The organism is Chitinilyticum aquatile DSM 21506 (assembly GCF_000430805.1).
GTDB lineage: Bacteria > Pseudomonadota > Gammaproteobacteria > Burkholderiales > Chitinibacteraceae > Chitinilyticum > Chitinilyticum aquatile.
On record NZ_AUMS01000014.1, the window covers coordinates 55,349 to 110,774 of the forward strand.

Sequence of the window (55,426 nt, forward strand, 5' to 3'; positions counted from 1 at the left end):
GAGCTGGTCTGGCAAGCTGGTGAGTATGGGCGCCAATTTTGCTGCTATGGGCAGATTGGCTTGATTGACCAGCATGGCGAGCATCGCGCCGTGCGGCATATGGCTGAATGGCAGGTAGTCGATTGCCCTTTTGAACAATCCAAGCATGACGCTCGGATTGCGAACGAAGGTGCAGCAGAGGATCAAGCCCTGAACCTGCTCCGGCCTGCTTGCTGCGACCTGCATGGCAATTGGCCCGGAAAACGATTCACCAAGGACAAATATCGGCTTGTCGTTCGGCAGGTTGTCCAGCACCAACTGGCCCAGTTCTGAGTAGCCTAGGGATGCATCAACAGGATAGTTCTGAATCAGCGGCTTAATGAATGGTGGCAGTTGCTCAAGGAGTGGTTCAAACAGCTGGCCTGTGCCATCAAGTCCAGGGAGCAAAAGCAGGGTGATTGCTTCTGTGTCTCTGCTGCGTTGCCTTGAATCCTGAATCATTCTGTGACACCAGTGGAGCCTTTCATTCTCTCCCCTAATTTAACGATTACAAGTTGGCGGGCCTAAATGAAAAACGGCAGGAAAAGGCATGCCCCGCAGATCATCCACAGCCGGTCGGCGAGGCGGGCGCGCTGGCAGAGTTGCACATGCTCCGTTGTCGGGAACTGCCGCCAGGCGCCGCTTTTCAGGATGGGCGGGACATCCTTCAGCGCCTGGAATGGCTGGTCGAGGTTGACGCGGTAGTCGTGCGGATCATATTCGAGCAGGCCGGGATAATGATCACGGATGATGTCGTGCAGCTTGTTGAGGTAGTAGAAATAAGCCAGCACGCCGAAGGCGGTGCCAAACAGGCAGACGGGCATCAGGTAATCGAGCAGGAACTGGTGCAGCATGGGGTGCCATTGCAAATGGAATTCGGGGCAGTTTACCCATGGGTGCTACGAGGCAACAAGCAGGCGGAGGCATGTCGTAAGCGCACGGAATTGGTCATATTGCGGCAGAAGCGGTAAAGGGTAGGCAAGCTGATATAATGCAGGGTTTGCAGTGGCGGCGCTGGCGCCGTACGAGGATGAGCCCCATGAAAATACTGGTGACCGGCAGCGCCGGCTTTATCGGCATGCACCTGAGCGAGCGTCTGCTCGCGCTCGGCCACCAGGTTGTGGGCATCGACAACTGCAACGATTACTATGACCCGGCATTGAAAACGGCGCGGCTGGCGCGCCTCGAGGGTCAGGCCAACTACCGTTTCATCCGGCAGGACGTGGCCGACGATGCCACCCGGATGCTGATCCGCGATGGGGGCTTTGATGCGGTCGTGCATCTCGCCGCGCAGGCCGGGGTGCGTTATTCCCTGCAGCAGCCACTGGCCTACAGCGCGTCGAATCTCACCGGCTTTACGCAAATTCTGGAAGGCTGCCGCCACGGCAAAGTCGGCCACCTGATCTTCGCGAGCTCGTCGAGCGTGTACGGCGGCAACCGCAAGTTGCCGTTTGCGGAAACCGACCCGACCGACCATCCGGTGAGCTTCTACGCCGCGACCAAGAAGGCCAACGAGGGCATGGCGCACTCCTACGCCCACCTCTACGGCCTGCCGGTGACCGGCTTGCGCTTCTTTACCGTCTACGGCCCCTGGGGCCGACCGGACATGGCCTATTTCAGCTTCGCGCAGAAGATCATGCGCGGCGAGGCCATCGACGTCTACAACCACGGACAGATGCGCCGCGACTTTACCTACATCGACGACATTGTCGAAGGCATCGTGCGCCTGTTGCCGCTACCGCCGCAGGCAGACCCGGCCTTCGATGTGCTCAAGCCGGTGAACGGCAGCAGCTGGGCACCGTATCGCATCCTGAATATCGGCGGCAGCAATCCGGTGAACCTGATGGATTTCATCGGAACGCTCGAAAAGCATCTTGGTCGCGAGGCCAGCAAGCGCTTCCTGCCGATGCAGGATGGCGACGTGCTGGAAACCGCCGCCGACACCAGTGCGCTGACCCGCGTGATCGGTGAAGTGAATCCGGTCAATATCGATGAAGGGTTGCGCCGCTTTGTGGTCTGGTTCAAGGATTTCTACGGTGTCTGAGCGCCTCATCGTCGCCAGCCCGCTGCCGCGCCCGCAGGTCAAGCGCGCGCTGGTGATCAAGCTGCGCCACCACGGTGACGTATTGCTCGCCAGCCCAGTAATCGCGGAACTTGCAGCGCAATACCCCGAGGCCGAGATCGACGCGCTGGTGTACCACGACACGCGCGAGATGCTCAGCCTGCATCCGGGGCTCGCACAACTGCACACCATCGGCCGCGACTGGCGCACGCTGAACCCGACCGCCCAACTCAGGCGCTGGTGGCCGCTGTTCCGGACGCTGAAAGCGCGCAAATACGATCTGATCGTGAATCTCACCGATCACTGGCACGGTGCAAGATTGGCGCGCTGGCTGAAACCGGCGATTGCCGTCGCCCCGAAGGCGCAGCGCGACAGCAAGTGGGCTGACCGCGCGTGGAAGAAATCCTTTACCCACCTGTTCCCGATTCCGCGCGGCAATACGCGCCACACGGTGGAAATGCACCTCGACGCGCTGCGCCGCATCGGCATCCAGCCAGTCAAAAAGGCGCTGCAATTTGTCGCCGGCGAAGCGGCAGACGTCAGCGTCGCAATGAAACTGGCCGCCGCCGGCGTCGAAGCCAAACGCTTCATCCTGATCCACCCGACCTCGCGCTGGCTGTTCAAGACTTGGCCAGTAGCGCACATGGCGGCACTGATTGATGCGCTCACTGCACGCGGCGAGCAGGTGGTGCTGTCGGCCGCGCCGGCCAAGGCGGAAATGGACTGGGTCGCGCAACTGAACGCGGCACTCGCCCGCCCGGTGGCGCTGGATCTGTCCGGACAACTCAACCTGAAAGAACTTGGCGCACTGATCGCATCAGCACGCGCCTTTGTCGGCGTCGATTCGGTGCCGATGCACCTGGCCGCGGCGCTGCAGACCCCGACCGTCGCGCTATTCGGCCCGTCCGGCAATATCGAATGGGGGCCGTGGCAGGTGCCGCATCGCCTGCTCACCGCCGATTTCCCCTGCCGTCCCTGCGGCCAGGACGGTTGCGGCGGCGGCAAGGTCAGCGATTGCTTGGCCGCCATCGCGCCCACTAGCGTGCTTGCAGCACTCGATGAGTTACTTGCAAAGGTGCCACGATGATCCGACTGGCCATTGTCCGACAGAAATACAACCCACACGGCGGCGCGGAACGCTTTGTCTCTCGCGCACTGAAAACCCTGTGTCAGCGTCAGGCGCTCGATGTCACTTTGCTGACCCGTGACTGGCAGGATAGCGGTGGCTGGCACTGCGAAAAGCTGCGCCCCTTCCATCTGGGCCGCGCCTGGCGCGAGAAGGCTTTTGCCCACGCGGCGCAGAAACAATTCCACCGTTTCGATCTGGTGCAAAGCCACGAGCGCATTCCTGGCTGCGACATTTTCCGCGCCGGCGACGGTGTGCATGCCGTGTGGCTCGAACAGTACGCCCGCACGCAGACGCCGCTGGCCAACCGGCTGCGCGGCTACAGTCCTTTTCACCGTCACATTCTGGCCGCAGAGCGCGCCATGTTTGCCGACCCGAAGCTGAAGATGGTGATCTGCAATTCGGAACTGGTGAGGCGGCAGATTGCCACCCGTTTCCACGTGCCGGCTGACAAGCTGTGCGTGATCTATAACGGTGTCGACACGGAGGCGTTCAGTCCGAAGGTTGCCGAGAAATACCGTTATATCCAGCGCCAGGCCTGGGGTATTCCGCAACATGCACCGCTGCTGGCCTACGTCGGCTCCGGCTATGAGCGCAAAGGGGTATCAGTCTGCTTGCAAGTTATTGCAAGGGCTGCAGACACATACCTTGTTATTGCCGGGCACGACAAGGCACGCAAGCGCTACGAACAGCAGGCAGCGGCACTGGGTGTGAGCGAACGCGTGCGCTTCCTCGGCGCGGTCAACGACGTGAAGCCGGTTTACGGCGCCGCCGATGCGCTGATCCTGCCGACGCTGTACGATCCCTTCCCGAATGTCTGCGTCGAAGCGCTCGCCTGCGGACTACCGGTGTTCACCAGCACGATGTGTGGCGCGGCGGAATGGATTGCGGAAGGCGACAACGGCTGGGTTCGCGATGCGCTGGATGTCGACGGCTTTGCCGCAGCGCTCATTGACTGGCTGAATCGCCGCGCTGACTGGCCGGCATTGCGCGCCAACGCGCGCGCAACCGCCAAACCCTTTACCCTTGAGCGCATGGGACAGGAGCTCGAAGCCCTGTATGCGAGCCTGCTGATAACGGAACAAGACGAATGAGCCATACCCCGAGCGCGCCGCACGCGCTGCGCATCCTGCACACCGAGTCCTCCTGCGGCTGGGGCGGTCAGGAAATCCGCATCCTGACGGAAGCCGCCGGCATGATCGCGCGCGGCCACGCCGCCACCATTCTTGCCTGCCCGGATTCGAACATCGCCAAGGCGGCCAAACAGCGTGGCATTCCGGTGGTCGAGCTGCCGATCTTCAAGAAGCGTCTGTCTAGCCTGTGGGCAATGCGCCAGTACCTGGCCCGGCACGCACAGGACTTCGACGTGATCAACACGCACAGCTCGACCGACGCCTGGCTGATCGCGCTGGCTGGCCTCACGGTTTACGGCATGCCGCCGGTAGTGCGCACGCGGCATGTGTCGACCGCGATCAACAATCTGCCCTTCACGCGCTGGCTGTATCTGCAGGCCACCCGCCACATCGTCACCACCGGCGAAAAACTGCGCCAGACGCTGCATGCGGACAACCGCTATCCGCTGGAACACATGGTGTCGATTCCGACCGGCATCGACCTCACGCGCTACTGCCCCGGGGACCGCGTCGCGCAGCGCGCCAAGCTCGGTCTTGCTGATCGCCCGACGCTGGGCATCGTTGCCACGCTGCGCAGCTGGAAAGGCCACTGCGACCTGCTGCCGGTGTGGGCAAAGCTGCAGACGCGCTTTCCCGACTGGCAACTGGTGATCTGCGGCGATGGCCCGCAGCGCGAAAACCTCGAGAAACAGACCTCTGATCTGGGCATCGCGGATTCGGTGCGCTTTGTCGGCAACCGCGAGGACGTCGAGCAATGGCTGCAGGCCTTTGATCTGTTCACCCTGCCGTCCTACGGCAACGAGGGCGTGCCGCAGGGGCTGATGCAGGCGATGGCTAGCCGCCTGCCGGTGGTGTCGACCACGGTCGGCGCCATTGCCGAAGCGGTCATCGACGGCGAAACGGGCTATCTGGTCGCGCCGCGCCAGCTCGACCAACTGGAAGCCGCACTGGCGAAACTGATGGGCGATGCGGATTTGCGTGAACAGATGGCCAACGCGGCACTGGCTCGCGCGCAGGCGCGCTTTGGCAGCGAGCATATGCTCGACGCAATGACCGTGGTGTTCGACAACGCCATCAAGGCTGGTGCATGAGCCGAGCGGCCGGTCGCTTGCTACTCTTTGCCCGGGCGCTGCCGCGCTTTGCCGGGCAACTGCTCGCGCGCCTTGCGGGCCAACGCCAGCGGCCCGCTGAAATCCGCCGCATCCTGATCGCGCACCATCTGCTGCTGGGCGATACGCTGATGCTGACCGCGCTGCTGGCGGCACTTCGCCAAGGGTATCCGTCTGCAACCCTTTGCATGACTTGTCCGCAGGCCATTACCCCCCTGTATGCCGGCAAGCCCTATGGCGTCGAGGTGATCGCCTTCGACCCGCGCCAGTCCGGAACCATCAAGGCAGTACTGGCCAGTGGCCCCTACGATCTGGCCATCGTTCCCGGCGACAACCGCCACGCCTGGCTGGCGCTGGCGGCTGGCAGCCGCTGGATCATCGCACACGCCGACGACACGCCGGCGTGGAAAAACTGGCCGGTCGACGAAGCCATGCCCTTCCCCGATAGGCCGACCGCCTGGGGCGACATGGCCGCGCAACTGGGCGGGGGTGACGGCAGCCTGCGCTACCGGCTCAACGACTGGCCGACGCCTGCCGCCAAACCGTTCGATGCTCCGCGCCAGCCCTATGTGGTACTGCACCCTGGCGCATCGACGCCGCTGAAAAACTGGTCTTCTGATCGCTGGGCGCAGCTTGCCGCCTGGCTGGTGCAGCAGGGCTATCAGCCAGTCTGGAGCGCAGGCGCGAAGGAAACCGCGCTGATCGACGCCGCCGATCCGCAAAAACTGTATCCGAGTTTTGCCGGCCAGCTCGATCTGGCGCAACTGTGGCAATTGCTCGCCGGTGCCGCCGCACTGGTCTGCCCCGATACCGGCGTCGCGCATCTGGGGCGGCTGACCGGCACGCCGACGCTCGCGCTGTTCGGCCCCGGCAACGCGCTGATCAGTGGGGCAGGGCAATTCTGGGCGGACAGCCCCTTTGTCGCGCTGACCGAAACAGAGATTGCCTGTCGCAACCAGACCATCCTGTTCCGCCGCCACAGGGACTGGATCCGCCGCTGCGGACGCAGCACGCGCGAATGCCAGAAGGCCGTGTGCATGGATGCGCTTGATCTCGACAGGGTCAAGCAGGCCCTGGCTAGCCTGCTGCAACACCAGGAGGCGCTGACATGCGCATCCTGATGTGCTGCCCGCTGGCGACCGGCACCAGCAAGAACGGCCGCGATCTTGGCGTGGCCTTCAGTCAGCTGGGGCACGAAGTGGCGTATGTCGACATGGACTGGCGCATGCCGCTCTACCGCTATCTGCCGCGCAAGCTGCGTCCGGCCGGCTGGCAGCAGCGTGACGACGAAGCCTTCAACCGGCACATCGAAGCCGTCGCCAGGCAGTTCAAGCCGGAGCTGTTTTTCTGCGTAAAGCCGCTGCGACTGCAGCCGGAAACGCTGGCGTTTTTGCGCAAGGCGGGCATTCGCACCGCCGGCTACTGGATCGACGACCCGCTCGATTTTGATCGCTCGATCATCAATGCGCCGCATTTCGAGCTGTATTTCACCAATGACCGCGGCAGTGTCGCGACTTATGCGCGGCACGGCGTGAGCGCGCAGCATCTGCCTTCCGCCGTGAACCTCGCCGACTTCCAGCCGCTGGAGCTGCCAATCAAATATCCGCTGAGCTTTCTCGGCACCCAGGGCGAATACCGGCAGGGTATTCTCAACCGTATCCCGCAGCCGGTGCACGCCTTTGGCCCCGGCTGGGACAAGGCGCGCGGCACGAACATCATCGACCACCCGCCGGCCTTCGGTACTGATACGGCAAAGGTCTATGCGCAAAGCGCGGTCAACCTGAACATCCACAACTGGCAGGGCGTCGGCGGCGCGCTGAACCTGCGCCTCTTTGAAGTGCCGGCCTGCGGCGCGTTGCTCCTGACCGACTGGGTGGCGGAAATTGCTGATTACTTCACACCCGGGGAACATCTGCTGGTCTGGCGTGACGAAAACGAGCTGCATGAACTCGCCGCGCGCTACAGTACCGACCTTGCAGCTGGCCGGCAAATTGCCGCTACCGGGCTGGCGCACGTGCGCGCCCACCATCATTACGGCATCCGTTGCCGGCAGATTCTGGAGCTGCTCTGACAATGCAAATACTCAAGCCAACATTCGACAGGATCGCACTGGCTGCGGCGGTGCTGCTGCTGGCGATTGGCCCGCTGGCGCATGTACGCGGGCTTCGGTTTGGCTGTGTGGCCATACTGGCGGCATGGTTGCTATATCAGTTCGTCCAGGATCGCAGTTCGCTGCAGATGCCGGGCTGGCAATCGCTGCTCGCGTTTTGCGGACTGGCCGCTTTGTCACTTAAGTGGAGTGTGGCCCCGGACCTCACCATCAAGCATCTGTGGCAGGATTTGCTGCTGCCACTGATCACCGCCTTTGCCTGCTACCGTCTGGCAAGCGAAGCGGGCAACAGCCGCTGGCTGGCCGGTGCGACGGTTGTATACATCCTGCTGCTGGCAGGTATTTCACTCAGCCCGACTGATGTACTGTTCTTCGATGGTGATCGCCCGGGCATGGCGTTCTATTACCCGGGTCTGGGCGAATCCAGCACGCTGGCCTGTTACATCCTGCCGGTATGGCTGGTCGTTCTTGTGCGCGGCAATCTGTTCTTGCGTCTTGTGGCCGGCGTTGCCCTGCTGGCAACACTGTATGTCGGCTATGCCTCGCTGAACCGGATGTTCTGGATTGCTGCGCTGGCGAGTACTGCCGTCTTTCTCCTGCTCTACCGACCCATTTCAAAGCGAACCATCCTGGCCCTGCTCCTGGTCTGCTCGGCGACGGCTGCGGTTGGCTACGTGGCATTTGCCAAGCGGCTGGCTGTATACAACATCAAATCCGATCAAGCACTTTCGACAACCATTGCGGTTGATCAGCGCCCTGCTGCCTGGAAATTCTGGCTCACCGAAGCAGGTAATCATCTGCTGCTAGGCAAGGGCTTCGGTCGCTATACGCCTGCCGGGGACATCCAGCCCCATCGGGTTCCTGGCCTGATCATGCCCGATATGAATGCCCCGCGTTCGCTGGCGCACTCGCACAGTCTGCTGCTCAATATCGTGCTGCAGCTCGGTTTTCCGGGGCTGCTTCTGTTTGGTATTGTCGTCTTCCAGATCATGCGACGAATGATCCGGGCAATCCGCACAAATCAGGGCCGAGTTGTCGCCGCCGGCGGCATTGCCCTGCTGGTGGCCGTCTTCATGAAAAACGCCACTGACGATTTCGTGAACGGCACCCCCGGCATTCTGCTCTGGGCATATATCGGGATTGCGCTGGCGCTGTGTCAGAATGCACTGAACAACAAGGATTCCGGCATTGAAGCTGAATCTCGGTGACCGCCCCCGCATCCTGCTGATTCGCCGCGACAATATCGGCGATCTGGTCTGCACTACGCCGCTATTCGATGCGTTGCGCAGCAGATACCCGCAAGCGTATCTGGCAGCACTCGCCAACAGTTACAACGCCGAGGTGATTACCGGCAATCCTGCGCTCGACAAGGTGTATGTCTACACCAAAGCCAAGCATCGTGCGGCTGGCAGCAGCAAGCTTGCGGTTTACTGGCAGACCTTCCACCTGATCATGCAACTGCGCCGCGAACATTTCGATATCGCCATTCCGGTCGGTGGTGGCTGGCACAGGCAGGCGATCAAGTTCGCGCGACTGGCCGGTGCGAAACAGGTGCTCGGCTTCGGACCGGAAGACGGCAAGCTGGCCGGTGTCGACGTGGTGATTCCCTATCATCGCCGTGAGACTCGCCACGAAGTCGAGGATATTTTCCGGCTGCTGGAACCGCTGGGCATTAGCGGCCAGCCGGGGCCCTTGCGCATCTATCCGGATACGGCGGCACTGGCCGCAATGAAAGAACGTTTTGCCCCGCTCGCCGGTCGTGTGGTGCTGGGCGTGCACATCAGCGCCCGCGAAGCCAATCGCCGCTGGCCGGAAGACAAGTTCATCGCTGCCCTGCAGCAACTGTGTGCCCAGTTTCCACGGTTGGGCATTGCGCTGTTCTGGGCGCCCGGCGCAGCGGATGATCCGCGTCACCCCGGCGACGACGAACTGGCCGTGCGCATGCAGCAGGCGCTGGCGGGCCTGCCGGTGCTGCCGGTGCCAACCGGCACGCTGGCCGAGCTGATTGCCGCACTCGCCTGCACCGATCTTGATCTGCTCAGTGATGGCGGCGCGCTGCACATCGCCGCCGCACTGCAAAAACCGCTTGCCGCGCTGTTTGAAAACCGCGTCGAAAAACTGACGCGCTGGTATCCGTGGGCGACGCCGCATCGCATGATTGCGGCACCGGAAAACGCCATTGCCGGCATTTCAGTCGCCGACGTCGTCGCCGCTACCAGCGCCTTGCTGATTGAACATTTCCCGCAGGCGCGGGAGCGCTGAGAACGCCATGAAGATTTTTGTAATCAACCTCGCCCACCGCGAAGACCGTCGCGACTATATCCGCGATCACTTTGCCACACAGTCGCTCGACTACGAGTTCTTTCCTGCGGTCTATGGCAAGGCGCTGCCGGCTGACGAACTCGCTGCCAGCACCAGCCGCGAGCGTGCACGGGAGCTGGGCGAAAGCCGCGAGCTGACGCTGGCAGAGGTGGGTTGCTCGCTCAGCCACATCCGCATCTACCAGCGCATGCAGGACGAGATGCTGCCCTATGCCTGCGTTCTTGAAGACGATGCCATTCTGTCGCCGGGTTTTGGCGAGAATCTGGGGCTATTCGAAGCCGAGCTCGCTCGGGACGAGCCGCTGGTCATCCTGCTCAACCGCCGTGTGAAGCGCTACACCGCCTGGGGCGGCAAGGCGCTGGCCGATGGCCGTCATGTCTACCCGGCCATCGAAGCGCAGGGCACCGATGGCTATGTACTGAATCTCGCCGCCGCCCGCCTGCTGACAAAGCAACTGTTTCCCGTCTGGACCGTTGCCGACTGCTGGGACTGGCTGCTGGCGCGCAAAGTGTTACCGATACGTTGCGTGATCCCGTATACGGTCATGTCCAATGACGATTATGCTTCGGACATCGCCACCGAGCGCCATGCTCGTGGCAGCAACAAGGCCAGAGGGCTGGCCAAGCTGGCCGATTTTCTCTACAGCCGGCTGGTGTACCGCCTGATCCTGCGACCGGCGCTGCGCATCCGCAAGCAAAAGCAATAGTATCTTTTGACTGGAACAGCACAAGACCATGACTGACCCCCGATCCGTCGGCATCGTCACCGCCCAGAAGGCGGTGTTCGATCAGCCCATCACGCTTTCCAGCGGCGCGACCCTGCCGCGGTACGAGCTGATGTATGAAACCTACGGCACGCTGAATGCCGATGCATCCAATGCCATCCTGATCTGTCACGCGCTGTCCGGCCATCATCATGTCGCCGGCAAGTATGCCGAGACCGACAAGGCGGCCGGCTGGTGGGACAATATGGTCGGCCCCGGCAAGCCGATTGATACTGATCGCTTCTTCGTGATCGGGCTGAACAACCTCGGCGGCTGCCACGGTTCCACCGGGCCGTCGTCGATCAACCCCGAGACCGGCAAGCCTTATGGTTCGACCTTCCCGCTGGTTCTGGTGCGCGATTGGGTGGAAACTCAGGCGCGGCTGGCAGACCGGCTGGGCATCAAACAATTTGCCGCCGTGATCGGCGGCAGCCTGGGCGGCATGCAGGCGATGCGCTGGGCAATCAGCCATCCGGAACGCGTTCGCCACTGCCTGGTGATCGCCTCGGCACCCAAGCTCACCGCACAGAACATTGCCTTCAACGATGTGGCACGGCAGGCCATCCTCACCGATCCCGAGTTCCACGGCGGCGATTACTACGAGCACGGCGTGGTTCCCAAGCGTGGCCTGCGTCTGGCGCGCATGCTTGGCCACATCACCTACCTCAGCGACGACGGCATGGGCGAGAAATTCGGCCGCGAATTGAAGAGCGGGGAATACAAATACGGCTTCGATGTGGAATTCCAGATCGAATCCTACCTGCGCTATCAGGGCGACAAGTTCTCCGGCATGTTCGATGCGAACACCTACCTGCTGATGACCAAGGCACTCGATTATTTCGACCCGGGCCGGCATTTTGGTGGTGATCTGGTGGCCGCGCTGAAAACCACGCTGGCGAAGTTCCTGGTGGTGTCATTCACCAGCGACTGGCGCTTTTCGCCGGAACGCTCGCGCGAAATCGTCAAGGCGCTGCTCGATGCCAGGCGCCCCGTGTCGTATGCCGAAATCGAATCGCGCCACGGCCATGATGCCTTCCTGATGGACGACGAACCCTACTTCGGCGTGATGCGCGCCTATCTGAACAACATCGCCAAGGAGATCGCAGCATGAGCGGAGTTACTTCCTTGCGCCCCGATCTGAAACTGATCGCCGACTGGATTGCCCCGCGCAGCGATGTGCTCGATCTGGGCTGCGGTGACGGCACGCTGCTCGCCTGGCTGGCGGCCAACAAGCAGATCACCGGCTTCGGCGTCGAACGCGATGTCGAACAGGTGGTGCGCTGTGTCGAAAAAGGCCTTAATGTCATCCAGTCCGACATGGAATACGGCCTCTCGCAGTTCGAGGACGGACGTTTTGACGAGGTGGTGCTCTCGCTGACCATCCAGGCCATGCACAATATCGAAGGTATCCTGCAGGAGATGCTGCGCGTGGGGCGCTCAGGGATAGTGACGTTTCCGAACTTCGGCTTCTGGGAAAACCGCTGGCAGATTCTCACCGGCCGCATGCCGGTGTCGGAAACCATTCCCTACGAGTGGTACAACACGCCGAATATCCACTTCTGCACGGTGAACGATTTCGACAAGCTGCTCGCCAAACTCGGCATGCGCATCGACGAACAGATCGTGCTGCATCAGGGCGAGAAGGTCGAGTTCCTGCCGAATCTGCTGGGCAGCCTGGCACTGGTGCGTTTCAGTCGCACCTGAGAACCTGTTCATGATCTTGCTGCGAGCCTCTGATCGGGGCTCATGTGCTGCTCAAAATCCTCATTTACACCAGTAAACTCCGGTTTTTGCGCTGCTCTTCACCCCGCTGAGACGCTCTCGCGGCGATTCTGAACAAGTTCTGAGCGGCTACGGTCAAACCCGCCTGTGCAACATGAAACAGGCGGGTTAGGCTGTATTTTTTTGCCTTGGGGCATGGCATGTCTGATTCGCAGATCATCCGTTTCGGCATCATCGGCACCGGCAGCATCGCCGGCCGCTTCATGGCCGGGCTGCAGCATGTTCCGGCGGCAATGGCGACAGGTACATATAACCGTACCCGCAGCAAGGCCATGGCCTTCAATGGCTCTCACGGCATACCCCATGCGTTTGATTCGCTGGATGAACTGCTTGCCAGCGACATCGACGCCGTCTACATCGCCACCCCGCATCCCAGCCACGCGGCCTTGAGCATCGCCGCGCTGCAGGCCGGCCGTGCGGTTTTGTGCGAAAAACCGGCGGCGACCAGTGTGGCCGAGCTGGACGCTGTTCTGGCTGTCGCGCGCGCCACCGGCGTGCTCTATATGGAAGCGATGAAGCCGCCTTTTTTCCCGCTCTACCGCGAAATCCGCCAGCGCATCGAGGCGGGCGCGATTGGCGAAGTGCGTTTCGTGCGCGCCGGCTTTGCCAACCCGAACGTTCCGGCCGGCCATGCCGTGCTCGACCCCGCGCAAGCCGGTGGCGGCCTGCTCGACATCGGCATCTACGCCGCGTTTCTGGCCTGCGACTGGCTGGGTGCTGCGCAGGACGTGCAGACGCTGGGCCGGCTGGGTGGGTTGGATGGGGTGGAAGAGGGGGGCGTCGATACCTTCGCCAGCATTCAAAGCCGGCACGAGCACGGCATCAGCCAGCTTTACTGCGGACTGGATACGAGCGGCTCGGGCGAGGCGCTGATCGCCGGCACAGGCGGGCACATCGTCATCTTTGAGAAATGGTGGAACCCGGCCAGTGCCACGCTGGTGCATACTGACGGCCGCCGCGAAGAACTGGCCATGGCGCCACTGGGCAGCGGGCTGAACTATGAAACCGCGCATTTCTGCGAACTGCTGCGTGCCGGGCAGAGCGAAAGCCCGCTGCACGGCTTTGCACAGACGCGCGCGGCGCTGCAATTGATCGAGAACGCACGCCGGCAGTTGTGCCGCTGAGCATTCGGGTTGTACCCTAGCCGTGAATTTCTCGCTCAGGCGCTCTGATGACTTCCACTTCTGAAAGCGATTCCGCCGCAAGCCCCTACACGCCGCCAGTGGCCAGTCTTGCCGGTGAAAACGAGGGTTCTCCTGCGGGACGCAGCCGGCTGTTACTGATCACCAGCTGGCTACTGGTTGTGATCGCGCTGCTGCTAGCAATAGCTCTGCAACTGGTCGTACCGGCCTTTCGGGAGTTGTTTGCAACATTTGGCGCAGATCTGCCGGCGATCACTGAGCTGCTTCTGAACTTCAGTCCCGTGTATTTTCTGGTTCCCCTGTTACTGCTCATTCTGGCGATATGGATCACGCAGCGTCGTGAACATGATATGGCGTTTCGCCGGATGATGGGATGGATTAATGCAGGTGGCATACTACTACTGGTTGTTGCGCTGGCTAGTAGTGTTTTGGCGCTCTATGCACCGATGTTCTCCATGTGCAGTTGTATTCCTGGCTAAGAAATCAAAAATCAGAGGCTGGGTATATTCACGTAATCCACTTTCAATAAGGTCTCTAGAGCAATACATGAAAGAGTATCTACTTGACGAGCGCATGCTCAAGAAACGCGCCACCGGCCACGGCCTGTGCATGGTCAGCGACGAAATCACCATCGAGGGCTATCCGGTCGGCTTCATGTACCGCGAGCAGCCGGCGAAAGAGGGTGATTCGGGCTGGCGCTTCTTTTCCGGCTGCGAGGATGAAAAATTCCTCGATAATCCGAAAAATCACAGCGAACTGGATGTGAACGTCGTCGCGAATTACGACCCCAGCATCATCGCACTGCTGGATGCGCCCGTCGGCAGTGTGTTCGAAAAGCATCCGGACAAGGATGACTTTGTGCCGGTCACCGACTGGTCGCCGCAGGGTTAGACGCACGCAGGGCTGACGCAGCCAAGCAACAGGAATCACACTATGTTTGCCATACCGGTTTATATTCGCATCCAGCCTGATCGCATCAGCGTCCGCAATGTGAAAACGGGCAAGGAAATCAGCAGGCAATCCGAACAACCCTTCACGACCACTCGTTTGCTAGTGGGCAATTTCAGTGCAGCTGATGCATTGCTGAAACAGTTGCTGGGTGAGGTCGTTGGGAAACATTTCTTTTCACCACCGTGCCGGGCAGTTATTCACCCGCTGACCATGGTTGACGGCGGCCTCTCGGAAGTGGAAAAGCGGCTGTTTCATGAGCTTGCGCTGGGCGCTGGGGCAGGCAAGGTGTTAGTTCACTGCGGCGACGAACTGAATGATGCTGCAGTCAGTGCGGCATTTCTCAAGTGACAGCTGACGGCTTTGTCCGCCAGTACGAATGCACACACGCCGGCGCTTGTACGCTGGCGCGCACGCCGTTACCCTTCGGGTTTTCCCCAGTCTTTTCGAGGATGACCAGCATGGCGCGCATTTTTATCGACGGTGAACACGGCACAACCGGCCTGCAGATCGTGGAACGCCTCACCGGCCGCAGTGACATCGAACTGCTGAGCCTGCCGCTGGAGCTGCGCCGCTCGGTCGAGCACCGCCGCGAGCTGCTCAACGCCGCCGACGTCGTCATCCTCTGCCTGCCCGACGATGCGTCCATCGAAGCGGTGAGCATGATAGACAACCCGAACACCGCCGTGATCGATGCGTCTACCGCACATCGTATTGATCCGGACTGGGTCTACGGCTTTGCCGAACTGGCACCGGGTCAGCGCGACAAGATCCGCGCCAGCAAGCGCATCGCCAACGTCGGCTGCTACGCCACTGCCAGCATCGCGCTGCTGCGCCCCATCATCGAATCCGGCTTGCTGCCGACCGATGCGGCCATCAATCTGATCGGCGTTTCGGGCTATTCGGGCGGCGGCAAGGCGCTGATCGAGGTGCAGGAAAGCGGTCAGGGCGACCCGTTCGCCTTCTACGCGCTGGGCCTGTCGCACAAGCACCTGCCGGAAATCCAGATGTGGTCCGGCCTGCAGACCAAGCCGGTATTCCTGCCCAGCGTCGGCCACTTCCCCACCGGCATGCTGGTCGCCCTGCCGCTGCACGCCAGCCAGCTCAATGGCAACGCGCAGCAGATCGCTGACTGCTACGCCAGCTGGTACAAGGACGAACGTTTCGTCCACGCCAAGCCACTCAACACGCAGGACGTGCTGGTGCGCGGCGGCTTCCTGCCGGCGCAGACGCTGTCGAACACCAATGTGCTGGAAGTGCTGCCCTACGCCAGCGCCTCGGGTGAAGAACTGGTGCTGATCGCGCGGCTGGACAACCTCGGCAAGGGCGCTTCGGGCAGCGCCATCCAGAACCTCAACATTCTGCTGGGGTGCGACGAGGCGGCGAGCCTGGAATAAGCAACATCACAAAACGGCGGCCATATTGGTCGCCGTTTTGTCTTCAATATCAACCAAGCATTCCATTGCAACTGCGGTACGGACAAAGACGTCATGCAACTCAAATACGCCCTGGGCGCAATCACGATTGCCTTATTTCTGGCCTCGATGGTTCTGGTAATCAAGAATGGTGTCGATGCGCTGAGCCAGCTGCTGCAGGCAGGAGGCTTCCTTGGGCTTGGCTGGCTTAACTATCTCAGGCATGGCAAATCCTGGATGCTGTGGTTCTTTGGATCGGTAGCCCTATTCATGGTCATGACGGTGTTTTTATCAGGACAGTGAGATGTTGGCGCATGCGCCAAGCGGTATAGCTAACCGAAGCAGCACGGTAGGATGGGTGGAGCATAGTGATACCCATCAACTCGCTTCCGCCCGCCCCCTGATGGGTATCACCCTCTGGGCTCCACCCATCCGGCTCATCCCCTCTGGACAACCCCTCCGCAGCCTCTTACGCTTGGCTATCACGATTAATCAAGCGAATCCCCATGCTGCGCATTTCCTCCCGTTTCGATTCCGGCGCCATCGACGTCGTTGACTGCTCCGATCCCACGAACATCCGCCTGAACTTGCGGCCGGATAATGCCAGCGACTTTGCGCAGTGGTTCCATTTCCGCCTCACCGGTGCTCGCGGGCTCGATTGCGTGCTGAATATCGAAAACGCCGGCGAGAGTGCGTATCCGGATGGCTGGGACGGCTATTACGCAGTGGCCAGCTACGACCGCGCTGAGTGGTTCCGGGTCGATTCCGAATTCGACGGCCAGACCTTCCGCATCCTGCATACGCCGGAATCGGATGCCGTGTGGTATGCGTATTTCGAGCCCTACAGCTGGGAACGCCATCAGGAGCTGATCGGCGGCGCGCTCTCAGTCTCGCCGTGGGTCGAGCTGGTGCCGCTGGGCGTAACGCCCGACGGGCACGACCTGGATCTGCTGCAGATCGGCCGCCCGGCGCCGGGCAAGAAAAACGTCTGGATCATCGCGCGCCAGCATCCGGGCGAAACCATGGCGGAATGGTTTGTCGAGGGATTGCTGGAAAACCTGCTCGACGAGCAGAACGCGATCAGCCGCAGCCTGCTGGAATCCTGCGTGTTCCATGTGGTGCCGAACATGAACCCGGACGGCAGCGTGCGCGGCAATCTGCGCACCAATGCGCTGGGCGCGAACCTGAATCGCGAGTGGGGTGCTCCGAGCTTAGAGCGCAGCCCGGAAGTGCTGTGGGTGCGCGAGCGCATGCTGGCGACTGGCGTCGACCTCTTTCTCGACATCCATGGTGACGAGGCGATTCCGCACAACTTCGTCGCTGGCTGCGAGAGCAACGAATCATTCTCGAAGAAACAGCACGAGCTGCAGGAAGCCTTCAAGGCGGCTTGGCTCATGTTCTCGCCGGATTTCCAGACCGAGCACGGCTATGAGGTCGGCAAATTCGGCCCGGAAACGCTGACGCTGGCGACCAACTGGGTCGGCCACACCTTCGACTGCCTCGCCTACACCATCGAAATGCCGTTCAAGGATACCGCCAACAAGCCGCTGCTGGCCGTGGGCTGGAATGGTGAGCGCAGCCGCCAGTTCGGCACCTCGGTGCTGGGAGCGATCAATGCGGTGGCGGGCAAGCTGTAATCAGCAGCAGGCGCCGAATTGAAGTTTGGGTATACAGCCACGGCCATTTGATTCAAATGGCTACGGCTGTATACATTCAACGGTATTCAGTTATCCTGCGCCGTGGCGTAAATCGTGTGCGGCGGCAGGCCTTCCAGCTTGCGGCTGGTGTGAAAGCGGGCGCGCGAGAGCGTGTTCGGGTTGAGCAGCGTGAAACCACCGTGCGGGTCGTTCGATGCGAAGACCAGGACGTATCCCCGCAGTATCAGCCCTGCCGCTAGCGGGCTGTGGCGGCAATGCCGCTGCGGGCTGCGTGAGCACCGCGGGATTTTGCACCGCCCCGCCGCGCGGCGTTACGATGCCTGTCGCTTCTGTTTCCGGATCAATCTGCCCGCCATGATTTCCTCGTTCCGTTTTGCCCTGGCCGACTGGCTGGCGGCACCCGCGCTGATGTTCCGCCATGGCCTGTGGCGCGTCTGCCTGCTGGCGGGCCTGCTCAGCCTGGTCGTGATGGTGTTGCTGGTGGCGCTGCCGGCCTGGGCACTGGTGCACAGCGATCTGTCGGAAGTGCTCATGGCTTACTACCCGTGGCAATGGGGCAGGGAGGGGCTGACCACGCTGCTCGACAGCCTGCTGGTGGTGCTGGTACTGCTGTTCATGTTCCTGTTTGCCGCCAAGCACATCGTGATGCTGATCAGCGGGCCGCTGATGACCGATGTGTCACAGAAGCTGGAGGCCGCGCTGACCGGCCAGCCGGCCCCCGATGAACTGCCGCTGCTGCCCGGCCTGTGGCGCGGCGCCCGATTGGCGCTGCGCTATGCCAGCCGCGAGCTGATGTTGCTGCTGGCTTTTTTTCCGTTCAGTTTCATTCCCGTCATCGGCGTCGGCTTCTGGCTGATGGGTCTGCTGGTGCAGGCCTACTACGCCGGCGCCGGGGCGGTGGATTACACGCTGGAGCGTTACCGCTTCACAACCACGCAGTCCGTCGTCTTCAACCGCCGGCACCGCCAGGCCGTCATTCTGCTCGGTCTGCCTTATCTGCTTCTGCTGATGGTGCCGGTGATCGGCTGGTTCTTTGCCCCGGTGCTGGTGGCCATTGCTGCCACGCGCAATACCCTGCGCTATCTGGAGGCAGACAAGGCAAAGCCCGCCGTGTGAGGCGGGCTTGCGTGTGCGGCCTGTCCGGCAGGCGGGCGCTCAGAAGCGCTCGCCCAGCCCCACATAGCGCCACTTGCCCGATTCCAGCGTGCCAAGCGAGAAGCTGCCGATGCGGATGCGCTTCACGCCGGTGAGCACTAGCCCGGATGCTTCAGCGATTTCACCCAGCCATACCTTGGGTGGATTGCGCAGCACGATGCGAATCTGGTGATCACCCTGGCGGCTGGCCTTGAAGGCGGTCAGCGGTTTTTCGCGATTGCGCGCGACATTGTTCAGGCGCGTGACCTGCTCGGCGCTCACTTCGTCTTCCACCCAGATCAGGTATTCGAGTTCGCAATCCTTGCTGATGCGCTGCGCGAGGGTCTTGTCCTGCGTGAGCACCAGCAGGCCAGTGGCGGCTTCGGCCAGCGGCACGGGCAGGTTCTGGTGATCGAGATGGCGGCGCAGCGGGTAGATGCCGCTCTTGTCAGTCGGCGAATGGCGTGCCTTGGTCAGCAGCGGACGCGCGCCTTCCAGCCAGTCCTCGCCTTCGACTTCGAAACCTGCCGGCTTGTAGACCACGATGGTGACGCGGTCGGGCTGTGCCATGCGCACATCGTCGGAGAGGGTGATTTTCTGATCGCGGGTCACGCGGCTGCCGAGGGTGTCGACTACCTTGCCATCGACCAGCACGCGGCCGGATTCGATCAGGCGGTCGGCTTCGCTGCGCGAGCATAAGCCCAGTTCGGCCATGTATTTGGATAAGCGGAGGGATTCGGTGGTCATGGCGGCCTGCCTTGCTAAAAACCGATTATAACCGCTCCGGCAGCCGGAACCATGCCTGTGCTCATCCAAAGAGGTGCTGTCTGGCCTGATCGGTCACCGCGATGACAGCCGGGTGCCGCAGCTTGCGCTGCACGGCAATCGCATAGAACTGCTCCTTCAGCTCGCCGATTTCGCCGCGTGCCTCGACGTGGTATTCCTCGGCGATGGTGTTTGCCAGTACGGTGGGCACCACGAAAAAGCCCGCACCTGCCTTTCCGAAGGCCTTGAGCAGCGCGCCGTCGTCGCATTCCGCCACCACGCGCGGCCGCAGGCGCGAGCGTTCCAGCCAGGCTTCCAGCCGGGGGCGGATTGCGGCATCCGGGCCGGGCAGCAGCAGCGGCGCCCCCTGCAGCGCTGCCGGAAAGTCGCCGCCCCAGTTGCGGCACAGCTCGGCTGTTCCCATCAGCGTCAGCGTGCTTTCGCCCAGCAGGTGATTGAAGCCGCGGATATTGGCTTCCGGCGGCAGCGGGCGGTCGGCGAGTACCAGATCAAGCTTGTGCGTGGCGAGATCGCCCAGCAGATTGAGCAGCTGGCCTTCCCGGCAGATCAGCCGTACCGGCTGCGCAGGCTGTTCCAGCTGCAGGGCCGGGCGCAGCAGCTGGAAGGCCACCGTTTTCGGCACCATGTCGCCGATGCCGACGCGGAATTCCTGGATGGCGCCTTGCGGGCCATGCGCAATTGCATCCTGCAGCTCTTCGCCCAGGCTGAACATCTCGTCGGCGTAGCTCTGTACCAGTCGGCCCATGTCGGTGAGCACCAGCTGGCGGCCTTCACGCCGGAACAGCGGGTGGCCGATCTGCTCTTCCAGTGTGCGCAGCTGGCCGCTGATGGCCTGCGGCGTCAAGCACAGCCGCTCGCTGGCCCGGATGACACCACCGGATTTGGCGACAATCCAGAAGTAATGCAAGAGCTTGTAATTGAAGGACTTCATTTTTCAAAAGCTCCAAAAAACTGAATATAGAAACAAGAATATACGAATTTTATTTATCGCGTGACGGCCATACAGTTAGTCCGTAACCCTTAGCCATATGACAAGGAGCTTCCGGTGAAAATCGAGATCAAGTGTCAGGATCAGTGCCTGGACGCGACGCTGCAGCGGCAGATCGTGCGCCAGATCGAGTTCGGCCTCGGGCTGGTTGCCCCGCATGTGCGCAAGGTGACCGTGCGGCTGGCCGCCATCCCCGGGCAGCGCAGCGGCAATGGCACGCACTGCCAGCTGCAGATCGGCCTGCAGCACTGGCCGGATCTGCTGATTGATGATGTGGCCGGCGATGTGCTGTTTGCCATCCATCGCAGTACCGACCGTGCCTGCCGCTCGGTGCGCCGGCTGCTGCGCCAGCAGCGCGATTACCCGCGTGCCATGCAGGTGCAGTACTGAGCGCCTTAACCGTATTTTCGACCACAAGGAGAATCCCGATGCGTCGCTACCCTGTAAACAGCAATGAAGCCATGAGCCGCCTGATTGCGCTTGCCCTGCTGGCCGATGGCGGGCTGGACCGTTCCGAGCTTGCCGCACTCGCCGACTGCCGCGTGCTGCAGCGGCTGGGAATCAGCGAATCGCTCTTTCACCGGGTCACGCAGGAGCTGTGTGATGACCTGCTGCTCTACGCCGTTGGTCAGGAATACGGCCATCTGGAGCTGGGCCCGGAATGGATCGACCCGCTGCTGGCCGAGGTTGACGATCCGGCGCTGCAGGTCAGCGTGCTGCGCGCCATGCTCAGCGTGGTCGATGCCGACGGCTGGCTGGCCGATGGCGAAGCGGTGCTGATCGCGCGTGCCATGGCGCTGTGGCATTACGATCTTTTTGCGATGCGCGCCCGGGCGCCGCGTCACCATGCTGTCCACCACCCTTTCTGAAAACCGGGGGCCGTCTGGCCCCTCCAAGGATGACGCATCATGAATGCACTGATGGAAATCTGGCTGGGTCAGCCGGTCTGGCTGTGGCTGGCCTTTATCGGCATCGTACTGGCCTTGCTGGTATTTGATCTGGGCGTGCTGCACAAGGACGACCACGAAATCGGCGTGGCGGAAAGCCTGAAGCTGTCGGCCTTCTACATCACGGCCGGCCTGGCGTTCGGCGGCTGGGTCTGGTGGTATCTCGGCGCGACGTCGGGCATGCAGTACTTCACCGGTTTTCTGATCGAGAAAAGTCTCTCGCTCGACAATGTGTTCGTGATTTCGCTGATCTTCACCTACTTCGCCGTGCCGCGCATCTACCAGCACCGTGTGCTGTTCTGGGGCATTCTCGGTGTGATCGTGCTGCGCGCCATCATGATCGGCCTGGGTGCCACGCTGGTCGCGCAGTATTACTGGACGCTCTACATTTTCGGTGCCTTCCTGATCCTGACCGGCGTGAAGATGCTGTTTGCCGGTGACTCACCCACCGATCTCGCCAGCAACCCGGCGCTGCGTTTCCTGCGCCGCCACATGCGGGTGACGCCCGAGCTGCATGCCCAGCGTTTCTTCGTGCAGGCGCCGGCTGCAGACGGCAGCGGGCGGCTGGTGTGGTGGGCAACGCCGCTGTTTCTGGCGCTGTGCATGGTCGAGCTGGTCGATCTGGTATTTGCTGTGGACAGTGTGCCGGCGATCTTTGCCATCACCACCGACCCTTTCATTGTGTACACCTCGAACATCTTCGCGATTCTGGGCCTGCGTGCGCTCTACTTTGCGCTGGCGGCGGTGATCCACCGCTTCCATTACCTGAAGTATGCGCTGGCGCTGGTGCTGGTCTTTATCGGTTCGAAGATTTTCCTGGGCGACTTCGTGTTTGACGGCAAGGTGCCCGCGCCGCTGTCGCTGGCGGTGACCTTCGGCCTGCTGGCTGCCGGTATCCTGTATTCGCTGTGGAAAACACGCAAAGTGTAGGGTTAATCTCCCGCGCCGGCCGGCGCGGGAGCATTCATGCGCTCAGGCCAGCGCCTTGTAGAGGTTGTAGCAACTCAAGAGGCTGATCAGCCCGCCGACCAGCCAAAGCAGCGTGCGCGCCGGCAGTTTCTTGACCAGTAGTGCGGCAAACGGCGCAGCGAAAAGGCCGCCGAAAACGAGGCCGGCGATCAGGATCCAGTGATCAACTTCCGCCCACAGCAGGAAGGCGCCGCCGGTGGCCAGTGCGATGAAGAACTCGGCGGCATTCACCGAACCGATGGTGGTGCGCGGATCGTTGCCACGGCCAACGAGGGTAGACGTCACCACCGGCCCCCAGCCGCCACCGCCCACCGCATCGACAAAGCCGCCAGTCAGCGCCAGCTTGCTGACGTGTTTCAGCTCGCCTTGCGGACGCGGACGACTGCCGATCCATGCCTTGCGCAGGATGTGCAGGCCCAGCAGCAGCAGATAGGCCGCGATGAAGGGCTTGAGCAGCTTGCCATCGATGCTGGTCAGCAGGTACGCGCCGGTGACGCCGCCGATTACACCCGGAATGACGAGGCGGCGGAACAGCTTTTTATCGACATTGCCGAGCTTGAAGTGCGACGCGCCGGAAAATCCGGTGGTGAACACTTCGGCGATGTGTACCGCAGCCGACGCGGCGGCAGGGCTGGCGCCGGTGCCGATCAGGAAGGTGGTGGAGCTGATGCCGTAAGCCATGCCCAGCGCACCGTCGATGGCCTGCGCGGCAAAGCCGACGGCCACCGCCGCCCAGAATTCCGGTGAGGTGAGGACATTCTGCGCAATCAGCGCGGCCTTGCTGCGTGTACCGGCATCGGTATGGCTCAGCGCATAGACCAGCAGCGTCAGCAGTACCAGCAGGCCGATACTCAGTGCTGGCTTGCTGCGCCAGACCGGCGTGGCGACATCGGCATCGCTGGGTGGAATGCCCAGCTGTGCGTGTTCGCGATTGATGGCGTTATCGCTGTGCTGGATCGGGCGGATTTTCATGGCATCACGGCGCTGTTTGATTGACTGGCCGTGATGGTATAACGGAAATTGATAGCTCCAAAAATACTCAAAAGAGATTTGAATATAATATATTGGAATTTAATCCGTGATGACGGAGCAGGTGCCGCAAGAATTTGAGAACATCAAGGGTATACACCCATAGCCTTTTATTTCATTGGGCTATGGGCGCATACAGTGACGTGTATTTATTGCGGCTCGCTGTAGACCTGCACGGTACGCGGGGTAAGAAACACTGTTTCACCGACTTTCCAGCCACCTTCGCTGTAGCGCTCGCGGCTCAGTTCGACTTCGACGGCGTCGTGGCCTTCCACGTCGACTTCGAGGCGGATCGTCGCACCCAGGATGCGAATGTGGTTGATTTCGCCATGCAGCGCATCGCCCGAGGCCACGCGCGACAGGTCGATTTCATGCGGGCGCACGTAGATGATCGCCGGCGCGTCGGGCGCATCCGGTGCCGGAATCCGCCCCTTGCCCACTTCCGCCCAGCCTTCGTGAACGCGGCTGTGGAAGAGGTTTACGTCGCCCAGGAACTGGTAGACAAAGGGGCTGGCTGGTGTGTCGTACACTTCTTCCGGTGTGCCGACCTGCTCGATGTGGCCCTTGTTCAGCACCACGACGCGGTCGGCCACTTCCAGCGCTTCTTCCTGATCGTGTGTCACGAAGATGCTGGTCAGATGCACTTCGTCGTGCAGACGGCGCAGCCAGCGGCGCAGTTCCTTGCGCACCTTGGTGTCGAGTGCGCCGAAGGGTTCGTCCAGCAGCAGCACCTTCGGTTCGACTGCCAGCGCGCGGGCCAGTGCGATGCGCTGGCGCTGCCCGCCCGACAGTTGCGCCGGATAGCGGTCGGCCAGCCAGTCGAGCTGCACCAGCTCAAGCAACTCGTGCACCTTGCGCTTGATTTCCGTTTCCGAAGGGCGGGTTTCCTTCGGGCGCACGCGCAGGCCAAACGCTACGTTCTCGAATACGGTCATGTGGCGGAACAGTGCGTAGTGCTGGAACACAAAGCCGACCTGGCGCTCGCTGACGTGTTTCGCGGTGGTGTCCTCGCCGTGAAACAGGATCTGGCCGGCGTCGGCGGTTTCGAGGCCAGCGATGATGCGCAGCAGCGTCGTCTTGCCGCAGCCGGAGGGGCCCAGCAGCGCCAGCAGCTCGCCCGAGGCGACATCGAGGTTGATGTTGTCGAGCGCCACGAAATTGCCGAAGCGCTTGGAAATGTTGCGGATATCGATGCTCATGATGTGTATTCCTTATTCTTCGGTCGCGTGACGGCGGTCTTCTTCGGCGAGGCGGGCCGAACGCCATTCGATAAAGCTCTTCACGGCCAGTGTCACCAGCGCCAGGAGCGCCAGCAGCGAGGCGCAGGCAAAGGCGCCGACAAAGTTGTATTCGTTGTACAGAATCTCGACATGCAGCGGGATGGTGTTGGTCATGCCGCGGATGTGGCCGGATACGACTGACACTGCGCCGAATTCACCCATCGCTCGCGCATTGGCCAGAATCACGCCATACAGCAGGCCCCATTTGATGTTGGGCAGCGTGATTCGCCAGAAGGTCTGCCAGCCACTGGCACCCAGCACCAGCGCCGCGTGTTCTTCATCGCTGCCCTGTGCTTCCATCAGCGGAATCAGTTCGCGCGCGACAAAGGGAAAAGTCACGAACACGGTGGCGAGCACGATGCCCGGAATGGCGAAAATGATCTTGATGTCGTGTTCTGCCAGCCAGGGGCCGAACCAGCCCTGTGCGCCGAACAGCAGCACATAGATCAGACCTGCGACCACCGGTGAAACGGCAAACGGCAGGTCGATCAGCGTGGTCAGCACGCTGCGCCCCTTGAAGCGGAAGCGAGCAATCGCCCAGGCAGCGGCCACTCCAAATACCAGATTCAGCGGCACGGCAATTGCTGCGGTGATCAGCGTGAGTTTGATGGCAGCCAGCGCGTCCGGGTCGGTGAACGACGCGGCAAACAGCCCCCAGCCCTGGCGCAGCGCTTCGAAAAACACCGACACCAGCGGGATGATCAGAAACAACGCGATGAACAACAGCGCAAGGCCAGTCAGCAGCCAGCGCACCCACGGTGCCTCGGTGGTTGCCGCACTGCGGTTAACAGTCGTGGTGCTACTCATTTCAGTTTCTCCCCAGGCGGCGGGCCGACCACCACTGCAGGCCGTTGATTGCCAGCAGTAGCACGAAGGACACCAGCAGCATCACGACGGCAATGGCGGTCGCGCCGGCGTAGTCGTATTGCTCCAGCTTGCTGATGATCATCAGCGGCGTGATTTCGGATTTGAACGGCATATTGCCGGCAATGAAAATGACCGAGCCGTATTCGCCAATGGCGCGGGCAAAGGCTAGCGAAAAACCGGTGAGCAGGGCTGGCAACAGTGTCGGCAGGATGACGAGACGGAAAATCTGCCAGCGGCTGGCGCCGAGGCTCGACGCGGCTTCTTCCAGTTCCTGCTCGATGTCGGCCAGTACCGGCTGTACTGTGCGCACGACGAAGGGCAGGGTGACAAAGGTCAGCGCGATCACGATGCCGATGGGCTGGAACGCCAGCGGCAGACCTTCCGGCCCGAACAGATTACCAATGGGAGTTCCTGCCGCAAACCATTGGCCGATCCAGCCGTTGGGAGCATACAGGGTGGCCAGCGCAATACCGGCGACCGCGGTCGGCAAGGCAAACGGCAGATCGACCAGCGCATCGATCAGGCGCTTGCCAGGAAAGGAGTAGCGCACCAGCACCCAGGCAATCAGGAGGCCGGTGACCAGATTGATGAGTGCCGCGAGGAAAGAGGCACCGAAGGTCACCTTGTAGGTTGCCACGACGCGCGGCTCGGACACCGCAGACCAGAAATGCGCCCAGTCGAGGTCGAAGGTTTTGGTGATCAGTGCCGCCAGTGGCAGCAGCACGATCAGCGACAGATAGAAAATGCTGTAGCCCAGTGACAGGCCGAAGCCCGGCAGGACACTATTCTGTTTGAACGCCATAAGGATTCCGTACTTCAGACAAAGGATGGATTTGATTGGCAACTCGACGCGAACAGGTGCAGGCGCTCAAGCACCTGCACCTTGCAGAGGGGGGATGGCGGGAAGGGTAATGCCCTGCAGTTGGCCATTTACATGGCTTCCGAGGCATTACCCCCCTTCCCTTCCCCTGCGAGAGGGAAAGTGACATTGAGACAAGCCGATTCGTCTTACCAATCAGAGCCTGCGATTATTTCTTCGCAATCGCCGCCGCGATCTGGTCATACACGCCGCCATCGTTGAAATGGCGCTTCTGGATGGCTTGCCAGCCGCCCAGTTCCTCGACGCCGAAGAGCTTCACGGCCGGGAATTGCTTGGCATACTTGGCGGCGACCGTCTTGTCACGCGGGCGCAGGTAATTCTGCGCGGCGACTTCCTGGCCTTCCGGGCTCCACAGGTACTTCAGGTATTCTTCTGCGGCCTTGCGGGAGCCCTTCTTGTCGACCACCTTGTCGACGACCGCGACCGGCAGGTCGGCATCGATCGAGATGCTCGGGTACACTACTTCGAATTCGCCACGGCCGAACTCGCGCGCGATCATTTCGGCTTCGTTTTCAAACGTTACCAGCACGTCGCCGATCTTGCGCTGCATGAAGGTGGTGGTCGCTGCGCGGCCGCCGGCGTCGAGTACCGGCACATTGCGGAACATGCCGCTCACGAATTCCTGCGCCTTCTGTTCGTTGCCACCCGGCTGCTTCAGCGCGTAGCCCCAGGCCGCCAGATAGGTGTAGCGGCCGTTACCGGCGGTTTTCGGGTTCGGAATGATGACCTGCACGCCCGGCTTGACCAGATCATTCCAGTCGCGGATTCCTTTCGGGTTGCCCTTGCGCACGATCAGCACCTGCAGCGAGGAGAACGGTGCAGAACGGTCGGGAAGGCGATTGGCCCAGTCGGCCGGCAGCAGTTTGGCCTTGTCGGCAATCGCGTTGATGTCGGTTTCCTGATTCATCGTTACCACGTCGGCTTCAAGGCCGCTGATGACTGACAGCGCCTGCTTGCTGGAGCCGCCATGCGATTGCTGGATGGTGATGCTGTCCTTGAACTTGGCGTCGTAGTACTTCTTGAAGACCGGGTTGTAGTCCTTGTAGAAGTCGCGCATCACGTCGTAGGACACATTGAGCAGCGTGGTGTCGGCCTGGGCGTGCAGGGCAAGGCCGAGCGTCAGCGCGGCAAGCAGGCGGGATACGTTCATTCCTGTTACTCCTGGAGGGTTGAGGCAGTGGCGGGATCATGGCCGCGCCAGCCGGATGGCACACTGTAGCGCCAGCGGATTATCTCGTGAAGAAATTAGAAATTATGTTTATATAGCTGCAGCAGCTGAAGCGGTGGCGCTACCCAACAGGTAATCCGCCAGCGTCAAACCGTAGTCCCAGTCACCCAGGCCGGAATCGGCATTGATATGGCCGGCGTTGGCCAGTGTCAGCAGCGTGCTGCCCCAGTCGCTGGCCATGCGGCGCGCTGCGTGCGGTGTGCATGCGTAATCGTTGTCGCTGGCGACAAGCAGGCTGGGAAACGGCAGGTGCTCGCTGCTGCGCGGTGCAAAACCGCTGCCGCGCCAGGGCACATTGCTGCGTTCGCTGTCGGCTGGTGCCACCAGCAGTGCGGCATGGATGCGCGCTCGCGTGAAACGGTATCGCTCGGACCAATGGGCAACAGTCAGGCAGCCAAGGCTGTGAGCCACAAGCAGTATGCGGCCAGGGGCCTTGTAAATCGTCTCGTTCAGCCGCATACCCCAGTCATTGATGTCAGGGGTTTCCCAGTTGTCCTGCTCGACGCGCAAGAGGCCCGGGTGACGCAGCTGCCAGCGGCTTTGCCAGTGCTGCGGCCCGGAATTGCGCCAGCCGGGAACGAGCAGGATGCTGTTACCCTCATCGAGCCAGTGCCGGATTGCGCTCATGCCGCCACCTCATCCAGACGGCGTGCACGCTGGAGCGAGCCGGCCTGGCGGGGTGTCGCCTCCGGCCGGCCCAGCCAGAAGCCCTGCAGGATATCCGCTCCGGCATCATGGGCCAGCTGGTACTGGGTGGCATTTTCAATGCCTTCCACGACGACCGTGCTGCCGAGTTCGTGCATGAGTTCGATCACTTTCGGCAACGCCCGGCGCGCGCGCGAATCGGTTTCCGCGCGGACGATGAAGTGGCGGTCGAGCTTCACATAGTCGGGCTCCAGATGCCAGATGCGGTCAATATTGGCCGACCCGGCACCAAAGTCGTCAACGGCAATTTTGAAGCCCTGCTGGCGATAGTTGTGGATTGCATTGCGCAGAATGCCGGTCTGCGCAGCACTGATGTTTTCTTCGGTGACTTCCAGCGTGATTGGCAGCGTCTGCGCACCCAGCAGTTCGCGGATGTGACGGAAGAAGCTGCCGTGGCGCTCGCTGATTTCCAGCAGGTGTGCCGGATGCACGTTCAGGAATAGCGGGGCACGCTCAGTCGCCGCATGCAGGTAGTTCACCAGATGCAGCGTGCGGCACAGACGGTCGAAATTCACCAGCTCGCCCTGCAGGGTGGCGATGGAAAAGGCCCGCGGCGGTGCAACGGCGCGGCCGCGGGCACTGCTGCGCAGCAGTGCTTCGTGGCCGGCCAGCTGGCCGTCGCGGTCATACAGCGGCTGGAAGACGCTGCCCAGCGTCAGGCCCAGCGTGCGGGCGATGAGCGTCCGGGCTTCGCTTTTCACCCACTCGACCCGCGACCAGCCGCCGTTGAGCGGGTCGCCATGGCTGGCAATCCAGTGCTGCAGTACATCGGGAAACGAGCGGGCAGTCATGGGATGTCCTCCTGTCAGCAGGCCGGTTTACTTCGCCGGCTTGTAGATCTGGTCGAAAACGCCGCCATCGCTGAAATGCGTTTTCTGGACTTTCTGCCAGCCGCCGAACACGTCATCGATATCGAACAGCTGCACTTTCGGGAACTGGCTGGCGTATTTCGCCGCGACTTCCTTGTCCAGCGGGCGATAGTAGTTCTGTGCGATGATTTCCTGGCCTTCCTTGGAGTACAGGTACTTCAGGTAGGCTTCCGCCACCTTGCGCGTTCCCTTCTTGTCGACGTTCTTGTCGACAACGGCTACCGGCGGTTCAGCCTTGATGGTGTAAGACGGAGCAACGACTTCGAACTTGTCGCGACCCAGTTCGCGGAAGACCAGCTCGGCCTCGTTTTCCCATGCGATCAGCACGTCACCGATGCCGCGCTGGGTGAAGGTGACGGTCGAGCCGCGTGCACCGGTATCGAGCACCGGCACGTTCTGGAAAATCTTCTGCACGAATTCACGCGCTTTCTGTTCGTTGCCGCCCGGCTGCTTGAGTGCATAGCCCCAAGCCGCCAGGTAGTTCCAGCGCGCGCCACCGGAAGTCTTCGGGTTCGGCGTGATGACCTTCACGTCAGGGCGGATCAGATCATTCCAGTCCTTGATGTTCTTCGGGTTGCCTTTTTTCACCAGAAACAGGATGGTCGAGGTGTAGGGCGAGGCATTGTCCGGCAGGCGTTTCTGCCAGTCGGGCTTGAGCAACTGGGATTTGTCGGCCAGCTCGTCGATGTCATAGGCCAGCGCCAGTGTTACCACGTCGGCTTCCAGCCCGTCGATCACCGAGCGGGCCTGTTTGCCCGAGCCGCCGTGCGACTGCTTGATGGTGACATCGTCACCGGTGGTTTTTTTCCAGTAGGCGGCGAAGGCCTTGTTGTAGTCCTGGTAAAGCTCGCGGGTGGGGTCGTAGGAAACGTTGAGGATTTCGACGCTGGCGGCGAAGCTGCTGCCGGCAATCAGGGCGAGGCTCAGGGCGGAAAGCAGGGGTTTGATGCGCATGGTGTTGTCTCCGTGTCAGATATGGGAGCCATCATGCCAGTGCGCAATATAGATCAATTAATACTTTATAGAGATTTTTATATTCTTGTTTGATCTTAGTTGACAGTGGGAATATTCAGGGCAGCAGAAAGACGCCAATCAGGATGCCGGCCAGCAGCATGAAGGGGAGCGCCAGCCAGACAATCCGTCCGAACTGCGCGGCAGAGGCTCCGTCGCGTGGCCAGCCTGCCTGCTGGAAGGCGAAATGCACGCCGCGCTCCGCATCCCAGGCCAGGTTCCACAAGAGGCCGGCGGAAACATACAGGATGGATGACAGATAGAGGTTGGATTGCCAGGTCAGCGGGTAATCGCCATCGCGCAGCAGGATGTAGCCGTCGTAGCTCCAGGCGGCGGAAAACAGCCAGGCCACCAGTGCAAGGTAGATGTGCGCCAGTGACGCTTGCCGTCGCAGGCCACGCCACAGCACACCCACCGACCACGGTGCCGTCGTGTACGTGAGCGCAGCCATGAACAGGGCATCGACGTAATCCCAGGTCGGATCGCCGGTATAGGGGGCAATTACCGTCATGCCGGTGGTGGCGATCAGCGCCGTGACCCATTTCCAGCGCTGCAGCAGGAACGCAGGGTAGCCGGCGTAATCCTGGCGCAGACGCTGGCGCTGCCCGATGGCCACGAGGATGGCCAGTGCGCAGGCGAGCAGCCAGGCGGGGAGATAGAGACTGAGAAAAAACTGCTCATCCATGGGTATTGGCCTGTAGCCAAATAAATACATGGCTTGTGGGTGTATACATGTCAATGTACGATGGCCCGCGTGCTTTCTTGCGCGCATGGTTTCCAGATGCATGATGACCGACCCGAGCCGACAATGCCAATCCGTTCCCGCCTGCGCTGGCTGAGCGCAATCATCGTCATCCTGCTGGCTCTGCTTGCCGGCTGGAGCTGGCGCAAGGAGCTGCTTTTCCTGCTGCAGCCCGAACGGCCGGTGGCGGAGGTGGCACAGCCGGTGCTGTGGCGCATCAGCAAGGCGGGTGTGGCGGATTCCTGGCTGTTTGGCACCCAGCATGTGCCGGATGGCCGCGCCAGCCTGCTGCTGCGGCGCATCGAGCCGCAACTGGGCAGCGCGCGCCTGCTGCTGACCGAGCATGCGATGTTTTCTGCCGAAGAAGAGGCCGCCATGCAGGCCTTTCTGTACCCGCGGCAAGACCGGGCCCGCACGGTGCTGGCCAGTGATGCTGCGGCGCTGAATGCCGCGCTGCGCATGCGCCAGGTTAGCCCGGAGGTGCAGGCCACGCTTGATGCCCGGCAGACATTTGCGCTGCTGTATCTCTATCACCCGCGGCGCGGTCCGGTGCTTGACGCGCTGATAGCCACGCGGGCGATCACGCAAGGACAGCCCTATCGCGGGCTGGAAACGATGGCGGGAATGCTCGCAGTGTTTGATGTGCTCAGTGAGGAAGAGGCCGCACGCTTGTCTGCGCATTATCTGGCGCATTCCGGCCAGCTGGATCGCTGTGTGGACGAGATGACTGACGCGTATTATCAGCGCAGCCTTGGGGCGCAGCACGAACTGGCAGCCTGCAGCGTACCGGCGGATCTGGCACAACTGCTGCAGCGGCTGGACCGGGCTCTACTGGATGAGCGTAATCGCGCGTGGTTACCGGTGCTTCTGCCCGAGCTGGCTAACGGCAACGTTTTTGTCGCGGTGGGCTATATGCATCTGCCCCGTGATACTGGCGTCGTGGCCCTGCTGCGCAAGGCGGGATATACGCTGACGCCGGTGTACTGACCTGCCGGGTATAAGGGTGAGGCCCTTGGTTGAATTTGGCTCCAGCTACATACGCTTGCCGGTATTGCCGCCGGCCAGGATTTTCTTCTGGCCGTAGAGCCGCATCATTGCGTCATACAGCGCAATGCCGCTGACTTCATAGCCTTCCGGTGAGAGGTGGACCAGATCGGGGCGCGCCATGGGCGGGTTCTGGCTGGCCCAGTTCTGGATTGCGCAATTGCCACCCATCGCGGCGGCCCAGTCCCAGTAGAGCAGGTGTTCCTGGTTGGCGATTTCGCGCTGGATGCGCTGCACCGCGAGCAGATTGGGCGCGAGGCCATACTGCGCGCAGCCGGCATTGACGCTGGGGCCGCTCTTTTTCGCCGAGCTGGGGGCGCCGACGAGCAGGATGGCCGCTTCCGGCGCGCCGCGCTTGAGCATGCGCACGGCAGCGCGCAGCTCGGCCCGGTAGGTGACATCGACAAACTTGGGGTCGAAGGCCTCGTTGGTGCCGTAGGCCAGCACGATCAGATCCGGCTTGCGCCATTGCAGCTGTTCCTTCAGCAGCGTGGCGTTCCAGTTCTGCAGCACGCGCACCTGTGCGCCGACGATGCCGAGGCTGTCGTAGGACACGCCGGGGCTGAGGCGATCAAGCACGATGCCGCCCAGCTCTCCACCGGAATCCGCACTGATGCGGATCGGGTTGGCTGCCCAGGGGCTGAACATCACATTGTATTCATCCCAGCCGGCCTTGCTGCGCGCCGGCAGGTCGCGGGTTTCGCCATTGGGCAGCGTGACGACCCAGCCGCCGGCGGCCGGTGCGCTGCGTGTCCAGACGGAAAGCCGCCACAGGCCTTCCGCCAGCGGTGTTTTCGGGGCGATTTCGACTTCGGCGCCGGCGGCCGCGCGGTTGGTGATGCCGCCGACCGGAAAATCGCCCGGGCTGTAGGTGCTGCGGCTGATCTGTGTTTGCCACTCACCCTTCATGCGCTGCAGCACCAGCGCCGAGCGCTGGTTGTTCACATAGCCCGGCGTCAGCCAGCCGTAACCGGCGTCGCCGAAGCGGGCCTGCAGGCGGGCGCGGATGGCGTGGGTGAAGTATTCGCCGGCGGTGTGCGAATCGCCGAGCTGCAGGATGCGGACGGTATCGCTGCCGCTGCCGTTCTCCAGCGCGGCAAGCTGGCGCCAGACGCGCTGTGCGTTCAGGTCGCCATAGTCTTCGATATCCGGCGCAGCCACGGCCAGCAGGGGAAGGGCCGCTCCGGCCAGCAGCAGGGCTAGTCGCTTCATCTCAGCGCCCCGGCAGTGCCGGCAGCTGGAATTGCTGCAGGATGGTTTCCGCCAGCTTGAGCTGGCCTGCGCGCGTGAAGTGCACGCCGTCATCGGTGCGCATGGCGACCTTGCGTTCACCTTCGATGCGGTATTTTTCGTAGGCGCTTGTGCCGTTGCCGACGATGTTCTGCGTCGGGACGAAGCGCGCCTGGTTTTCGCGGCTGCCCTTTTCGAACAGCTGGTTCAGCGTCGGCACGCCGGAGTTGATCTTGTCCTTGCCCATCGGCGGCGCACCCAGCCAGACGACCTCGACCTTGTTGGCCTGCGCGAACTGCAGGATGTCGCGGATGCGCGCTTCATACTGGCTTTGCCACAGCGGGGTGCCAAAGCGCTCGTATTTGCCGTCCAGAATCATGTCCCAGGTATCGTTGGCACCCAGAAACACCACCAGCGTGGTGATGCCATGCTGCGGCACCAGGGTTTTCACGGTCTTGGGCCAGTCGAAATAGCTGGGGTAGGTGAGGCCGGTGCTCTGCCTGCTGGCGTCGATGCTGGCAATGCCGTAATCGCGCTGCAGCGTGCGGATGGCGTGCGGAGCGACGCCCTGCATCATCGAATCGCCGATGAACAGCACCTTGTCCTGCGGTGTGAGGATGATCTTGCCATCCTGCGTGTGGCGGCCGTTGAACAGCGTCGGCGAGACGGGCTGGCCGTGCGCGTACTGCACCATATTGCTGGCAAGCATTGCGCGGCCGACATTGGAAACGCGCGGCAGTGCCTGGCTCATGGCCAGCGACGGCAGTGTGGGTGGCTGCGGGCTTTCCTCGCCGTGCAGCAGGATATTTCCGGCGGCCACCATGCGGGAACTGATCGTCCCCAGCTTCTCGTTCAGCGTCAGGAAGGGTTCCTGCATGCCGGAGTTCAGCTCGGTGCCCATCTGCCCCAGCGGGCTTTGCGAGAAGGGCGCCAGCCCGCTTTCACGGTGCCGGGTCTGCTGCCAGTAGGTATCCAGTGCCGTGTGGCGCAGCCAGACGATCAGCAGGATGGTTCCCGTCAGTGTCAGGATGACATTGAAGGGAGGGCGCGCGAATGATGGGCTAGCAGACAGCATGGGGGCGGGTCAGTACTGGTAATAGATGAAGGCCGGCACGCCACTGGGCGCCAGCATGATGATGCATTGCACGATGCTCGCCAGCGGCAGCGGCTTGATGTACCACGGCAGGCGGCGCAAACCGGTCAGCAGCAGTTCGCGCAGGCGGTTGCTGTAGCGCCAGAATACGAAGCAGGCTGCCACGAAGGCGAAGCCGCCGATCACGTTGAGCTGGAGCTTCGGCCCGAGATTGGCGAGGCTGGCGAGATAGTGCGTGGCATCGCTGGCGCTGTCGGCTCGGAAATAGACCCAGGCCACGCAGACAAAGTGGAAGGTGAGCAGCATCGCCAGCCAGTCGGGCATGACCCAGGGGCGCTTGCTGCGGCTCATCAGCGCATCCCAGGCGTTCTGCACGACCATCCCGCCGCCGTGCAGCGCGCCCCAGACCAGATACTTGATGCTGGCACCGTGCCACAGGCCGCTGATGACCATGGCGGCAAAGAGGTTGAGCTGGGTACGTCCCCAGCCGCTGCGGCTGCCGCCCAGCGGGATATAGACGAAATCGCGAATCCAGGTCGACAGCGTGATGTGCCAGCGACGCCAGAAATCCCGCAGCGATACGGCAAGGTAGGGCTGATCGAAGTTCTTCGGCAGCTGGTACCCCAGCAGCAGGGCCATCGCGATCACCAGCTCGGTGTAGCCGCTGAAATCGAAATAGATCTGCATCGCATAGGCGTACATGCCCAGCAGTACTTCCAGGCCGTGATAGGCATCCGGATTGGCGAACAGCGGGTTGACCCAGGCATCGGCCAGCCAGCTCGACAGCCAGATTTTCTTGGTGAGCGCCGACAAGAGCAGCACGAAGGCCACATCTGCCTCGATGATCTGGCGTTTTTCGCTGCTTTGCAGCTGGCGCAGCAGGCCTTCCGGCCGGCAGATCGGGCCGGCCAGCAGCGAAGGGAAGAAGGACAGATACAGCAGGGTATCGAGAGCGCCGGCTGGTTGATCCTTGCCACGTGCAATGCCGACCAGGTAGGCAATGGCCTGGAAGGTGTAGAAGGAAATGCCGACCGGCATCAGGATGTCGAGCGGGGGCAATACCCAGCCTAGATGCGCGCCATCCATCAGTGTCTGCATCTGGTCGCGGAAGAAGTCGTAGTACTTGAAGACGCCGAGATTGATGACCGAAGCCACAATGCCAAGCAGCGCCCAGTGTTTGCGGCGTGCTTCATCAGTGGACATCTTGCGCGCGCACAGCATCACCACGCCGGAATACAGGAACAGGATCAGTGCGAAGCGCCAGTCCAGCAGGCCATAGAACAGATAGCTGGCGGCGAGCAGCAGTATTTTCTGTGGCTGCACCCAGCGCTGCAGTCCCCAGTAGAGCAGCAGGAAGGCAATGAAAACCAGGGCGAATTCGGGGGAGAGGTAACTCATGATCAGCTATCGGTGCAATTGAGTGCGATTCTACCTTGCGATGGCTGCAAAGTGTGGCAACACTGCTGGAAGGCGCTATTCTGCAGGGATTACGCCTACTCGTGCAGGAAAAATCATGCTGCTGCGATTCTTGCCCCTGTTGCTGCCCGTCATCGCGCCGCTGCAGGCGGCAACATTCTGTCTGTATCCGCTACCGCCAGCGGAAGGCAAGCCCTCTCGCATGCTCAACCTGACGGTCGTCCAGTTCGTCGAACTCGCTGATCGGGAACTGAAAATCAGCTTTGGCGGCGGCAATCTCGGCAGTGGCCACGAGGTGCTGATTCCGCTGAAAAACCGGGCTGAAGGGCAGCGCATGCTCGATGAAATGGCGGCACAGTCCCGGCAGTGCGACAAGGGCTGAATGAGCGTCTGTCCGCTGTTTTCACGGTCCTCCGGCTGGAATCCGCCTGGCGATCTCCGGTCGGCGTGTGAGGGTAGTCACTTGATGCTGACTACAATATTTCCATTACTTACTTTCTGATTGCATTTGTGCTATTTTCCGGCGTCTGCAAAATCATTCACCGGAGATTTACCGTCATGCAAACAACGAGCAAATGCCTGCTGGCCGCGCTGGCCCTGGTTTTCGGAACCGCCAATGCGCTGGATCTGGGCAAGCTGGTCAATTCGGCCGATACCGTACAGCAGGCTGCCAAGGCCGCCACGCTGAGCGATGCCGACGTGAAGGCACTGACGGACGAAGCCTGCAAGCAGAGTGACGCTGAAAACCGCATCGCCAGCGACAAGAGCAAATACGGCAAGCGTCTGGCCGCGATTACCAAGAAAATGGGTAATGACATCAAGGGCCAGCCGGTAACCTACAAGGTGTATGAAACACCGGAAGTCAACGCCTGGGCGATGGCCAATGGCTGCATCCGCATCTACAGCGGCCTGATGGACATGATGACCGATGATGAAGTGATCGGCGTGGTCGGCCACGAAATGGGCCATGTGGCACTGGGCCACACCAAGAAAGCCATGCAGATCGCCTATGCGACCGCTGCCGCCCGCAGCGCAGCCGGCAACTTCGGTAACAAATCGGTGAGCGAACTGAGCAAGTCCGATCTCGGCGCCATTACCGAAAACCTGATCAACGCGCAGTTCTCGCAATCGCAGGAACTGGATGCCGACAACTTCTCCTTTGACCTGCTGACCGAGAAGAAGCTGAACCGTGAGGCGCTGGCCAGCGCATTCCGCAAGCTGGAAAAGCTTAGCGGCGGCGAACACAGCATCATGAGCTCGCACCCGGCCTCCGCTGACCGCGCGAAGAATATCGACACGCGCATCGCATCGGGCAAGTAAGCCGGCGTACCCGCCAGACCGCAACGGCCGGATGATTCCGGCCGTTGGCATTTCTGCGGCCACCGGTCTGCACCCGTAGGCGTGCTGCAGGTGACAGGGTAGAATCGCGCTCCTGCTGACGTACTCCTTGCCATGTCCGACACCCACGACCTTGCCGATCTGCTCGCGCCCGGCCTCGCGCCCGCCGACATTCCCGCACTCAGCTCCCTGCTGGGCGCGCGCGGCCTGCTGTCGGCCTTCATCACGCTGTTCCGTGGTGGCGAGGACGAGGTGCTGCTGCGCATTCTGGTGCTGCGCGAAATCGGCTTGCGCGCCGCTGCGCCGCGCTGGTCCAGCCAGGAGCTGCTCAACCATTTCGCCTACCTGAACGCCACCAAGCTCGAAACTGTGCTCAAGCGTTTCAGCAAGGACGGCCTCCTGGTGTGGGACAGCGACGATCAGCTCTACAGCCTGTCGACCACCGGCCGCGTTGTGCTGGCCGCCATTTCCAGCCTCACCCAGTTTGCCGAGGAAGACGCCGAGCTCGGCTACCTCACCGCGCAGGTGGCGGCCGGCCAGGCCGTCGGCGATGTGGCGCCCGACGCGCTGCAGCACCTGCTGGCGCGCCTCAACGAATTGCACGCCGATTTCGAGGCCGCGCTCGAATCGCAATCCGAGTTCCAGATCAAGGCTGCGCGCAAGCAGCTCGACAGTGTCTGGCGCTGGGTCGAAAAGGGCACCGAGATCATCCGCAGCGTGCTCGAAGACGAACACACCGGCTACGCCGAGCATCAGGTCGCGCAGGCCATCGCGCTGGCGCAGGCGCGCATGCTGCGGCTCACCAGCGTGTTCCACCGCCGCTTGAACGAACTCGCCGCGCAACGCGTGCACCTGGGCGAATCGGGGCTGACGTCCAGCAATATCGCCGACTGGCTGCGCAGCCAGAGCCAGGACACGCTGGCGAATCTCGGCCGCGACCTGCTGACCTTCCACCCCGAGCCCAGCTGCGTGGTGTCGGACATCCTGCTCGACATTACCGAATTCGAGTTGCTCGAACGCGAGCGCGACAGCAGTGAAATCATGGCGCTGCCGGCCTCGCAGGCCGCGCAGGAAGCCGGTGAAGTGGAGGTCGAGCAATTGCTTGCTGCCGATGCCTTTTATTCCGAGCTGCAGGGTATTGCTGCAGAGGTCAATATTTCCGAGGCCGTGCTGGCAGATACCTACGAAGAAACCGTTTACCGCCTCTCGCTCTTGTCGCTGCTGGGCGATGCCGAAGTGGCGCTGGAAAACTCGGTGATCGCCGACATCGTGCGACTGCCCTTTGCGCTGGAACTCGATGCCAGCGTCGAAATCCTTGATCACCCCGCTGTCGCCGCGATGACCCGCGGCCGGCTGCGACCGCTGATGCCTGCCAACACAGGAGACGACCATGGGATTGCTTGACGAGCTGAAACAGCAGGCCGAGGCGGCGCAGCGTGACGCCGAACTGACCCTGGCGCAGTTGCACGCCAATTGCACCGCGATTGATGGTGCATTGCGCGCGGTGTTCAAGACGTTTTACGAGCTGAATGAACAGCTGAAACTGATTCCGCTGGAAAGCCCGCATGTATGGCGCTTCTGGGGTGTGGGTGAATGGCAGGGCTTGCGCAAGGAACGCAGTGCTGTCGACATGCGGCTGAAAAAGACCGAAGGCCGGGAATTCGCCGATTCTGTAGACCTTGTCATCAGGTGGCTGGCGCCATCGCCGCTGACTGCGAGCTATGGCAGCCAGGGCGAAACCAGTTACATGAAGGACAAGCTCTGGGCGCTGGGGCTGCAGTTTGACGAGCGCATCCAGAAAAACGAGGAAGGCCGTTTTGTCCGCGCTTCGCTGCTTATTGAACCGCAACTGCTGACCCGCCTGCATTTTGAAGCCCTGCCGCAGAAAGGACTGATCAGGCTGATCGTGCGCAATCTGGATCGGCTGCAAGAGGACGTGATCGAGCTGGCGCCGGCCGACTGCACGCCGGAACTCGGCGAAGAGTTGCTGAAGGCCGCGCTGGGCAAACCGAATACCGCTGGCCAGCTGCTTGGCCGCGGCAACTGAGAGAACGATGGATCAGGCACTGAACATCCTGCTGGCACGCCTGCTGGCACAACGCTTCATCCCGCGCACCGACCCGCTGGCGCGCCGCGCGCTGGTCGACGAAACCTTCCGCGAGGGGCTTGAGCGGCGGCTGGACGATTGCGGCATGCAGCTGCTGGAGAACCCCTACGCGCAGTACATCGCCATCGGCCTGAAGCCCGAAATGGAAGACTGGGTGTTCGGCGAGGGCGAGAATTGGCTGTCGAACAATATGGGCCTGCCGCGCGATGCGATTGCGCTGCTGGTCGTCGTCTGGGCGCTGATCATCCTGCCCAAGCGCGAGCGCCAGATTGCCCGTGCGGTCCAGATTGGCGATACCCAGTCGGACATGTTCGGCGCGGACAAGCCGATCACGCACGGTGAAGAGGTCAGCAGTGGCGTGCCGGAAGACGCGATCTATGCCGATTTCGGCAAGAAGCTCGGCGGCAAGGCGCGCTTTGCCATGAACCTCGGCCAGCTCGCCAAGCTGGGCTTCGTCGTTCGCCGCAACAAGATGATTCTTGAAGGGCCGCTGCTCGATCTGATGATCGATTACGCTAAGCTCGCCCCGCGCATCATCAACGGCGCGCTGGCCGACGTGCTGCAGTTGTCCGGCACGCAGCTGGCACTGGATGCTGCCGAGACCGACTGAGCGCCGTGAGACCGGATGAGAGTTCGAGCTGTGCGGGTATGTGGTTGTAGCCATTTTATTTGAATGGTTGCAAGGCTATACCCTGTGTTGTGTGTTGCTTCCCGGTATTGAAACGAATTGAGCCATCCGTGGCGAAGTAGACAAAAGCATGTTCCAGATTCGCGAACTTGAAATGATCCACTGGGATTTCTGGCAGGCCATCAAGGTGCCGCTCGATTCCCAGATCGTCACCATCGTCGGCCCGAACGGCTCCGGCAAGACCACGCTGCTTGATGCCTTGCGCACCTTGCTGGCGCTGAAGTGCTCGGGGCGGCGCGACTACAAGCGCTATGTGCGCAACAACCGCGCGCAATACGCCTGGCTGCGCGGCGTGGTGAACAACCCGCAGCGCGCCGGTGGCGGGCTGTTTCCCTATCTGTTTTTTCCGGCTACCAGCGACGTGGTCACGCTGTTCTGCCGCATCAAGAAGCAGGGCGGCGACTGGGTACGCCAGTACGCGATTGCCGAGGGCGACGTGCAACTGGTCGACGGCGTGGAAAACCAGCTCTCCTGGCTGGGCGTGAACGAATACCGCCGCCGCCTGGAAGCCGCCGGGCTCACGCCGGCGATTGCCGAAGTGCTGGCGCTGGAGCAGGGAGATACCGACAAGCTGTGCGAATACTCGCCGAAAGCCTTGCTCGATCTGGTGTTTCAGGTGTTCGGCGACAAGCAGGTGCTGGATTACTACCAGGAAGCCAAGCTGCGCCTGAAAGAAGCCGAGGGCGAGCTCGGCAAGATGGAGCAGCAGCTCACCACGCTGGGGCTGGAAGTCGAACGCCTGCGCCTGCGCGCCAACAGCTTTGTCGAATGGCAAAGCCTGCACGCCGACGTGATCCGGCTGGAGCAGGATGTGATTCCGGCGCTGCGCTATGTCGAGCAATGGGACAGCCTGCGCGGCTATATCAACCAGTTCCGCGGCGCGCGCCGGTCCTTGCGCGAGCGCCAGAACGAGCTGGATGCGCTCGATGGGCAGTTCCATGCGCTCGATGCGCTGCTCTCCAGTGCACAGGGTGGCGAACAGGCCGCGAAAGCCGAGTATGACGCGGCCTTTACTGCGTTTCAGGCCGCGCGCGACGTGGCGCGCGACACCGAAAAACTGCTGAAGGAAGCCGAGCGCCTGCGTACGCTCGCAGCCAGTGAACACGGTAGCGACGCGGTCGCTCTGGCTGACCAGCTCGCAGCGCTGAAGGAGCAGGAGAGCCAGCTCAGGCAGGCGCTGCGCGACATGAAAACCGAGCGCGAGCAATTGTCCGAGGCGCAGTTCGCGCTGCAGCAGGGCCGTGCGCCGTCGCCCGATTTTGTGCGCAATCTGCGCGCCGCGCTCGACGAAGCTGCCATCCCGCATCATGTGCTGACCGAGCTGGTTGAAGTACGCGATTCGAGCTGGCAGGAAGCCGTCGAGGCGCTGCTGGCGCCGTATCGCCATATCGTGCTGCTGGGGCGCGAATCGGACAAGCGCCGCGCGTGGGAAATCGGCCAGCAGCTGCGCTACCGTCATTTCATCGTTCCCGATGTGGAAGTTGCGCCGAAGGCCAATCCCGGCTCGGTGCTGGAAATCATCGATTTCCGCGGCCCGGTGCCGGCGTGGCTGACCAGCTTGCTCAACCGCACGCAGCGCGTGCGCTCGGTCGAGGCCGGCGCGCATGTCGATGGCGACTGGATCACCCGCGAGGGTTTCCACAAGGAGCGGCGCGGTGCACGCGACATCAGCGTGCGCCCCGGCGACCATGCGTTTGGCGAAGCCGCCCGCCTGTCGCGCCTGAGCGCGACCAGCCGCCGCCTGAAAGAGCTGAACGAGCAAATTCTCGATGAAGAAACCCGCCTGCAGGGCATCACCGGCGACATCAGCAATCTGCAAAAGCAGCTGATGGGTATGCAGGCGGTCGTGCAGCTGGCCGCGCGCCAGGAAGAATTTGCTGCTGCCGCTGCGCGCTGGCCTGAAGACGAAGCGCGTGCGCAAAGCTCGGGCGCCGCTTTTGCCGCCGCTCAGGCCGCATGGGAAGCTGCGCGCGGCCAGCGCGAGGAAGAGCGCGTGCAGCACAGCCGGCTTGCCGACCAGCGCGAACGGCTGGCGAAAGTAGTGGCGCAGCAGCTCGAACAACTCACGCGCCAGCGCGACGAACAGAGCCGGCTGATGCGCAATTTGCGCGCCGCCAAGAAGGAATTGCCCGAGTCGCTGGCGAGTGCCGGTGCGCTGCGCGAGCTGAAGGACAAGTTCAACAGCGTGCAGGCCGTGCGCTACCTGATCGAGCAGGAAAGGCAGCGGCTGGACGGCGGTGACTGGGAAACCGATCCCGCCATCCTCGCCCGCCGTGACAAGCTGGCCAACGACTACGCGCTGCTGGAACGCGACGCGCTGCAGCACCGGCAGGATGCCGAGCGCACCGGGCAGCTGACCGACGAAGCGCGCGGCGCCTACATCAACAAGCTGCGCGCCACCGTGCGCGCCTACGGCAAGAATCTCGCCAAACTGGGCGAATTGTCCGGCATCCACGTCGAAACCGAATTGCCACATCTGGACAACGACGACCTGACGCTGGCACAGGCTGGCCTCACCGTGCGCTTCAACTTCGACCAGAAGGGCATGATGGGCCTGAACGACGGCGAAGCGTCCGGCGGCCAGCAGGTGATGAAGTCGCTGATCCTGCTGATTGGCCTGATGATGGACGAGAGCAATCCGTCCGGTTTCGTGTTCATCGACGAGCCCTTTGCCCACCTCGACATCTTCAACATCGACCGTGTGGGCGGCTTCCTGAAAGCCACCGAGGCGCAATACCTGATCACCACGCCGCTGACGCACAACACCAATGTCTACGGGCCTTCCGAGCTGACGCTGACCACGCGCAAGAAACAGCCGGGCGAAACCTGGGCTCCGGTGATCATGCAGACACGCCGGCGCGTGGCAGCGTGACGGTTCCGCAGGATCTGGCCGACTGGCTGGAAGAGTACACCGCCGCCTTCAACGCGCTCGACGGCGATGCCGTTGCCGACCTGTGCGCCGAGCCCTGCCAGATCGTGCAGGGCGGACGCGTCGAGCACTGGCCGGATCGCGCGGCGGTGGCGGCGAATATGCGCGCACTGTGCACGCAGTACCGCGAGAACGGCTATCAGCATGCGCAGGCCGCAATCCGGGATTGCCGCGTGTTTGGTGCAGGCAATGCGCTGCTGGACATCCACTGGCGCATCGTGCGCAGCGGCGATTTGCCGCCGTGGACATTCAATACCGCCTACCAGCTGCTCAATACTGCCGGTGATTGGCGCGTCTTGCTGTGCGTTGCTTACGAGGAATCTCCCCTGTGAGCAGTGCCTTGCCGCTGCTGGCATTGAAACTCGTGCTGGTTCCTGTCCTGATGGGCTGCATAAGTCTTGCTGCGCGGCGCTGGGGCAACCGTGTTGCCGGCTTCCTGTCGGCGTTTCCTGTCGTTGCTGGGCCGATTCTGTTTCTGCTTGCGCTGGAACATGGAGTGCAGTTTGCCGCGCAGGCGGCGCGCGGCACCTTTGCCGCTGTGTTGGCGGTAATGGGGTTCGCGCTGGGGTATGTGCGGATGGCAAGCCGGCATGGGCCACTGCTTTCCGCATTGCTTGCCTTTGCTGTTTATGCGTTGCTGATTGCTTTGCTGTACCGGCTGGCGATGCCGGATACCGTATTGATCCCCCTGGTAATTGCGGCCCTGTTGCTCGGGCCGTGGCTGGTGTCTCGTATTTCTGCGATGCAAGCCCGTCCTGGCAGGTTTGCCATTGCGCTGCGGATGCTGGCAAGTGCCATCCTGGTGTTGCTTGTGACCTCGCTGGCAGAGGTATTCGGCGCGGGCTTGAGCGGGCTCTTCGCCATGTTTCCAGTGATGGCCTCGGTGCTGCTGATCGGTTCGCACCTGCAGCACGGTGCCGTTGAGGCTGCAGCCTGCCTGCGTGGGATGGTGTTCGGCTGGTATGCGTTTGCCGCATTCTGCCTGGTATTGTGGCTGGCACTTCCCGTATCTGGTATCGCCCTATCGTTTGCTCTGGCCTTCGGCTCGGCATTGCTGCTGCAGGGAGTGATGGTGGTTTTTATTTGGGTATATTCACGCAGGTCTTTATTTTAAAAGGTTGTATGGCTATACCTAGTTTTATTTTTCGTGTTGGCTGCTTGGCACACGTTTCTTATCGTGTCGCACCGGTCGCCTCGGGTGAGTTTACCCCTCCGCCAATCCTGACGCCCTGCGGGGCAAATGGCCGGTGGCTGCGATAATTACGGCTGTCCGACCTGGCATTCTGGCGGGCGCTGCGGTCGGCCTCGGCAAAGCTGGCCGGCTGACGTGTGCCAGCGATTTCGAGCAGGCCGTTTTCCGGGTTGATCTGCACGCTGTATCTGGCGAGGTTATAGAACAGGTACATCGCGTACAGATTGTCGGCATCCTTGTACTCGCCCTTTTCGCGCCGGAAATCACGCGAGAGTACTGATGGAAAGCGGTCGGGCAGGTCGCGGAAGGCGACCGGCTTGTCGTCGTGCGGATCGATATAATCCGACGCGGCATATTTCCGGTACAGCACCACATCCATCGTATAGCCACGTGTCGCCCATTCCTTCATCAGCGCCATGGCCATCTCGGTTGGCGTATTGGCATTGACTGCGGCCACAAGGGTGCTGCGGCCCAGAATGCGCGGGCTGTCGATTGGGAGACTTGCATAGCCGGCGCCAAACTTGAAGGCCGAGGCGATGGTTTTGGCGCAGTTCAGGTCCAGGTAGCCGTATCTGATTTCGCCGTCGTGGTATTCGGTGTTCCTGCGGCGCTGGAGGTAGTCGTCGTTGATGCGGGCGAAGTAGTCAGCCAGTGCCGCCCTTTCGGTGGCGGACACGCCAGAGACCCGTACGCCGATGACCGAGCGCTTGTAGACTTCGCCAAAATCAAGCCCGAAAGAGGCGGTTTCCCCGAGTGAGGATGTCGTCTTGAAGAGATATTCCTTTTTCGGGATGCGCATCACCAGAGCATCGGTGTAAAAGCCCTGCGCGTGCTTTTTGCTGCGATCGGCATAGTAATTTGCTGAATAGACCAGATCATCGTCCGGAATTACATCCCGGATTGCCAGCGCCAGGTGACCGGCCGAGCCCCCTTTCGACGTGCCATAGCTGATCAGAAGTTCCAGATCGTGCTGGTCCGCTCGCAGTTGCTGGCTGATTTCATCGAGATTGGCCGGTTCCGGCCCTTCCTTGCTGCCGAAGCCGGTGGCACCAGCCTGGATGGCAAGGAACAGCGCGATAAGGACGAATGCGGTTTTCAAGGGCAGATTCCGGACGGGGTTGGCGGGCTTTGCCCTGTGAATTCGGGCTGCTGCTGCGCGCTGATTATAGGCGTGCCAGTAGCCGGCAGGTGTCGTGGCGTGAGTCCTGTCCGGACGATGGATGACAAAACGGGCCGCATGGCGGCCCGTTTGCTGGTGGTGGGAAGATTCAGGAGCGTCTGCCGGCCGGTACTCTGGCCGTATTACGGCGTTGGGAATATTTGCTGTACTGGTATGTGGCAAACAGGATGGAGGCTGCGCCGGCGAGTTCCAGAATCAGGTTGAAAGTCGACAAATAATCCTCCTTGTTTGTTGCTCAAAGGTTCGTGTGGCTGCGCGTCAGGCCGGTTCGGCCTCGATGAAGAGCTCAGTCACTTTCTGGCGGCGGTGGCTGCGGGTCTCGCGCTTGAACATGCGGTCAAGGTTCAGTGCCGCGATGTGCGCCGCGCGGTCGATCGCGGCCAGCAAGTCGATGGCGCGCTCGGTTACCACGATGGGCTTGTGGCCGGGCACGGTGAGGTGAATCTGGCAGGCCTTGTCGACACCGCCCTTGGGGCCGTTTTCGTCGTTCAGGCGTACGGTTACGGCACCGACCCGCAGCAGCATGCGGTCGAGCGCCAGGCGGAGCCGGTTCATCACATAGTTGTGAGTGTTCTGGTCGAGCTTGAGATTCTTGACGATGATTTTCGGCTTCATGGTGTCAGCTCCTTCTGCAAGAGACGAATCCATCCTAACCCCCGCGCAGTCTTCGAGTAAATCGGATAAAGTTGGATTAACCTTCAGTAAAAATTGGATTGATTTTGTGAACTTCCGCCTCAACTTCCACCACCTTCGCTACTTCTGGCAGGTCGCCCGCGAGGGCAGCATGACTGGCGCCGCCGCCAAGCTGGGCCTGCGCGCGCAGACGCTCAGTCACCAGATCGGCCTGCTGGAGCAGGAGCTGGGCCGTGCGCTGTTTGCGCCGCAGGGGCGCGGGCTGGCGCTGACCGATGCCGGGCGCGAGGTTTTGCGCTATGCCGACCAGATTTTCCAGCTGGGCGAGGAGCTGCTCGGTAATCTGGATGACTCGGCGGCGCAGGCCTGTCTGCGCCTCAATGTGGGCATCTCGGACGTGCTGCCGAAAAACATCGCCTGCCAGTTGCTCAGCCCGGCGCTGGCCCTGCCACAAACGCTGAGGCTGACGTGCCACGAGGGCAGCACCGACCCGCTGCTGGCCGATCTGGCTCTGCACCAGCTGGATCTGGTGCTGACCGACCGTCCGCTCGGCTCGACCACTGCCCAGCAATTCCAGTGTGTCGAGTTGGGTCGCTGCCCGGTGTGGATTTTCGGCACGCCCCTGCTTGCCGAGCGCTGGGGTGATCAGGGTCTGGCAGGGGCGCCATTCCTGCTGCCTTCGCGTGGCAATATGCTGCGCAGCCGGCTTGAGCAGTGGTTTGCCACGCAGGGTGTGCAGGTCAATGTTGCCGGTGAATTCGATGATATTGCCCTGTTGCAGGCCTTCGGGCGTCGAGGGCTGGGTCTCTTTGCCGCACCGGCTTTTGCGCCGGATGATCTGGCGGGTGATGGCTCACTGATCGGGCTGGGCCTGCTTGAAGGCGTGGAGGAGTGCTTTTACGCCATCACGACACCACGCAAGCGCGAGCATCCTGCCGTGCGGGCGGTACTGCGCTGAGATTTGTCCCCAAAAGCAGGGCCGCAGCAAATGCTGCGGCCCTTTGCCCTGCACTCTGTTTTATTGCTTGACGGTTGCCGACGCGGCCGAGGCGGTGCTGGCTGCTTTCTTCTTGGCCTTGGCCTGTTTGGCTTTCTGCTCCTGGTAATTCTTGGCATTGGCCTGATCCGGCATCGCCTGGCCGGCCAGCGCAGGAAGCGAGAGTGCGCAGGCAATCATTGCGGTGAGCAATCTTCTCATTGCAAACACTCCATGTCGTTGTGATGACGCTAAATTTTAGACAAGTGATTGATGAGGAAAAGGTGAGGGTTTTGCATTGGCCGCCGGGCGGTCATGGTGAAATCCCGACAGCGCATGACAGCTGGCTTGCCAGCCGCTTTGCCCGCGCCTACTCTCTTGGTCACAACAACAATTCCATTTCAAACTAAGGATCGAGGGTCAAATCATGAAACTGCTGTTATTGCCTCTGTTGATGGCCGCTGCCTTTGCCAATGGCGCGCCGCTTTTCAGTGAAGATTTTGAAAGTGGCGACCTGAATGCCAAGTGGGTCGGCCAGAATGGTGACGGCTCCGTGCCGATGAATGTCACCATCGTCGATGATCCGCTGCGCCCGGGCAACAAGGTCGCACGGTTTGACAAGCCGGTTTTTGGCGGTGACATCTTCACCAAGATGACCTTTCCGGAAGGCAAGTACATCCTGAAATTCGAATACCTCGGCATGTGCGGCAACAACTGTGGTGGCACGATCGGTACGACGACCGATTTTCCCGGCCGCGATAAGTGGATTGCCGGTACGGCCAATTCCGGTTTTCCCGAGCGCATCAAGGACACCAAGAAGTGGGAAAGCTACGAGTTTGACTTCAAGCTGCGCGAACCCATGCACCTGACCATCGAGCAATGGGTGCAGTCCAATGGCGCAGGCAAGGATATTTACTTCGATAATATCCAGATCCTGCCGGCTGATGGTGCCGCCGCCGAAGCCAAGCCGGCCGCAGCTGCCGCTGTGGCGGCAGATGCCGTAGCTGCACCGGGCAAACCGCAGTGGGTTGGCTATTTCACTTCCTGGGGCAAGGGCGATGGCTTCTATGTGAAAAACATCGAAACCAGCGGCCAGGCCAAGAAGCTGACCGTCATCAACTATGCCTTTGCCAATGTGGTGAACAACAAGTGCGTGATTGGCCAGCCGGAAGATGATTACCTGAACCCGATTCCGGCCGAGTTCACGCTCGACGGCAAGGAAGACAAGGGCGATAACGGTCTCTATGGCCACTGGAACCAGCTCAAGCAGCTGAAGAAAAAGAACCCGAACCTCAAGGTTGTAATCAGCCTGGGTGGCTGGACCTGGTCGAAGTTCTTCTCTGATGCGGCTCTGCCTGCCAACCGCGAAGCCTTCGTGAAATCCTGCGTTGATCAGTTCGTGAAGGGTGATGTGGCCGGCAAGGACGGCAAGGTTGTGCCGGGCCTGGCCAAGGGTGTGTTTGACGGTATCGATATCGACTGGGAATACCCGGGCAGCCAGGGTGATGCCGGCAATATCGTCCGCGCCGAAGACACCCAGAACTTTACCGCCCTGCTGAGCGAATTCCGCAAGCAGATGAACACGGTCGACAAGAATCTGCTGCTGACCATTGCCGCTCCGGCACCGAGCAGCAAGACGGCCACGATCGAGCTGGGCAAGATTCACGCCCCGCTGAACTGGATCAACATCATGACCTATGACTTCTCGGGTGGCTGGTCCAGCGTGACCGGGCACAATGCCAACTTGCTTGGCACCAAGAAGGATTCGGGTGCGGTTGATATTGCCGTGAAGGATTATCTCGATGGCGGTGTTCCTGCCAACAAGATCGTCGTTGGTGTTCCGTTCTACGGTTATGGCTGGGTGGTCGCCAAAACCGACAACAACGGCATGTATCAGGCCGTTTCGGCCAAGGCCAAGGGCAAATTCGAGGCCGGGCAGGACAAGTATGACCTCGTGAAGGCCAAGCCGGGCAAGGTGTTCCGTGATGACGTTACCAAGTCGGCCTGGAAGTTTGACGGCAAGGAAGTCTGGACCTTCGACGATGCCGAAACCATGAAAACCAAGGTTGAGTATGTGAAGAAAAACAAACTTGCCGGCGTGATGGTGTGGGAGTTGTCTGGTGACAAGACTGGCGAGCTGAGCAATCTGATTGCCACTGAACTGGCCAAGTAATCGCGGCCTGCTTCAAGTAAAAACGGGGGCTTCGGCTCCCGTTTTTGCTGTTTGCGCTATAACTCAATCACTTTTCTGATGCGGGTGGCGACGGCCTGTCGGCCACGATGCGTTAAACTACTCGTTTCGCGGTAACTCGGTGAGAGTTGCCGGCGCATCATCATATTCAGTTCCGGAGTCCCGCCTTGCTGCAAACCTTCCAGTTTTTCGCCCCTTGTCCGCGCGGCCTTGAAGCCCTGCTCGCCCAGGAGATTACCCAGCTTGGTGCTCGCGATGTAAAGGCTGGTGATGGTGGCGTGGCATTTGCCGGTGCTCCGCTGATGATGTACCGCGTCAACCTGCATTCAAGGCTGGCGAGCCGTGTGCTGTGGAAGCTGGCCGAGCGGCCGTACCGCAGCGAGGACGATATCTATCAGCTTGCCCGTAGCGTCGAATGGCCGGCGTTGTTTGCGCTGGAAAACACGATCAAGGTCAGCGTCACGGCTATCAAATCGCCGCTGCGCAGTACCGAATTTGTCGGTCTGAAGGTCAAGGATGCGGTTTGCGATGCCTTCCGCGCCAAGACCGGTGCTCGTCCCAGCGTCGATACGCAGGCGCCGGACATGCGCATCCATGCCTTCCTCACCGATCGCATGGCGGTGATCTATCTCGATACCTCGGGCGAGCCGCTGTTCAAGCGCGGCTACCGCCGTGAAACCGGTGCGGCACCGCTGCGTGAGAACCTGGCTGCCGGCATCGTGCAGCTGAGTGGCTGGAAAGCCGATGAGCCGCTGCTCGATCCGATGTGCGGCTCGGGCACGATCCTGATCGAGGCGGCCATGCTGGCGCGCAAGATGGCGCCGGGCATGCAGCGCGATTTTGCCTTCCAGAAATTCCGCGATTTTGCGCCCGCCATCTGGCAGAAGCTGAAGGATGAGGCTCAAGCCGGCGAAACTCACCAGCCGCTGCAACTGTTCGGGCGCGACATCGACCGTACCGCGCTGCGCCATGCTGAAAGCAATATGAAGGCGGCGGGCGTTGCCGACACCATTGCGCTGGAATGGGGTGATTACCTGGATGCCGCGGCACCGGCCGATCATGGCGTGCTGCTGACCAACCCGCCGTATGGCGTGCGGCTGGAAGAACAGCAGCATCTGATGTCGCTTTATCCACAATGGGGTGATGTGCTCAAACAGTGCTTTGCCGGCTGGCGCGCCTATTTCTTTACCGGCGACATGCAACTGGCCAAGACGATCCGCCTGAAGGCGAGCAAGCGCACGCCGCTCTTCAATGGCGCGCTGGATTGCCGCCTGTTCGAGTTCCTGATGGTGCGTGGCGGCAACCGCGACAAATAGGTTTTGATGTATGTGCTTTCAGCCCTTTATCTATAGGGGCTGTGTTTGTATACCCTTGCCATTTTCCTGTTCGCCGTACAGCACAACCAGATTGTCACCCAGATCGTGTGCACGCTCCATGGTCGCTTCTGCGGCGAGGAGCAGGTCATCAATGGTCTGGGTTTCGTCGCGCAGCTCGCACACGGCAATACTGACTGAAACCGCGACGGGGTGCATGCCGACCATGCAGCCAGCCTCGGCGACGCGCTTGCGGATGCGCTCGGCGACAATGGCGGCACCGGCGAGGCTGGTGTCTGGTAGCAGCAGGGCCAGTTCTTCGCCGGCATAGCGTCCGGCAAGATCAAAGTCGCGGATCGACAGGCGGATCTGCGAGGCGACATATTGCAGCGCCAGATCGCCGCCGCCCTGGCCATGCATCCGGTTGATCTCGCGCATGCGGTCAACATCCAGCAACAGCATCGATACGGCTTTCTGCGCGCGTTGCGAGCGGTTCACTTCACGCTGGGCCAGATCAAGGAACTGCTGGCGGTTGAAGAGTCCGGTCAGCGGGTCGCGCACCCGTTCCTTTGCCAGGGTGTGTTCAGTGTCGCGCAGGCGCAGCCAGAGTACGGCGATCAGGATCACGAGCAGGGCAAACAAAAGCGAAAGCAGGGGCATGACTGGAAACTCCGTAACGCGTGTTTTGAGCATAGCAGTCCCGCCACAGCATGCAGCCCGAATCGGCTAGAATGGCCGGATGACTTCGCATGCCCCCGCTTCGGTATGCCTGGTGCGCCTGTCCGCGCTGGGTGATCTGTTTTTGCTGCTGCCCGCTGTGCAGGCCCTCTGCGATGGCTTGCCGCAAACGCGGATCAGCTGGCTGATTGAGCGCCGTTTTCTGCCGGCCGTCGCCCATCTTGCCGGGCGTATCGACCTGTATCCCGTCGATGGACCACGTACGCTGGCTGAATTTCGCCGCATCCGGCGGGATTTTTCCGACCGTAAATTCGATGTACTGCTTGCCATGCAGGCCAAGCTGCGCAGCAATCTGATCTACCCGCTGATCCGTGCCGACCGCAAGATCGGTTTCGATGCCCGACGGGCGAAAGACGGGCAAGGGCTGTGGGTAAACGAGCGCATTCCCCGTGCCGATGAACATCTTGCCGATGGTTTTCTCGCTTTTGTGCGCCAGCTGGGTGTGACTGAACAGCCAGCCAGCTGGGCGCCTCCGCTGCTGCCTGCAGCACTCGATTGGCGTGAGGCACTGCTCGGTGACGAGCCTTATCTGGTCTACAACCCGTCCGCAAGCAAGGCCGAGCGTGACTGGCCGCAGGCCTTGCAATGCGAATTTCTGCGTCGCCTGCCCGAAGCCGGCTGGCGTGGCCGGGTGGTGATTACCGGCAGCAATCCGGCGCAATCCGCTGAACTGGCTGCCTGTGTGCCCGACGGGCTGGGGCTCAGCCTGTGTGGCCAGACTGATCTGCCCCAGCTCTTTGCCCTGTTGGCCGGAGCAAGGGCACTGGTGTCGCCCGATAGTGGCCCGGTGCACATCGCCCGTGCCTATGAGGTGCCGGTGGTCGGCCTGTATGCCGTGGCGCGCTCCGCACTGAGCGGCCCGTGGCAGCAGAGCGGCTTCTGTGTTGATGTGTATGATGAGGCCGTGGGGCAATTGCTTGGCAAGGAGCCGGGCACGGTTGACTGGCACTTGCGTGTGCATGATGCGCGCGCGATGGCGCTGATTACAGTCGATGCAGTGCTGGCGCAGCTGGCCCGTGCGGTAGTGGTACAGCCGTAATGGCGCGCGCGCTCTACAGGCTGGCGCTGTGGCTGGCTTTCCCGCTGATCTGGCTGTATCTGCTCAGACGAGCACGCAAGCAACCCGCCTATCGCGAGCACTGGCGCGAGCGGCTCGGTTTTTATGATGCAGCACCCCAGTCCGGTCCGTGCCACTGGATTCATGCGGTTTCCGTTGGCGAAATGCGCGCGGCGGCGCCGGTTGTTCAGGAGCTGCTCACGCGCAATCCTGATACACGAATTCTGCTAACCTGCATGACGCCGACGGGTCGGGCCACTGCTGCCGAGGTATTGGCGGGCAGGGGCCAGGTTGTATACCTTCCCTACGATTACCCCGGAGCGGTATCTCGCTTTCTGCAGCATTGGCGCCCGCAGCTTGGCCTGATCATGGAAACGGAAATCTGGCCGAATCTGATTCATGGTTGCGCTGATGCGGGTGTGCCGCTTTACCTTGGCAATGCGCGCCTGTCGGAGAAATCTGCACGCGGCTACAGCCGGGTGGCAGGGTTGGTCGGCCCGGCACTGGCGCGTTGCGCCGGCGTACTGGCGCAGAGTGACGCCGATGCCGCGAGACTGACTGCGCTTGGCGCTCGCGATGTCCAGATCATGGGAAGCGTCAAATTCGATACGACCCCGGACGCCGGGCAGCGCCTGCGCGGACAGGAGTGGAGTAGCCGCATTGGCAAGCGGCCTGTATTGCTGCTGGCATCCAGTCGTGAAGGCGAAGAGGTTTTACTGCTGGATGCACTGACAGGCATCTGGCCGCAAGAGTTGCTGCTGGTTCTGATTCCGCGCCACCCGCAACGCTTTGACACTGTGGCCGAGCTGCTGCAGGCACGTGGCCTGCGCGTATTGCGGCGCTCAGAGTGGAATGACGAGGCGGCGATCACTCCAGATGTGCAGGTGCTGCTGGGCGACTCGATGGGCGAGATGACCTGCTGGTATGCGGCGGCGGCGGCCACTGCAGCTCCGGTGTTGATGGGCGGCTCGCTCCTGCCTTTCGGCAGCCAGAATCTGATCGAGCCCTGCGCGCAGGGCGTTCCGGTCGTGCTGGGGCCGTCAACCTTCAATTTTGCTGCGATTGCGGAAGAGGCGCTGGCCGCTGGTGCGGCCAGGCAGGGCGAGTCTCCTGCGCGCGCCATTGCCCTGGCCCTGGCGTTGCTGAGCGACGAGGGCGAGCGCAAGCGGATGGCCGAGGCTGGATTGCATTTTGCCGCCGCCCATCGTGGCGCAACCCGCCGTCTGGTGGATTATCTGCTTGTCGAAAAGGCCGCAGCCTGACGCTGGTTCAGCAGGTGCAAGCCCAGCCCGGCCAGAATCAGTACGCTGCCGGTGGCTAGCTGTGCCGATACCGTCTCATGATTGACGGCATGCCCGAGCCAGAGTGCGCTGGCGGGGGTGACCAGTGAAATCAGCGCCACCGAAATCGGCCGGCAGTTCTGGATCAGCTTGTAATACACGCTAAAACCCAGGGCTGAGCCGACAATGGCGAGATATAAGATTGCCGCCAGTGTCCTGGGTTCAGGGGGGGCTTGCGGCAGAGGCGTTCCGCCGAATAGCCAGACACCTCCGGTGATCATCGCGCAGATCAGTAATGCGCAGGTGTTGATGGCGGATGCAGACTGTCCCTCACTGTGGCGTTTCAGCAGCACCGCCCCTGCCGATTGCAGTGCAACCGCCAGCAGGATGACCGCAACGCCCAGCCAGCCACCGGGGCCGCTGTGCAGATGGCCGGCAAAGATGACCGCCAGTCCCGACAGGCCGCACACGATTGCGCCAAGTTCGCCGGCACGCAGGCGCTCGCCCAGCCAGAGCCAGGCAAACAGCGCCGTCATCAGGGGAATCAGTCCGAACAGGACAGCCACCAGCCCCGACGAGACATGCTGCGATGCCCAGTAGGTGCAAAGCATCGACGTGGCCGATGCCGTTCCGGCAATCAGGCCGCTGCGCCAGAGTGCCCGCGAAGTGAATGATGCATGCCGCCGCAGTTGCACCAGCAGCCAGACCACCAGCGCCGCCAGCGTAAAGCGCGCGGTAACCGCCAGGCTGAATGGCATGCCAGTCACGCTCCATTTGATCGCCAGCGGCGTTGTGCTCCAGAGCAGGGTGAGAAACAGGGCGGAGAGCGTGTTCATGCGGGCAAGAATAAAACATTTCAGCCTGTCGCTGCGGCATAGAAGTCATTTGTACTGATTTCGGCCATAATCCTGAGTAAAATTGTCGGATATGTCGAGTGGCCAGTTGGCCTGATGTTCTTTATCCGGGAGGGGTGATGAGTATCGAGTTTGATCAGGAAGGTCCGGGATTCGATGATCCGTTAGTCATGCTGCATGCCTGTCATGAGCGGGTGCGGCACTTCGCTGGACTGGGACTGAAGTTGTCCGCGCATCTTGCTGCGCATGGCAACGATGCCATGGCCCGCGAAGCGGCGGGCAAAATCCTGCGGTATTTCAGTGTGGCAGCGCCGCTGCATCACCAGGATGAAGAAGAGGATCTGTTTCCAGCCTTGCTGGACGCAGCTCCGGAAGAGCTCCGGATGCAGATCCGCCGGCTTGAGGCCGAGCATGCGGATCTGGCGGTGCTGTGGCGGCGGATGCGCACTGCGCTGGAACAGGTCGTGACTGGCGCGGCAGTGCTGGATGAGGAGTTGGCTCGCGAGTTCTCCGAGCGTTATCCCCGCCACGCCGATGACGAAGAGCAGCTCATCTATCCGCATGCCAGTCGCTTGCTGGACCGAACCATATTACATGAGATGGGCGCGCGGATGGCTGCACGGCGCAAGTACTAAGGGGGTATCAGGCTGTGGCCCTCTTATTTAAACGGCCTCAGGTCATTACTAATGGCTGTATCTTGCACTGCGCCGGAGTGGCCGGTGTTGGCGGATGCGGTGTGGTGGGTAATGGGGGTGAATCTGGTGCTCGGTTGGTGCTTTGCAAAACAAGCACTTGTCGCACTGGTTGATGTTTTTGTGGTGCGGGGTGTTGACGGGTTTGGAGGTGGCCGGTATAGTTCGGCCTCTCTGCTGCTGACGCAGTGAAGGAAACGAAGCGAAACGAAGAGTTTAGCGAGTTTTTCTGTGTCAGGGCAACGATCTTTAACAATCTACAGCCGATGAGTGTGAGTGCTTGGTTTGACCAGCACTCGCACTTAAGACAGAAGTAACAAGTACACACTTGTTGATTCTGAGTTTTAAGCAAGCGAGCGCAATTAAGTAGTAACAGTGATTAAACGAAAGAGTTTGATCCTGGCTCAGATTGAACGCTGGCGGCATGCTTTACACATGCAAGTCGAACGGAG

At 61.5% G+C, this 55,426-nt stretch carries 58 protein-coding genes and 1 rRNA gene (1 of these 59 only partly in view); 38 read left to right on the forward strand and 21 right to left on the reverse strand.

From position 1 onward, the window contains the following. Both H559_RS19880 and H559_RS0110415 read right to left on the reverse strand, forming a co-directional pair. Positions 1 to 480, reverse strand: the 5' portion of a protein-coding gene (locus H559_RS19880; protein WP_051279277.1) for an alpha/beta fold hydrolase. Its footprint begins 447 nt before the window's first position; 480 of the gene's 927 nt are visible here — the first part of the coding sequence; the start codon lies at positions 478 to 480; its stop codon lies off the left edge, out of view. Between the two features lie 62 nt (positions 481 to 542). Then, a complete protein-coding gene (locus H559_RS0110415; protein ID WP_028452657.1) occupies positions 543 to 872 on the reverse strand; it encodes a hypothetical protein in 330 nt (109 codons plus the stop codon). Between the two features lie 185 nt (positions 873 to 1,057). Here H559_RS0110415 and H559_RS0110420 point away from each other — a divergent pair, with 185 nt between their 5' ends. The 19 genes from H559_RS0110420 to H559_RS0110510 all read left to right on the forward strand — a co-directional run bounded on the left by H559_RS0110420 (position 1,058) and on the right by H559_RS0110510 (position 18,704). Beyond that, complete coding sequence (locus tag H559_RS0110420; protein ID WP_028452658.1) at positions 1,058 to 2,062, forward strand: NAD-dependent epimerase; 1,005 nt, start codon at positions 1,058 to 1,060, stop codon at positions 2,060 to 2,062. Then, positions 2,055 to 3,167 carry a putative lipopolysaccharide heptosyltransferase III gene (rfaQ, locus tag H559_RS0110425; RefSeq protein WP_245579363.1) on the forward strand — a complete coding sequence of 371 codons (1,113 nt, stop codon included), beginning with the start codon at positions 2,055 to 2,057 and terminating at the stop codon, positions 3,165 to 3,167. Before H559_RS0110420 ends, rfaQ begins: the two co-directional genes overlap by 8 nt. Next, positions 3,164 to 4,300 (forward strand): glycosyltransferase family 4 protein, encoded by a 1,137-nt coding sequence (locus tag H559_RS0110430; protein WP_034640760.1) that lies wholly within the window; start codon positions 3,164 to 3,166, stop codon positions 4,298 to 4,300. The genes rfaQ and H559_RS0110430 overlap by 4 nt, the downstream gene beginning before the upstream one ends. After that, entirely contained in the window at positions 4,297 to 5,430 is a 1,134-nt protein-coding gene (locus H559_RS0110435; protein WP_028452661.1) for a glycosyltransferase family 4 protein, read from the forward strand. The genes H559_RS0110430 and H559_RS0110435 overlap by 4 nt, the downstream gene beginning before the upstream one ends. Next, positions 5,427 to 6,569: a glycosyltransferase family 9 protein gene (locus H559_RS0110440; protein ID WP_028452662.1), complete on the forward strand. Its 1,143-nt coding sequence runs from the start codon at positions 5,427 to 5,429 to the stop codon at positions 6,567 to 6,569. Before H559_RS0110435 ends, H559_RS0110440 begins: the two co-directional genes overlap by 4 nt. Then, positions 6,557 to 7,519, forward strand: coding sequence for a CgeB family protein (locus tag H559_RS0110445; protein ID WP_028452663.1), 963 nt, complete (start codon positions 6,557 to 6,559; stop codon positions 7,517 to 7,519). Before H559_RS0110440 ends, H559_RS0110445 begins: the two co-directional genes overlap by 13 nt. Before the next feature lie 2 nt (positions 7,520 to 7,521). After that, complete coding sequence (locus H559_RS0110450) at positions 7,522 to 8,766, forward strand: O-antigen ligase family protein (RefSeq protein ID WP_028452664.1); 1,245 nt, start codon at positions 7,522 to 7,524, stop codon at positions 8,764 to 8,766. Then, positions 8,747 to 9,820, forward strand: coding sequence for a glycosyltransferase family 9 protein (locus H559_RS0110455; protein WP_028452665.1), 1,074 nt, complete (start codon positions 8,747 to 8,749; stop codon positions 9,818 to 9,820). The genes H559_RS0110450 and H559_RS0110455 overlap by 20 nt, the downstream gene beginning before the upstream one ends. A gap of 7 nt (positions 9,821 to 9,827) precedes the next feature. Next, complete coding sequence (locus tag H559_RS0110460) at positions 9,828 to 10,586, forward strand: glycosyltransferase family 25 protein (protein ID WP_028452666.1); 759 nt, start codon at positions 9,828 to 9,830, stop codon at positions 10,584 to 10,586. Between the two features lie 28 nt (positions 10,587 to 10,614). Further along, the gene (gene metX / locus H559_RS0110465; RefSeq protein ID WP_028452667.1) at positions 10,615 to 11,754 is read left to right on the forward strand and encodes a homoserine O-succinyltransferase MetX; all 1,140 of its coding nucleotides are present in this window, start codon (positions 10,615 to 10,617) and stop codon (positions 11,752 to 11,754) included. After that, positions 11,751 to 12,347, forward strand: coding sequence for a methionine biosynthesis protein MetW (gene metW / locus H559_RS0110470; protein ID WP_028452668.1), 597 nt, complete (start codon positions 11,751 to 11,753; stop codon positions 12,345 to 12,347). Before metX ends, metW begins: the two co-directional genes overlap by 4 nt. A gap of 218 nt (positions 12,348 to 12,565) precedes the next feature. Further along, the gene (locus H559_RS0110475) at positions 12,566 to 13,549 is read left to right on the forward strand and encodes a Gfo/Idh/MocA family protein (protein ID WP_028452669.1); all 984 of its coding nucleotides are present in this window, start codon (positions 12,566 to 12,568) and stop codon (positions 13,547 to 13,549) included. A gap of 47 nt (positions 13,550 to 13,596) precedes the next feature. Continuing rightward, positions 13,597 to 14,046 carry a hypothetical protein gene (locus tag H559_RS0110480; RefSeq protein WP_034640764.1) on the forward strand — a complete coding sequence of 150 codons (450 nt, stop codon included), beginning with the start codon at positions 13,597 to 13,599 and terminating at the stop codon, positions 14,044 to 14,046. A gap of 67 nt (positions 14,047 to 14,113) precedes the next feature. After that, positions 14,114 to 14,458, forward strand: coding sequence for a DUF2185 domain-containing protein (locus H559_RS0110485; RefSeq protein WP_034640767.1), 345 nt, complete (start codon positions 14,114 to 14,116; stop codon positions 14,456 to 14,458). 99 nt (positions 14,459 to 14,557) lie between these two features. Further along, a complete protein-coding gene (locus tag H559_RS19885) occupies positions 14,558 to 14,866 on the forward strand; it encodes a hypothetical protein (protein ID WP_155845374.1) in 309 nt (102 codons plus the stop codon). Positions 14,867 to 14,976: 110 nt separating this feature from the next. Further along, positions 14,977 to 15,912 carry an N-acetyl-gamma-glutamyl-phosphate reductase gene (gene argC / locus H559_RS0110495; protein WP_211230925.1) on the forward strand — a complete coding sequence of 312 codons (936 nt, stop codon included), beginning with the start codon at positions 14,977 to 14,979 and terminating at the stop codon, positions 15,910 to 15,912. Positions 15,913 to 16,005: 93 nt separating this feature from the next. After that, positions 16,006 to 16,233, forward strand: a complete 228-nt coding sequence (locus tag H559_RS0110500) for a hypothetical protein (RefSeq protein ID WP_028452673.1) — start codon at positions 16,006 to 16,008, stop codon at positions 16,231 to 16,233. Positions 16,234 to 16,436: 203 nt separating this feature from the next. Further along, entirely contained in the window at positions 16,437 to 17,567 is a 1,131-nt protein-coding gene (locus H559_RS0110505) for a M14 family metallopeptidase (RefSeq protein WP_028452674.1), read from the forward strand. A gap of 375 nt (positions 17,568 to 17,942) precedes the next feature. Further along, the gene (locus H559_RS0110510; RefSeq protein WP_028452675.1) at positions 17,943 to 18,704 is read left to right on the forward strand and encodes an EI24 domain-containing protein; all 762 of its coding nucleotides are present in this window, start codon (positions 17,943 to 17,945) and stop codon (positions 18,702 to 18,704) included. Between the two features lie 39 nt (positions 18,705 to 18,743). On the opposite strand, the gene H559_RS0110515 is transcribed toward H559_RS0110510, so the two are convergent. Next, entirely contained in the window at positions 18,744 to 19,469 is a 726-nt protein-coding gene (locus H559_RS0110515) for a S4 domain-containing protein (RefSeq protein ID WP_028452676.1), read from the reverse strand. Between the two features lie 61 nt (positions 19,470 to 19,530). Then, positions 19,531 to 20,439, reverse strand: coding sequence for a LysR family transcriptional regulator (locus H559_RS0110520; protein WP_028452677.1), 909 nt, complete (start codon positions 20,437 to 20,439; stop codon positions 19,531 to 19,533). 114 nt (positions 20,440 to 20,553) lie between these two features. Here H559_RS0110520 and H559_RS0110525 point away from each other — a divergent pair, with 114 nt between their 5' ends. Genes H559_RS0110525 through H559_RS0110535 form a run of 3 tightly spaced genes read left to right on the forward strand, consistent with a single transcriptional unit; the run spans position 20,554 to position 22,373 of the window. Beyond that, a complete protein-coding gene (locus H559_RS0110525) occupies positions 20,554 to 20,886 on the forward strand; it encodes a hypothetical protein (protein WP_028452678.1) in 333 nt (110 codons plus the stop codon). Positions 20,887 to 20,924: 38 nt separating this feature from the next. Then, the gene (locus H559_RS19890) at positions 20,925 to 21,365 is read left to right on the forward strand and encodes a hypothetical protein (RefSeq protein WP_051279279.1); all 441 of its coding nucleotides are present in this window, start codon (positions 20,925 to 20,927) and stop codon (positions 21,363 to 21,365) included. A gap of 39 nt (positions 21,366 to 21,404) precedes the next feature. Continuing rightward, a complete protein-coding gene (locus H559_RS0110535) occupies positions 21,405 to 22,373 on the forward strand; it encodes a TerC family protein (protein ID WP_028452679.1) in 969 nt (322 codons plus the stop codon). A 42-nt stretch (positions 22,374 to 22,415) separates the two neighbouring features. Here H559_RS0110535 and H559_RS0110540 read toward each other — a convergent pair whose 3' ends face one another. From H559_RS0110540 to H559_RS0110580, 9 genes are all read right to left on the reverse strand, one after another. After that, the gene (locus H559_RS0110540; RefSeq protein ID WP_028452680.1) at positions 22,416 to 23,384 is read right to left on the reverse strand and encodes a sulfite exporter TauE/SafE family protein; all 969 of its coding nucleotides are present in this window, start codon (positions 23,382 to 23,384) and stop codon (positions 22,416 to 22,418) included. Positions 23,385 to 23,590: 206 nt separating this feature from the next. Then, positions 23,591 to 24,640, reverse strand: coding sequence for a sulfate/molybdate ABC transporter ATP-binding protein (locus H559_RS0110545; RefSeq protein ID WP_028452681.1), 1,050 nt, complete (start codon positions 24,638 to 24,640; stop codon positions 23,591 to 23,593). Between the two features lie 12 nt (positions 24,641 to 24,652). Next, positions 24,653 to 25,528 carry a sulfate ABC transporter permease subunit CysW gene (gene cysW / locus H559_RS0110550; protein ID WP_028452682.1) on the reverse strand — a complete coding sequence of 292 codons (876 nt, stop codon included), beginning with the start codon at positions 25,526 to 25,528 and terminating at the stop codon, positions 24,653 to 24,655. Between the two features lies 1 nt (position 25,529). Further along, positions 25,530 to 26,390, reverse strand: a complete 861-nt coding sequence (cysT, locus tag H559_RS0110555; protein WP_028452683.1) for a sulfate ABC transporter permease subunit CysT — start codon at positions 26,388 to 26,390, stop codon at positions 25,530 to 25,532. A 226-nt stretch (positions 26,391 to 26,616) separates the two neighbouring features. After that, positions 26,617 to 27,618, reverse strand: coding sequence for a sulfate ABC transporter substrate-binding protein (locus H559_RS0110560; RefSeq protein ID WP_028452684.1), 1,002 nt, complete (start codon positions 27,616 to 27,618; stop codon positions 26,617 to 26,619). A gap of 108 nt (positions 27,619 to 27,726) precedes the next feature. After that, complete coding sequence (locus tag H559_RS19895) at positions 27,727 to 28,323, reverse strand: RBBP9/YdeN family alpha/beta hydrolase (protein WP_051279282.1); 597 nt, start codon at positions 28,321 to 28,323, stop codon at positions 27,727 to 27,729. Next, complete coding sequence (locus H559_RS19900; RefSeq protein WP_051279283.1) at positions 28,320 to 29,192, reverse strand: EAL domain-containing protein; 873 nt, start codon at positions 29,190 to 29,192, stop codon at positions 28,320 to 28,322. The genes H559_RS19895 and H559_RS19900 overlap by 4 nt, the downstream gene beginning before the upstream one ends. A 27-nt stretch (positions 29,193 to 29,219) precedes the next feature. Beyond that, on the reverse strand, positions 29,220 to 30,224 hold the full coding sequence (locus H559_RS0110575) for a sulfate ABC transporter substrate-binding protein (protein WP_028452686.1): 1,005 nt from the start codon (positions 30,222 to 30,224) through the stop codon (positions 29,220 to 29,222). A 115-nt stretch (positions 30,225 to 30,339) separates the two neighbouring features. Beyond that, positions 30,340 to 30,966, reverse strand: coding sequence for a hypothetical protein (locus H559_RS0110580; protein WP_028452687.1), 627 nt, complete (start codon positions 30,964 to 30,966; stop codon positions 30,340 to 30,342). Positions 30,967 to 31,089: 123 nt separating this feature from the next. On the opposite strand from H559_RS0110580, the gene H559_RS0110585 reads away from it, so the two are divergent. After that, positions 31,090 to 32,010: a TraB/GumN family protein gene (locus tag H559_RS0110585; RefSeq protein WP_028452688.1), complete on the forward strand. Its 921-nt coding sequence runs from the start codon at positions 31,090 to 31,092 to the stop codon at positions 32,008 to 32,010. Between the two features lie 45 nt (positions 32,011 to 32,055). On the opposite strand, the gene H559_RS0110590 is transcribed toward H559_RS0110585, so the two are convergent. The 3 genes from H559_RS0110590 to H559_RS0110600 are packed head-to-tail and all read right to left on the reverse strand — an operon-like array spanning position 32,056 to position 35,788. Further along, positions 32,056 to 33,279: an SGNH/GDSL hydrolase family protein gene (locus H559_RS0110590; protein WP_028452689.1), complete on the reverse strand. Its 1,224-nt coding sequence runs from the start codon at positions 33,277 to 33,279 to the stop codon at positions 32,056 to 32,058. 1 nt (position 33,280) lies between these two features. Further along, a complete protein-coding gene (locus H559_RS21725; RefSeq protein ID WP_051279285.1) occupies positions 33,281 to 34,372 on the reverse strand; it encodes an SGNH/GDSL hydrolase family protein in 1,092 nt (363 codons plus the stop codon). Positions 34,373 to 34,381: 9 nt separating this feature from the next. After that, a complete protein-coding gene (locus H559_RS0110600) occupies positions 34,382 to 35,788 on the reverse strand; it encodes an MBOAT family O-acyltransferase (protein ID WP_028452690.1) in 1,407 nt (468 codons plus the stop codon). 115 nt (positions 35,789 to 35,903) lie between these two features. Between H559_RS0110600 and H559_RS0110605 the strand changes: the two genes are divergently transcribed. The 8 genes from H559_RS0110605 to H559_RS19915 all read left to right on the forward strand — a co-directional run bounded on the left by H559_RS0110605 (position 35,904) and on the right by H559_RS19915 (position 43,982). After that, positions 35,904 to 36,188: a hypothetical protein gene (locus H559_RS0110605; protein ID WP_028452691.1), complete on the forward strand. Its 285-nt coding sequence runs from the start codon at positions 35,904 to 35,906 to the stop codon at positions 36,186 to 36,188. Positions 36,189 to 36,364: 176 nt separating this feature from the next. After that, positions 36,365 to 37,126: a M48 family metalloprotease gene (locus tag H559_RS0110610; RefSeq protein ID WP_028452692.1), complete on the forward strand. Its 762-nt coding sequence runs from the start codon at positions 36,365 to 36,367 to the stop codon at positions 37,124 to 37,126. A 132-nt stretch (positions 37,127 to 37,258) separates the two neighbouring features. Beyond that, complete coding sequence (locus H559_RS19910; RefSeq protein WP_034640776.1) at positions 37,259 to 38,548, forward strand: hypothetical protein; 1,290 nt, start codon at positions 37,259 to 37,261, stop codon at positions 38,546 to 38,548. Continuing rightward, on the forward strand, positions 38,535 to 39,191 hold the full coding sequence (locus H559_RS0110620) for a hypothetical protein (protein WP_028452693.1): 657 nt from the start codon (positions 38,535 to 38,537) through the stop codon (positions 39,189 to 39,191). The genes H559_RS19910 and H559_RS0110620 overlap by 14 nt, the downstream gene beginning before the upstream one ends. A gap of 7 nt (positions 39,192 to 39,198) precedes the next feature. Continuing rightward, the gene (locus H559_RS0110625) at positions 39,199 to 39,861 is read left to right on the forward strand and encodes a hypothetical protein (RefSeq protein WP_028452694.1); all 663 of its coding nucleotides are present in this window, start codon (positions 39,199 to 39,201) and stop codon (positions 39,859 to 39,861) included. Between the two features lie 148 nt (positions 39,862 to 40,009). Next, a complete protein-coding gene (locus H559_RS0110630; protein WP_028452695.1) occupies positions 40,010 to 42,811 on the forward strand; it encodes an ATP-binding protein in 2,802 nt (933 codons plus the stop codon). Further along, a complete protein-coding gene (locus H559_RS0110635; protein WP_028452696.1) occupies positions 42,808 to 43,200 on the forward strand; it encodes a DUF6841 family protein in 393 nt (130 codons plus the stop codon). The genes H559_RS0110630 and H559_RS0110635 overlap by 4 nt, the downstream gene beginning before the upstream one ends. An 8-nt stretch (positions 43,201 to 43,208) precedes the next feature. After that, the gene (locus H559_RS19915) at positions 43,209 to 43,982 is read left to right on the forward strand and encodes a hypothetical protein (RefSeq protein ID WP_155845375.1); all 774 of its coding nucleotides are present in this window, start codon (positions 43,209 to 43,211) and stop codon (positions 43,980 to 43,982) included. A gap of 58 nt (positions 43,983 to 44,040) precedes the next feature. Here H559_RS19915 and H559_RS19920 read toward each other — a convergent pair whose 3' ends face one another. Both H559_RS19920 and H559_RS19925 read right to left on the reverse strand, forming a co-directional pair. Next, a complete protein-coding gene (locus H559_RS19920; RefSeq protein ID WP_155845376.1) occupies positions 44,041 to 45,159 on the reverse strand; it encodes a hypothetical protein in 1,119 nt (372 codons plus the stop codon). A gap of 339 nt (positions 45,160 to 45,498) precedes the next feature. After that, positions 45,499 to 45,855, reverse strand: coding sequence for an HPF/RaiA family ribosome-associated protein (locus H559_RS19925; RefSeq protein WP_051279289.1), 357 nt, complete (start codon positions 45,853 to 45,855; stop codon positions 45,499 to 45,501). 106 nt (positions 45,856 to 45,961) lie between these two features. Here H559_RS19925 and H559_RS0110655 point away from each other — a divergent pair, with 106 nt between their 5' ends. Next, positions 45,962 to 46,831, forward strand: a complete 870-nt coding sequence (locus H559_RS0110655; protein WP_034640779.1) for a LysR substrate-binding domain-containing protein — start codon at positions 45,962 to 45,964, stop codon at positions 46,829 to 46,831. 60 nt (positions 46,832 to 46,891) lie between these two features. Here H559_RS0110655 and H559_RS22675 read toward each other — a convergent pair whose 3' ends face one another. Further along, positions 46,892 to 47,071, reverse strand: coding sequence for a hypothetical protein (locus H559_RS22675; protein ID WP_155845377.1), 180 nt, complete (start codon positions 47,069 to 47,071; stop codon positions 46,892 to 46,894). A gap of 205 nt (positions 47,072 to 47,276) precedes the next feature. Here H559_RS22675 and H559_RS0110665 point away from each other — a divergent pair, with 205 nt between their 5' ends. Both H559_RS0110665 and H559_RS0110670 read left to right on the forward strand, forming a co-directional pair. Continuing rightward, complete coding sequence (locus tag H559_RS0110665; protein ID WP_051279291.1) at positions 47,277 to 49,022, forward strand: glycoside hydrolase family 18 protein; 1,746 nt, start codon at positions 47,277 to 47,279, stop codon at positions 49,020 to 49,022. Between the two features lie 188 nt (positions 49,023 to 49,210). Continuing rightward, a complete protein-coding gene (locus H559_RS0110670) occupies positions 49,211 to 50,356 on the forward strand; it encodes a THUMP domain-containing class I SAM-dependent RNA methyltransferase (RefSeq protein WP_034640839.1) in 1,146 nt (381 codons plus the stop codon). A 30-nt stretch (positions 50,357 to 50,386) separates the two neighbouring features. Here H559_RS0110670 and H559_RS21730 read toward each other — a convergent pair whose 3' ends face one another. Then, on the reverse strand, positions 50,387 to 51,013 hold the full coding sequence (locus H559_RS21730) for a GGDEF domain-containing protein (protein ID WP_051279293.1): 627 nt from the start codon (positions 51,011 to 51,013) through the stop codon (positions 50,387 to 50,389). A gap of 79 nt (positions 51,014 to 51,092) precedes the next feature. Here H559_RS21730 and H559_RS0110680 point away from each other — a divergent pair, with 79 nt between their 5' ends. Next, positions 51,093 to 52,130 (forward strand): glycosyltransferase family 9 protein, encoded by a 1,038-nt coding sequence (locus tag H559_RS0110680; protein ID WP_028452700.1) that lies wholly within the window; start codon positions 51,093 to 51,095, stop codon positions 52,128 to 52,130. Next, a complete protein-coding gene (gene waaA, locus H559_RS0110685; RefSeq protein ID WP_028452701.1) occupies positions 52,130 to 53,410 on the forward strand; it encodes a lipid IV(A) 3-deoxy-D-manno-octulosonic acid transferase in 1,281 nt (426 codons plus the stop codon). The genes H559_RS0110680 and waaA overlap by 1 nt, the downstream gene beginning before the upstream one ends. Here the strand turns inward: waaA and H559_RS0110690 are convergent. Beyond that, positions 53,380 to 54,264, reverse strand: coding sequence for a DMT family transporter (locus H559_RS0110690; RefSeq protein WP_028452702.1), 885 nt, complete (start codon positions 54,262 to 54,264; stop codon positions 53,380 to 53,382). The two genes, waaA and H559_RS0110690, sit on opposite strands and share 31 nt — an antisense overlap. Before the next feature lie 98 nt (positions 54,265 to 54,362). On the opposite strand from H559_RS0110690, the gene H559_RS0110695 reads away from it, so the two are divergent. Together H559_RS0110695 and H559_RS0110700 are read left to right on the forward strand one after the other, a co-directional pair. Continuing rightward, complete coding sequence (locus H559_RS0110695; protein ID WP_155845378.1) at positions 54,363 to 54,917, forward strand: hemerythrin domain-containing protein; 555 nt, start codon at positions 54,363 to 54,365, stop codon at positions 54,915 to 54,917. A gap of 438 nt (positions 54,918 to 55,355) precedes the next feature. Further along, a 16S ribosomal RNA gene (locus tag H559_RS0110700) occupies positions 55,356 to 55,426 on the forward strand; the annotation flags it as partial.

Excerpts from the sequence above, each read along its gene's own strand:
- H559_RS0110415 (WP_028452657.1), bottom strand. The coding sequence starts at position 872 with ATGCTGCACCAGTTCCTGCTCGATTACCTGATGCCCGTCTGCCTGTTT.
- H559_RS0110420 (WP_028452658.1), top strand. The coding sequence starts at position 1,058 with ATGAAAATACTGGTGACCGGCAGCGCCGGCTTTATCGGCATGCACCTG.
- H559_RS0110430 (WP_034640760.1), top strand. The coding sequence starts at position 3,164 with ATGATCCGACTGGCCATTGTCCGACAGAAATACAACCCACACGGCGGC.
- H559_RS0110435 (WP_028452661.1), top strand. The coding sequence starts at position 4,297 with ATGAGCCATACCCCGAGCGCGCCGCACGCGCTGCGCATCCTGCACACC.
- H559_RS0110440 (WP_028452662.1), top strand. The coding sequence starts at position 5,427 with ATGAGCCGAGCGGCCGGTCGCTTGCTACTCTTTGCCCGGGCGCTGCCG.
- H559_RS0110445 (WP_028452663.1), top strand. The coding sequence starts at position 6,557 with ATGCGCATCCTGATGTGCTGCCCGCTGGCGACCGGCACCAGCAAGAAC.
- H559_RS0110450 (WP_028452664.1), top strand. The coding sequence starts at position 7,522 with ATGCAAATACTCAAGCCAACATTCGACAGGATCGCACTGGCTGCGGCG.
- H559_RS0110460 (WP_028452666.1), top strand. The coding sequence starts at position 9,828 with ATGAAGATTTTTGTAATCAACCTCGCCCACCGCGAAGACCGTCGCGAC.
- metX (WP_028452667.1), top strand. The coding sequence starts at position 10,615 with ATGACTGACCCCCGATCCGTCGGCATCGTCACCGCCCAGAAGGCGGTG.
- metW (WP_028452668.1), top strand. The coding sequence starts at position 11,751 with ATGAGCGGAGTTACTTCCTTGCGCCCCGATCTGAAACTGATCGCCGAC.
- H559_RS0110475 (WP_028452669.1), top strand. The coding sequence starts at position 12,566 with ATGTCTGATTCGCAGATCATCCGTTTCGGCATCATCGGCACCGGCAGC.
- H559_RS0110480 (WP_034640764.1), top strand. The coding sequence starts at position 13,597 with ATGACTTCCACTTCTGAAAGCGATTCCGCCGCAAGCCCCTACACGCCG.
- H559_RS0110485 (WP_034640767.1), top strand. The coding sequence starts at position 14,114 with ATGAAAGAGTATCTACTTGACGAGCGCATGCTCAAGAAACGCGCCACC.
- argC (WP_211230925.1), top strand. The coding sequence starts at position 14,977 with ATGGCGCGCATTTTTATCGACGGTGAACACGGCACAACCGGCCTGCAG.
- H559_RS0110500 (WP_028452673.1), top strand. The coding sequence starts at position 16,006 with ATGCAACTCAAATACGCCCTGGGCGCAATCACGATTGCCTTATTTCTG.
- H559_RS0110505 (WP_028452674.1), top strand. The coding sequence starts at position 16,437 with ATGCTGCGCATTTCCTCCCGTTTCGATTCCGGCGCCATCGACGTCGTT.
- H559_RS0110510 (WP_028452675.1), top strand. The coding sequence starts at position 17,943 with ATGATTTCCTCGTTCCGTTTTGCCCTGGCCGACTGGCTGGCGGCACCC.
- H559_RS0110515 (WP_028452676.1), bottom strand. The coding sequence starts at position 19,469 with ATGACCACCGAATCCCTCCGCTTATCCAAATACATGGCCGAACTGGGC.
- H559_RS0110520 (WP_028452677.1), bottom strand. The coding sequence starts at position 20,439 with ATGAAGTCCTTCAATTACAAGCTCTTGCATTACTTCTGGATTGTCGCC.
- H559_RS19890 (WP_051279279.1), top strand. The coding sequence starts at position 20,925 with ATGCGTCGCTACCCTGTAAACAGCAATGAAGCCATGAGCCGCCTGATT.
- H559_RS0110535 (WP_028452679.1), top strand. The coding sequence starts at position 21,405 with ATGAATGCACTGATGGAAATCTGGCTGGGTCAGCCGGTCTGGCTGTGG.
- H559_RS0110540 (WP_028452680.1), bottom strand. The coding sequence starts at position 23,384 with ATGAAAATCCGCCCGATCCAGCACAGCGATAACGCCATCAATCGCGAA.
- H559_RS0110545 (WP_028452681.1), bottom strand. The coding sequence starts at position 24,640 with ATGAGCATCGATATCCGCAACATTTCCAAGCGCTTCGGCAATTTCGTG.
- cysW (WP_028452682.1), bottom strand. The coding sequence starts at position 25,528 with ATGAGTAGCACCACGACTGTTAACCGCAGTGCGGCAACCACCGAGGCA.
- cysT (WP_028452683.1), bottom strand. The coding sequence starts at position 26,390 with ATGGCGTTCAAACAGAATAGTGTCCTGCCGGGCTTCGGCCTGTCACTG.
- H559_RS0110560 (WP_028452684.1), bottom strand. The coding sequence starts at position 27,618 with ATGAACGTATCCCGCCTGCTTGCCGCGCTGACGCTCGGCCTTGCCCTG.
- H559_RS19895 (WP_051279282.1), bottom strand. The coding sequence starts at position 28,323 with ATGAGCGCAATCCGGCACTGGCTCGATGAGGGTAACAGCATCCTGCTC.
- H559_RS19900 (WP_051279283.1), bottom strand. The coding sequence starts at position 29,192 with ATGACTGCCCGCTCGTTTCCCGATGTACTGCAGCACTGGATTGCCAGC.
- H559_RS0110575 (WP_028452686.1), bottom strand. The coding sequence starts at position 30,224 with ATGCGCATCAAACCCCTGCTTTCCGCCCTGAGCCTCGCCCTGATTGCC.
- H559_RS0110580 (WP_028452687.1), bottom strand. The coding sequence starts at position 30,966 with ATGGATGAGCAGTTTTTTCTCAGTCTCTATCTCCCCGCCTGGCTGCTC.
- H559_RS0110585 (WP_028452688.1), top strand. The coding sequence starts at position 31,090 with ATGCCAATCCGTTCCCGCCTGCGCTGGCTGAGCGCAATCATCGTCATC.
- H559_RS0110590 (WP_028452689.1), bottom strand. The coding sequence starts at position 33,279 with ATGAAGCGACTAGCCCTGCTGCTGGCCGGAGCGGCCCTTCCCCTGCTG.
- H559_RS21725 (WP_051279285.1), bottom strand. The coding sequence starts at position 34,372 with ATGCTGTCTGCTAGCCCATCATTCGCGCGCCCTCCCTTCAATGTCATC.
- H559_RS0110600 (WP_028452690.1), bottom strand. The coding sequence starts at position 35,788 with ATGAGTTACCTCTCCCCCGAATTCGCCCTGGTTTTCATTGCCTTCCTG.
- H559_RS0110605 (WP_028452691.1), top strand. The coding sequence starts at position 35,904 with ATGCTGCTGCGATTCTTGCCCCTGTTGCTGCCCGTCATCGCGCCGCTG.
- H559_RS0110610 (WP_028452692.1), top strand. The coding sequence starts at position 36,365 with ATGCAAACAACGAGCAAATGCCTGCTGGCCGCGCTGGCCCTGGTTTTC.
- H559_RS19910 (WP_034640776.1), top strand. The coding sequence starts at position 37,259 with ATGTCCGACACCCACGACCTTGCCGATCTGCTCGCGCCCGGCCTCGCG.
- H559_RS0110620 (WP_028452693.1), top strand. The coding sequence starts at position 38,535 with ATGGGATTGCTTGACGAGCTGAAACAGCAGGCCGAGGCGGCGCAGCGT.
- H559_RS0110625 (WP_028452694.1), top strand. The coding sequence starts at position 39,199 with ATGGATCAGGCACTGAACATCCTGCTGGCACGCCTGCTGGCACAACGC.
- H559_RS0110630 (WP_028452695.1), top strand. The coding sequence starts at position 40,010 with ATGTTCCAGATTCGCGAACTTGAAATGATCCACTGGGATTTCTGGCAG.
- H559_RS19925 (WP_051279289.1), bottom strand. The coding sequence starts at position 45,855 with ATGAAGCCGAAAATCATCGTCAAGAATCTCAAGCTCGACCAGAACACT.
- H559_RS22675 (WP_155845377.1), bottom strand. The coding sequence starts at position 47,071 with ATGAGAAGATTGCTCACCGCAATGATTGCCTGCGCACTCTCGCTTCCT.
- H559_RS0110665 (WP_051279291.1), top strand. The coding sequence starts at position 47,277 with ATGAAACTGCTGTTATTGCCTCTGTTGATGGCCGCTGCCTTTGCCAAT.
- H559_RS21730 (WP_051279293.1), bottom strand. The coding sequence starts at position 51,013 with ATGCCCCTGCTTTCGCTTTTGTTTGCCCTGCTCGTGATCCTGATCGCC.
- H559_RS0110680 (WP_028452700.1), top strand. The coding sequence starts at position 51,093 with ATGACTTCGCATGCCCCCGCTTCGGTATGCCTGGTGCGCCTGTCCGCG.
- waaA (WP_028452701.1), top strand. The coding sequence starts at position 52,130 with ATGGCGCGCGCGCTCTACAGGCTGGCGCTGTGGCTGGCTTTCCCGCTG.
- H559_RS0110690 (WP_028452702.1), bottom strand. The coding sequence starts at position 54,264 with ATGAACACGCTCTCCGCCCTGTTTCTCACCCTGCTCTGGAGCACAACG.